Genomic DNA, 57,671 nt, shown 5'->3' with positions numbered 1-57,671 from the left:
TGAAGATACGATTTATTTTTGATGACCAGACAGTGACTGGTACCTTGCCTGATAATACGGTCACACAAGATTTTGTGAGTCTGTTACCTTTGACATTTAAGCTGGATGATTACGCCAGTACAGAGAAGATTGCTTATCTTCCAAGAAAGCTATCAGTGGAGGACATGCCAGATGGTACGAGTGCGTGTGCTGGTGACATTTCTTATTATGCTCCATGGGGGAACCTGGTGCTGTTTTATCGTGATTTTGGTTACGCTTCTGGTTTGATTAAACTAGGCCATCTGGATGAAGGGCTGGATATGTTAAGGTCGAATGAATCTCTTAATGTTACAATAGAGCTTGCTGAGAGTTTATAAATCAGATAGTTCATTTTCCGGGTCCTGCTTTCAAAAGTGCAAGGATGTCATCTGCCGAAACCGGCCGGCAATACCAGTATCCCTGAGCTAAATCGATATCCAGATTTTTACAGAATTGTGCCTGTAGTTCAGATTCGATACCTTCGACGACAATATTCAGTTTAAGTTTGTGACCCACATTGACGATGGCTTCAAGAAGGGCTCCATCTAACTCGTTTTCCGGCGCATCCGCAACGAAGACCCGATCGATTTTCAAGTTAGTGACGGGGAATAGTTTCAAATAGTTGAGGGACGAATATCCAGTGCCAAAATCATCGATTGAGATCTCCATGCCTTTTTCTCTTTGATTTTTTAGACCGTCTAACATCAGCTCGTTACTCTTTATCAGAGTATGTTCCGTGAGCTCTATACCCAGATCCTCCGGAAATAATCCATAGCGGTTTCTTTTTTCTTCGAGTTTGTCAAAAAAGTTGGCTTGTTCCAGTTGCTTGCCTGATACATTTACGTCAATACGTATGTTGATTCCGGCTGTTCTCCATGTGCTGATTTGAGCACAAGCCTTCTCTAGAACCCAGTCACCCAAGCGAATAATCAGGTCGGAACGTTCGGCGATTGGAATGAATATGTCAGGCGTTACGGCTAGCTCTATGTCCTTTGGTCTCCACCGAAGCAAGGCTTCACATGCACAAATAGTATGATTAGCCATATTAAACTGAGGTTGATAAACAAGTTCGAATTCGTCTTTCTGTAATGAATGATGCAAATGTGCAGAGATTTCCCGCTGGCGCTGCAATTTTTCGCCGATTGCGTGTGTAAAGAAATGATATCTATTTCTTCCACTCTCTTTCGCCCGATACATCGCGTTATCGGCATTTTTTAATAGTTCTGCAGGTATGCTGCCGTCTCTGGGGTATAAGCTAATGCCAATGCTGGATGTGATAAAAACACTTTCTGATCCTAGTGGAAAACTTTCTTTAAATATATTGATTAGCTTATTTGCTATTATTGTGGCTTCTTCGGGTTTATCTATTCTTGGAATAACCAGCACAAATTCATCTCCCCCGAACCGGGCAAGGATATCGTATTCACGGAGTGCTAATTTCATTCTGTTAGCAACAGAGGTTAGTAGCTGGTCTCCCCATGTGTGACCCAAGGTATCGTTTATTTCTTTGAACATATCAAGGTCGATAAAAAACACAGCGAATTCAAAGTCAAAACGTTTTGCTTCGCTGATTCTTTTTGTCAGAGCTTCTTCTAAATAGCGCCGATTAGGTAACCCGGTAAGAATGTCTGTAGAGGCAATGGTTTCTAATTTTTCACGAGCAATATATTGTTCACTCAGATCCACATCAACGCAGAACATTTCCGGTGAATCTGTGTTCTGCTTTAACATTACATGGGTAGAGAAGACCGGGATGGGCTTTCCGTCTTTGTGCTTGAGTACCAGCTCTGAAGAAGGAATGGGTATACCTTTTTCAACCCATTCTTTATGGAGGTAAATAACACCTTCACGCATTTCGTCTGGTATGATCAGGTCTTCAAGCTGCTTACCTATTGCTTCTTCTTTTTCGTAACCGTATATATCCGTGCTTGACTGATTCCAGTAAATAACTTTTCGGCTTTTGTCATATCCCTGGACTGAAACTTTAGGCATTGAATCTATCAACTGCAAAAAACGATTTTCGCTTGAATTGTCAGCTGTATATGTTGCAGGACTGTGTTCTCTATCTGACGTCATACCCCACCAACCTATTATTTATAGTAATTGTGTATCACTTTAAACTATAGCTCGTTTGGGCAACTTTGATTCGATACTGCAGATCTAACCCTAAGGCATTTTCCCGTAATGAGAATAGTCTTGTTCCGGAGAGCACGATTCTGGAGTAACAGGCAAGTATTACGGACGATCTAAGTAACCGTATAAACATCTATGCAGGCATAATATCTCCACTGGAATGAGCTATTAAACTCTGTTTCAACTCTTTTTCTACAGCAGGAGACAGTAATGCAACTGATTCAAGAATGGGATAAAACCTTTCCCCAAAGCGATAAAGTTGAACATAAGAAAGTAACTTTTAAAAACCGCTACGGCATTACTCTTGCCGCAGACCTATATTGCCCTAAAGATGCGGAACAGAAGTCATTGCCTGCACTGGCTGTGAGCGGACCATACGGAGCGGTTAAGGAACAAGCATCTGGCCTGTATGCTCAAACAATGGCTGAGCGTGGCTATATAGCACTGGCGTTTGACGCGTCTTACACTGGTGAAAGTGAAGGCACACCACGCAATGTATCTTCACCGGAAATCAATACAGAAGATTTCAGTGCTGCCGTTGATTTCCTTGGTCTGGACGATCGTGTTGACCGTAACAAAATCGGTGTTATCGGTATCTGTGGCTTTGGCGGTATGAGCCTTAATGCTGCGGCTGTTGATAAACGTATCAAAGCCGTTGTTACAACCAGCATGTATGACATGTCCCGGGTGATGTCTAAAGGCTACTTTGATTCTATGACCGCAGAAGAACGTAGCGGAGCTCTGGAACAAATGAACTTGCAGCGTTGGGAAGATGCCGCTAACGGCGAACCAGCACTAGCACCTCAAGGTCTGCCTAAGCCAAGTGATTTGACTGGTGAAGAGCCTCAGTTTGTTGTGGATTACGTTGATTACTACCGTACCCCACGTGGTTTCCACCCTCGTTCAATTAACTCTAACGGTTCATGGACAGCAACTACGGCATTATCATTTATGAACATGCCACTGATGACTTATATCTCAGAAATTGCGCCTCGTCCGATTCTGCTGATTGCTGGTGAAAATGCACACTCACGTTACTTTACTGAAGATGCATATAAAGCGGCGGCTGAACCGAAAGAAATGATGATTATTAATGAACTGGTGCACACTGATCTGTATGACCGTGTAGAAAAAATACCGTTTGATCGTATTGAAGCTTTCTTTGGTGAACACTTGAAATAAGCACAATGTTGCCCACCCGAACCCTCTGGGTGGGCAGAATGTTATCAGAATTGCTTGGAGAATAAATAGATACAACTATATTGAAGTGGCATTAAGATGCAGTATCCAGACAGAATTCCTCGTGTTATTTTAATGCTGGGGGTTCTCTGTTCTGAATAAAGGAGAAATAATGGAATATCTGGTTAGCCCTACCGTTGTATCTATAGTTCTTATTTTTATTGGGTCATTTGTACAAACTGCCATCGGCTTTGGTTTGGCTGTGGTTGCTGCACCATTTCTGTTCACATTATCTCCTGATTACGTTCCCGCTCCCGTAACACTTTGTGCTTTAGTTCTTTCGGTTTTGAACGCATTGAAACTACGGAATAATATTTCTGTTGGAGGGCTAAAAATGGCAATATTGGGGCGTATACCGGGCTCAGTGATTGGCGGTCTTTTACTGGTATGGGTATCGACTCAAATATTAGAACTCTGGTTAGGGTTATTAGTTCTTATGGCCGTTATAATAAGTCTGCTACCATTTCGTTTTGAACCAACACCCAGAAGAATGGTTATTGCCGGTTTTTTTTCCGGATTCTTTGGCACCAGTAGTGCTATTGGCGGCCCTCCGATGGCGCTACTTTTACAGCATCAGGATGCTAATCAACTGCGAGGTAATCTTGCCGCATTTTTTTGTTTTAGCTCCATGATCTCATTAGTTGTACAGATGTATGCAGGTTTTCTGACCTGGCACCATTTAACAATTACATTACCGTTAATACCTGCTGTTGTCTTGGGGTATTTTTGTGCGATTAAATTTACCCGGAACTGGCCGAAGGACACGGTTAGAAAATCAGCATTGCTTCTCTGCTCTGTGAGCGGAGTTACTGCGGTGTTAAAGGGGACGGGGCTGCTTTGATGAAAGGCCTTTGGACATAGACGACAAAGGTTTGTAGAAATCCGCCATCCTATTGATAAACCAATGCCGTTACGGTTACATACCTTTATTACGGATAAGTCAGTTGGTGAAGAAGTTTGCCTGGTGCGCTTACTCAATAAAGGAGAAGTTATGAGCTGGCAAGCAGATGATTATTTAAAAGCGTGGTACTTTGCTGCAAGAGCACATGGGGCGCAGACCTTCAAAGGCCAGAATTTGGGTGAACATTTTCCTTATTGTGTACATCTTGGTTCTGTCGCTATGGAAGTTATGTCGGTGATTGTAAATCGACCGGATCTGGATGGACGGTTGGCAGTTCAGGCTGCATTGCTTCATGATACATTAGAAGATACTGACACGAAATTTGAAGACATTTCTGATGCTTTTGGGCGGAATGTCGCCAATGGTGTTCTAGCTTTAACTAAAAATACTGAAATGGGTGATAAGCAGGCTCAAATGGCTGATTCTCTGGAACGGATAAAACAACAGCCTAAAGAAATATGGCTAGTTAAGCTATGTGACCGTATCACCAATTTGTCTCCGCCTCCATTTCACTGGAACGAAGACAAAATTCTTGGTTATAGGAATGAAGCGCAATTTATTCTCGATACATTAGGTACAGCAGATAAGCAGGCAGCAGAACGTTTAGCTCATCGTATATCCACTTATGGTGTGATGAATTAGTATGTACTTCCAATACAAACATCTCGATGATTTTAACAAGGATCTTGCCTGCGGGAAGTGGTTATTAACCCGTTTAATTTCTTCAGATGATTCTTGGGAATTTACAGCCTCTCCATCCAATAGTATGAGCTATCGGACTTTGACCCTCTGGTATACTGGTGATGAATGGAGAAGCTTTGATCAGGGAATTAATGAGGATTTAACAGTGAGCACTCCTGATGTACCGGTTGAACAGTGGTCTCTGGCGTCAGGTGAGCTTTGGTTGAAGCATATCGATGTTCGGGATAGCCATTTATCTGTCAGTGTTGTCATTGATGGCGAAAATTTTAGTTACCTATGTGATTGTCATGGACAAATTATGGTCAAAAGTTTATATAGGTGAAATTGATGTTTAAATTTCTTATTCTATCCGGAATAGTTTCATTCGTATCTATTTTAATCTGCATATGGATTGATACACCGATGGCTGACACTATCGGAGGTTATATCTGCTTATTTGTGCTTTTAATTTTTGGCCCAATTTTTGGTTTTTTTTATCTTAAAGAGAAGATAGAAGGTTTAAGTCCATTATGGAAGAAATTAAAAAAAGGTCATAGAAATAATAAATCAGATAAGTTCCAACATGAAAAGGAAGAACCAGAAAAAGAAGAAAACTATGCAAAAGCTGCCTGGCGTATTGGTAAAGATGCAAAAGAAACCAGTGATATGCACGATCTTTTAGATGATATATATCCGGATTAGTCACAAAAAAAGTATTGATTGGAGTTAATAATGAATAAAGAAACAAACAAGGGTAATTTTATCAGGATCTTGGTTTCAGGGGCTAGTGGTGTGGTGATTAGCCGTACTCTTGGTCTAGAGGGGATTGGTAATTTTATCGTTTTTATGGTGGTGTTTGCTGCTGTAAGTGGAGTTTTTTTTCTATTGTCTAGAAATAACAGTGAATGTGGAGAAATAGATAATCTTTCAAATGAGACAAATAATGCAGAAGGTGAGGATATAAAAAATTAATAATAGAAATTATATTATTTATGAGTATTGGTTTATATAAAATATTTAATATCCGAAATTTTCTTGCCTTAGCTCTTCTAGGCATGCCTGTTTTAGGCGTATTCCTTACTATTAACGCTATAATCGAAGGGCCTAACTATTTTTCTGAACGATACATAACTATTAAAGATATATATACCACCCCCAGCATTGTCACAACGAGAAAAATGGGGGGAGAGACCAAGGAATACAAAAACAAAACGACACTAATTTATACTTATTTTGATTCAAAAGAGAGAATGCATGAAGCAAAAATGATTGTGCATGATGGGGATTTACCTCACCCTATTCGATATTACGAGCAAGGTAATATCATCCTTTATTATATCCCCGTTGATCAATCTGAGGGAAGGTTTGCGTTAAATTCAAAAGCGAAAATATTTCTGACATTAGCGGGACTGTTCTTTTTTTTGACGGCACCAATCTTATTAGTATTATATTTTGAACATGTTAATTTAGTTGATAGATTTAAAAATTTAATACTATTACTGCCATTATTTTTCTCTATTACTGTTTTAGTGATTTCTGTTATTTAAAAATAATAATAGTGCTTTTTCTTGACTAAAGAACCGGCTTGCTGTTTCATATATTAATACAGTCTGTAATTTTTCCTGAAGCCCAGTCAAAAGAGTCTACCTGTGATGTTATTGTCGCCACTATAGTGTAACGTTAGATTAAATTTCTTTCAGGCTATTGTTTGGTAAGGGAATTCTGGTATCGGTCAATGATGATGAATAAATGTTACGGGCTAGACCGTAACTTTGAATTTATTTCCATTGAAATGTGCAACAAAGATACATCGTATGAAAAATTATGCGCTTTTAATATGAATAAATGACATCTGAAATTATCTTTTTGGATGATTTTTGTGATCAAGTTCTCGTATTGAAATGAGAGAGGACGTTTGAAACCACATAGAAATTGATATTTTATTCATGTTTTGCGATTTTTTTCCTTCAGATATTTGATTATATGCAGCTTAAGAAACAAATATGGATAATTAGTCAGAAAATGACTAATTATTCTTTAAGTTTGAACTTTTGATGAATATGTTGTTTTGATGTTTGTCACATTTATTTTGAGTTGGCTGCTCTACTATCCGCTACTTCTGAAAATATTAATAATTTGTCTGGAAATATATTTATACCGAATCTGTTAATTCTGAGCTTTTTAATTAATTTGGTATGTTTTAGTATAGTAATGGGGTACGTATGAGATTTAGTCAAAAAATTGTAGCTGCATCATCGATATTGTTATTGGTGACAACATCTCTTTTATCTATTCATCAGATAAATACTGTTCAAACGGAAGTAACGGAGTTAATTGGTAGTAGCTTAAAAGAGTTGGCTGAAGGCGTTGCAGATACTGTCACAACAGAAATGGAAAGTAAAAAATTCTTGGCTAAATTTTCGACTGATGTTCTTCAATTGGATGCTGAAAATCGTCGTTATGTGAAAAATGTGTTAGAAACAGAAAAGCTTAAAACTAGTTTTATTGTTGTTGGCCTAGGCTATGATTCTGATGGAACAGTTATAGAAAATGATGATGGCTGGGAACCTGATAGCAGTTATGATTCCCGGAAACGCCCATGGTATACTGATGCGTGGAAGAGTAAGAAGTTAACGGTGACAGAACCGTATATGGATCCTTCTATCAAACAAATGATTATCTCTATTGCTATTCCTGTATTACAACAGGATGATTTTATTGGCGCTATGTTTTATGATATGAACTTAAATCTTCTTGCTGAAATGGTAAATAAAGTCAATCTATTTGATGCAGGTAATATGTTTATTATCACTTCAGATGGCATGACAATCGCGCATAAGAATACAAAATATAATGGCCAAGATATCGACTCATATTTGCCTGGAGTGAATATTAAAGAAGGTTTTCAGGATATAATTATTGGTGAAAAAGAATTTGTAGTTAATTTTACTTATCTGCCAAAAGAAAATTGGTATGTAGGAGCATTGATTGATCGTTCTAAAGCGTTCTCTACAATTTTAAAACTAAGAAATAATGCGATTATTTATACTATATTCGGTGTTATTCTTAGTATTATTATACTGACATTTTTGATTAAATTCTTGATGCGTCCATTAGGCGTGCTTAATGATGCCATTAAAGATGTAGCATCAGGACAAGGTGATTTAACTAAGAGATTAAGTACGGATACAGACAAAGAATTTGCGGAACTTGCTTCTGGATTTAATACCTTTGCAGAAACGCTGCAAAACCGAATTAAGCACACGAAAATGATTGGTGAGGAAATAAGATGTGGTGCTGAAAAGACAATGGGAAGTGTGCATGCCTCGTCTGAAGCCATGCATTCTCAACTCCAGGAATTAGAACAGTTGGCAACTGCTATGAATGAAATGTCAGTAACCGCAACGGAGGTTGCAAATAATGCTCAGGGAGCGGCTTCCGCCGCTAAAGGTGCGGATGATGCTACAAGTGAAGGCTCTCAAGTTGTTAGGGATACTACCCATTCTATCAATATGCTCTCATCACGCATTGAGCAAGCAGTGGAAGAAGTACAGGGACTGGAGTCTGCGACAGCAAATATTGAGACTATTTTGAAAGTCATTACCGATATTGCCGATCAAACAAATTTATTAGCACTGAATGCGGCGATTGAGGCTGCCCGAGCTGGTGATTCTGGCCGAGGTTTTGCTGTGGTTGCCGATGAGGTACGGACTCTTGCTCAGCGTACGCAGCAGTCGACAACAGAAATTCGCAATATGATTGAGCAATTGCAAGCGGGGGCAACGTCAGTATCTGTGGTGATGCATGAAAGTAAAGTGACAGCAGAAGATGCCGTGGGTAAAGCCGGGCTAGCCGATGCTGCATTACAAAAAATCTACATTGCGATTCAACAGATTAGTGATATGAATATGCAAATTGCTTCTGCCGCCGAAGAGCAGAGCCTGGTGGCGGAAGAGATCAACAATAATACGGTGAAAATTAAAGACCTTTCTACTCAGGTTTCTGAATCAGCAGGAGAAGCAAATATTGCTATGCAGGATCAGACTGAGAAAGTACGTAAACAAGATTCTATTCTTGGTAAATTTATCGTTTAAGCGCGGGTCTGAATAAGCGTATTGAGATTACTTTAGTACAACGGTTCTTAGATATAGTTTATCTGCTCTCTTAGATGTATCACAGGAACCGTTATTCAGCATACAGCCATTCTCGGGGGGAAGAAGTTCCACTCTAACTGGATTTTTCCCCGTTCATAACCGGACTTACAGAACATCTTGGTTGCGGTCACCAGGATCTGAAGTTTTGTCTCGTCTGCAGTCTTTGCGCTGTGCCTACCTTGCTTTCTTCCTGTCATTACTCTTACTTTTTGTTGTTGCGCATCTGTTTTATTAAAACACAATGAGTCTGTGAAAAGAAAAATATTGTCCACATGGAAAATAAAGTTGATCGAACCTTAAATTTTGTATATTGTCCGCCTGTATAGTAAGTGTGGATTTTATAACTCGGGAGACGGTAACTTGAAAACACACATCTACAAAGATAGGTTAAGGTCAGTTCTGGTGGCTAAGCTGGTTCTGCTTAGCGGAGTCAGTGTATTTCTTTCGGGCTGCAATCAAGCCAGTTCCGAGCCACAACACTTGGTTGTAAAGCCAGTAAAGTTGTATGAGGTTCCGGATATCGATGCGGTCGGGTATGACGGCTTTTTGGCTGAAGTTGATGCTGCTGAGCGTTCGCAGCTTTCTTTTCAGGTTCCGGGCGTGATTGAGACGCTGCAGGTTAGGGAAGGGCAGAAAGTTGAAAAAGCGCAGGTGTTGGCAACCTTGGATCCAACGGATTACCAACTGGCTGTTGAGGCAAGTCAGGCTCAATATGATCTGGTAAATACCCGCCATACCCGCAATGAACAGTTATTCTTAAAGAAATTGATCAGTGCTGATGTGTATGATCAGTCAGAAACGGCGTTGAAGACGGCTGAAGCGAATCTTGAGGAAGCGAAAACCGACCTACGCTATACCCAAATCAGGGCACCTTTTGCTGGTTTAGTCTCGTTAAGTTTTGTTAAGTCTCATCAGTTTGTCGCGGCAAAAACACCAATCCTGAATATTATTAACAACGATGAACTGGATATCACTGTGTCAGTTCCTGTTCCTTATGCCGATGTGATTGGTATTGAGGAACTGAAGCTGCGTGATTATGCAGTCATACTCGATACCCATAACTCGGATGTTATTCCCGCCAGATTTAAGGAAATTTCGACTCAGCCGGAAACCGATACGAACAGCTATACCACGACCGTTACTATTCAGCGTCCACACAATATGAATATTCTGACTGGTATGACAGGTCAGGTATTAATAGCCAATAACCAGAAGCTCAGTTCTCTGCGTCTTCCTGAGGAGGCTTGGGTGACAAAAGATGGAAACAAGGGGCAGGTATGGCGGTTTAACCAGAAAAGCAGCATTGTTGAAGCCGTGATGGTCGATCTCGATAAATTTGGCTCTGTTATCGGTGGCCTGAAAGCCGGCGACAGGGTGATCATTGCAGGGGCTAAAGACTTAAGTGCAGGTCAGACAGTAAAAGCATGGACTCGTGAGGATGGCATCTGATGGGGAGCAACAGAATAAAGTTACTGGTTGTTATAACCATGGTACTGGGTATGGTGCAGGGCTGTAAAGGGAACAGCGAAACCCGTAGTCGTAAACCGCTTGAGGTATCAACTTATAAGATTGAAAAGCCTTTAGAAAATCAGTATAGGAATTTTAAAGGAACCGTTATTCCTGCCGATATGACGCCACTTTCGTTTCGTGTTGAAGGCGAGCTGGATATCATTCCAGTCCGTACCGGGCAGAAAGTGAAAAAAGGAGATCTGCTGGCGCATCTGGATGACCGTAAATTACGTCAGCAACTGGCGGATGCCGAAGCTCAGTACGAACTGGCCGTAAAACAGTACCAGCGTGGGAAAGGGTTGTTAGGTAAAAAAATGTTGTCTCAGTCTGAAATGGACGAATTGACGGCGAACAAACGCATTGCGGAGGTGAGTTATAAAGTCGCTCGAAACAATCTCAGCTATACCCGTCTGGTTGCACCATTTAATGGCTACGTTTCCGAAGTCCCCAAAAAATCGTTTGAAAGTGTTAATTCCGGTGAAACTGTGGTCAGTATTTACCGGGATGATGTGGTGAGGGTCAGGGTCGGTATCTCAGATACTGTTTTGGCTACCATTAATCCAAGTTCTGAACTTCGTGATTTCCGGATTAAAACCACTTTTTCCGGGGATAAAAATAGTTATTTTCTGAACTACTACGAACATTCCAGTGAACCTGTCGCTAGCAGCAATGCATTTGAGTTCTTATTACAGATGCCTCAGGTTGAAACACCTATTCTGCCGGGAACATCGGCCAGTCTGGATGTCGATATGCTGGCAACTGGGTTAAGTACGGTAACCGGATATCTGGTACCGATGACTGCATTGAACCCTGGCCGTAATGCTGGCGAATTCTACGTCTGGAAACTGAAGGATGACAGAGTGGAAAAAGTAGTTGTTCACGTTGTTAAAGTGACCAATGAGGGCGCAGTTATCAACCGGGGAGTAAAACAGGGCGATATTTTGGTTAATTCTGGTCTGAGTCAGATGCGTGATGATGTCGTTATTGTTACTGTAGAAAAGGAAAGCAAGCTGTGAACATTGCACAATATTCGATGAAAAATAAGGTAATAAGCTGGTTGTTCCTGATCATTCTGGCCATCGGTGGTACTCAGTCTTTCTTTGATTTGGGGCGGCTGGAAGATCCTGCATTCACAATTAAAGATGCCTTAGTTATTGCTACCTACCCGGGAGCTACCTCACAAGAAGTAGAAGAAGAACTCACCTATCCACTGGAAAAGGCGATTCGTCAGCTTCCTTATGTTGATGAAATTAAATCGATTTCTTCGGAGGGAATGACGCAAATTACCGTAAGTATGAAGATGACTTACGGACCGGATGAGTTGCCGCAGATCTGGGATGAAATGCGCCGAAAGGTCAATGACCTGCAACCTGAATTGCCGACTGGCATTACGTCGCTACAGGTTATCGATGATTTTGGTGATGTCTATGGTGTGTCTCTGATGCTGACTGGCGATGGTTATGATTATATTGATTTAAAACGCTATGCTGACCAGTTGGCACGGGAGCTTGAGTTGGTGGATGGCGTAGGTAAAGTCAACATTGCCGGAGATCAGCAGGAAGAGTTATTTGTCGAAATTTCGATTGACCGCTTAGCCTCTCTTAATCTGGATTTTAATACGGTAATCAGCCTGCTTTCCCAACAGAATAGTGTTGTTTCTGCCGGTGATGTGATGATCAATGGCCAGTCACTGGTGATTCGTCCTAGTGGTGACTTAGATTCGGTGGAATCGCTGGAAAACTTGATTATTCATGGCCGTGACAGCGGTAATCTGATCCGCCTGAAAGACGTAGCGAGCATTGAACGGGGCATTCAGGAAAAACCGACCAATGTTATAACTTATAAAGGTAAGCCAGCCATCAATATTGGTATCTCCTTCAGCTCTGGCGTTAACGTTGTTGAGGTGGGTAAAGCGATAGAGACTAAACTGGCTGAACTGGAAAATATCAAACCGGCTGGTGTTCATCTGAACCATTTTTATAATCAGTCTGCTGAGGTCGAAAACTCAGTGAATGATTTCCTGATCAGTCTGGCAGAAGCGGTTGGCATTGTTATCGTGGTACTGTTATTTACCATGGGTCTGCACAGCGGGCTGATTATCGGAATGGTGCTGCTACTGACGGTAATGGGCACTTTCATTCTGATGAATGTCTATAATATCGAGTTGCACCGTATCTCGCTTGGGGCATTGATCATCGCTCTCGGAATGCTGGTAGACAATGCGATAGTGGTTGTCGAAGGGATACTGGTTGGTCTGAAGAAAGGCAGAACCAAGGCTCAGGCTGCGACGGATATTGTTAAGCAGACTCAGTGGCCTTTGCTGGGGGCGACTGTGATCGCTATTACTGCTTTTGCACCTATTGGTCTATCTAAAGATGCAACTGGTGAATTTATGGGGTCGTTGTTTTGGGTACTCTGTTTTTCCCTGTTTCTGAGCTGGATAACAGCGTTAACGCTGACTCCTTTCCTTGCCGATCTGCTGCTGAAAGATGGTGTAAGCAAAGAGGGAGAACAAACTGACCCGTATAAGGGAACCATGTACGTACTGTTTGGTTCCCTGCTTAGATTTACGATCCGCTTTCGCTGGCTGACCATTGCCGGAATGCTGGGGCTTTTGGTTGTAGCGGTTATTGGATTTGGTAGTGTGAAGCAGCAGTTTTTCCCGGCATCAAATACACCTATGTTCTTTGTTGATATGTGGATGCCGCAAGGTACTGACATTCGTGAAACGATCAAGCAGACCGAAAACGTCGAAAAATATATCCGCGAGCATGATGAGGTTGAGTTCGTTTCCACCTCTGTTGGGCAGGGTATGCAACGTTTTATGCTGACTTACTCACCAGAACGTAACTATGAGTCTTATGCTCAATTGCAGGTGAGAACCAAGACTCGGGAGCAGATGTTTCAACTGTTGGATAAGCTGGACAATAGTCTGCCACATGAGTTTAACGCACCGAGTTTTCAGTTCCGGTTGATGGAGTTTGGCCCATCCCCGGCTTCGAAGATTGAGGCTCGAATCGTTGGCCCGGATCCGCAGATTCTGCGTGACATCGCGGTTAAGGTAGAGGACATCCTTCTAAAGGATCCCGGAGCACGTAATATTCGCCATGACTGGCGTGAGCGGACCAAAGAGCTGGTGCCGGTGTTTAATGAATCCAAGGCACGCCGGATGGGGGTGTCGAAAGAAGATCTGTCGAATACATTACAGACGGCCTTCGGGGGAAGCACCATCGGGCTGTTCAGGGATGGCACAAAGATGATACCGATTGTGGTTCGTCTGCCGGAAGCTGAGCGGGTCAGTTTTGACACCTTCCAGAAACTGGGTATCTATAGCCCGAGTCAGCAGACGTATGTACCGATTGAGCAGGTAATTGATGGGGTTAAGATGGAATGGTCTGAGCCACTGATTATGCGTCGTGACCGTAAACGGACTCTGACTGTGCTGGCTGACCATGACATTCTTGGTGATGAAACCCCGGCAATGTTGTTTGCCCGTATTCAGCCAGAAGTTGAAGCACTGCAATTGCCTGAAGGCTATTCAATCCGTTGGGGCGGGGAATATGAATCCTCTAAGGATGCGCAGGACATGCTGTTTGCTTCATTGCCGATGGGTTATCTGTTTATGTTTATCATTACTGTGTTTCTGTTTAATTCCATTAAAAAACCACTGGTTATCTGGTGTACCGTACCGTTGTCTATCATCGGCGTCTCAATCGGTCTGCTCGCTTTTGGTATGCCGTTCAGTTTTACCGCGTTTCTTGGCCTGTTGAGCCTGAGCGGAATGATTCTGAAAAACGGTATTGTGCTGATGGATCAGATCAATATTGAACTGGCAGAAGGCCGGGAACCCTATGATGCCGTGGTTCATAGTGCCATCAGCCGTGTACGCCCGGTCAGTATGGCAGCTCTGACTACGATTCTTGGAATGATCCCGCTGGTGTTTGATGCCTTCTTTGGCTCTATGGCGATCACCATTATGGCCGGGCTCGGGTTTGCAACGATCCTGACTTTGGTCGTGGTGCCAGTATTGTTTACGGTGTTTTACTCAATAAAAATACCGCAACGAAGCTAACTAAAATTTGTTGTCGTAACACAGCCCTCACTGAGATAGTGGGGGCCTTTCTGCGTTAGGTTCATCCAAAGTGAATAAAAAATCATATTCCTCCGAAAAAAGTTAAATCTACACCTTTTGAAGTTATAAAAAGTTAAATTTTAACCCTGGTATTTAACTTTCTATGTTGTTATGTGTTAGGATTTAAGAAAATTTGAGAGGATTTAAGATTTTGACGAGAGAGAATCCGGTTGGCTATGAGTGGCTCCGTGAGCACTATAAACTCCAGGTTGTAGAAAGAGGCGTTAAGTCATACACAGGCGGTTTAATTGGTGCAAAAGGCGCCAATGAGCGCGTAACGCACGGCACAACGCTGCAAAACTTCGCCGCCAATCTGCGGCCTGATATCGACTGCCCGATACAGCACGCTGTGTTTGCGATTAAACGGGAAGGCGTCGAAATCTCTTACTTCCGCTGTCTGGCTGAAATTCCTGATTTCACCAATAGACTGGTTGAGTCCCTTAAAGATAAATCCACATCAAAATTCCTCCGAATTATCTGGTTCCTTTGTGAGTGGCTGTCAGGTAAGCAGTTGCCTCTTGAAGACTGTATTCCATCTCCCTATGTTCCGGTACTGGATGAAAACAAGTACTACACGTGCCCTGCGGTTAACAGTACTCGGCATCGCCTTAAGAACAATATTATCGGTACAGCCGAGTACACAGTGATTGTCCGCAAAACTAATGAGCTGGAAGACACTCATATAGGCTCACTGAAGGAGCAGACCAGTGCAGTTATTAACACTTGGAGCCCCGCTCTGGTTGCTCGCGCCTCTCGCTTTCTGGTGTCTAAAGAGACGCGTTCCTCTGGAGAGATTGAACAGGAGCGGTTCTCACAGAATAAGGCGATCAGGTTTAACGATGCTCTGCTGCGTGCAGGTAAAACCCCTTTGTCAAAGGAGCATCTCACGCTCATTCACTCGATCATAAAAGGTGACCGTGCAGAGATAGATTATCGCGCCGAACAAAACTGGATCGGCGGTGCGTCCGGAGTCGAGCTGCCAACGGCAAAACCTGAGTATGTTGAAGACTTAATGAATGGATGGTTTGAGCTTTATGAAAAGTTGCTTAACTCAAACATCCCGGGGCCGGTACAAGCTGGTATCCTGAGCTCAACTTTTGTCTACATCCATCCATACATGGATGGTAATGGCCGGATATCCCGGTATATCATACAAGAGTGTTTGTGCAGAAGTGAGATTCTTCCTGACGGGCTAATATTGCCGGTCTCTAACGGCATCCTGACGAACATACATAGCTACTACGATGCGTTGAACGAAATATCCTCAAAAATAGAATCTGTCACAGACTACATTGAAGAGAACCAGCAGCTATACATTGAAACTGAAAACAAGGACTTCTTCCGGGATCTTGATGTCACAAACTACACGGTTTGGCTGGCTAGAATCATGGTAGATGTTGCAACCAATGTTCTTCCTCAGGAAATAGATACCATGGTATTTGCCGATAAGCTTTATGAAGCATTATCTGCCGAGGACAGGCTTGACCTGAGCGCGAAGGAGTTGCGCCTTCTGGTTTCGACAATTATCCAAAATAACAACGAGCTTAGTAAGCGTAAGGCTGCTAAATTAGATCTTTCCCTAGAGGAACGAGACTTCATCAATGAGCTGGTTGAAGACTTTCTCGAAGAGTAGGTTATTTTGGTATTTGGCAACAGCTTGTTGCCAAATTACGGAATTATTTCTAGCCAGGCAGTAAATAGCTGCTCAATAAAAAAGCAGAGATACTCAGTATTAGTGCATAGCCACGAATCGAATGGAACAATCTGTTTCTCAATTATCCAACAAGCTTATTCTTGCTTAACGGGAGCATGTAGGCTAACAATAATTGGATTTTATGAACTAGCAATTAGGTGTATGGGTAACAAAAAGAAACACGAAGTAGCGTTGTAGAGCGCTTTATTTTCAATAGGTTGAAAAGTTCGATGCAGAGGAAAGGAATTGGAGCGGGCAGCGGGAATCGAACCCGCATCATCAGCTTGGAAGGCTGTCATGAAAATTAATAAAGGCAATGTTAATGCTTTTAGAAACAATGACTTATTGCTTTGGTGAAAGGGCGCAAGATAACCTGTTTACCCCATTCTATACCATCAATAGTCCCATTTGGAGTACCTAAACTTTGTTAATTTTCACGCTGTAATATGTACTTTATGTGGATGGTTCTCGGCACTCAAAAATTACCAAAACTTATCAAAATACGGAAATTATCTGAGTTTGAATGTTGCATTAATGCAACATGGGTTACGATAAAAATCCGCTCTGTGATTCGAATAATTACCTAAATGACTCACCATTTGAGTTGAATAATGAGTTTATTTACGTCATATTATGATGTGAATATGGTGTGTTTTTGAATCATTAGGTTGTGTATGTGGATATGAAAGAATAAAAACTGGCCTTGTTTTTCTTGGAACAAGCAAATTATTGAACCATACCTAAGGCGGGTTCGTCTCAACCAAGGTATTCTACTGGGACAAATCACCGTTCAATCTCAAGACCAGAAGCAAGCGATGCTTGATGCCGTTGATAATCTTGATGAGCCTCTTACACTTGCCCGTATATTGCATTGGCATGAGCGGCTTTTCCCTGAAGGTTATACTTATTCAATCCTGTTGTTGGTGGTCAACTGAGGGGCCCTGAACCCATGCAGGTAGTTTCCGGACGAATTGACCGTCCGACCGTTCATTTTGAAGCACCAAACAGAGATATACTCGAAGCGGAGTTGCTGAGAGTTCAACCCAAGAGCTAACCACTCATCCGACGCTGTCAAGTAACTCGAAGTTTATGAACTTCTATCCATTTAACGATATTGAGACTATTTCACCTCGCCCAATGTTGTTTGTTATGGGTGAAAACGCGCATTCCCGAGAGTGGAGTTAGGAAGCTTATGAGCTTGCTGGTGAGCCAAAGGAACTTTACATTGTTCCTGGTGCAGGCCACGTGGATTTGTATGACCGAGTGAACCTTATTCCTTTTGATAAGCTAAGCACGTTTTTCAAAAAGAATCTTAAATAATTCAACGCTTTTATTCAGATAGCTTTGTAGAATAAATTGAAGCCGCACAGTTTTCCTGTGCGGCTATTTTTATGGCTTTTTAATATAAATATTATTTAAATAAACCAAAACTTGAGTTGAAAGCCGAGAAGCTATGATACATTATGTCTCTGGCTTATTATTCCAACTGTATAATGATTTCAAACTTTCAGGTAATGATATTAAAGCATCAGATAATGTTTTCTGGTAGTTGAAAGAGATACACGCCCTAGTAATTATACGAACCAAGTGTTCAATGCAGTTAAAAATTATGGACGATTTGATGGTATCAGAACCTGTAGAAAAAAAAGAAGAAGGTCTCCTTAATGCGTTTATTGATACCATTTCAGGCATCTTTACTCCGTTGTTAGGCGTTCTGGCGGCTTCAGGAACTCTGAAAGGTCTTCTGGCCTTGGCTGTTGCCGCCGGGTGGATAATGACAGGTCATGGTACCTACCAAATTTTGTTTGCAGCCAGTGACGCGTTGTTCTTCTTTTTTCCTCTTGCTCTTGGCTATACTGCCGGTATGAAGTTTAAAGGGAACCCGTTTGTTACAATGGCGATTGGTGGTGCCTTGGTTCATCCTGCTATGATAGCGGCGTTTAACGCATCTCATACGGCAGACCATGCAGCGTTGACATTCCTGGGGATGCCAGTCACCTTTATGAATTATGCGTCATCAGTCATGCCGATTATCTTTGCGGCATGGGCATCCTGTAAACTGGAATTTATCTTCAATAAACTCGCTCCTGATACACTAAGAAACTTCCTCACTCCTTTGCTGTGTCTGATGGTCACGGTACCTTTGACTTTTTTGGTTATTGGGCCGTTGGCAACCACTGTGAGTCAATTTCTTGCTCATGGTTATGAACTTCTATACATGATAAGCCCTGTTATTGCCGGTCTTATTATGGGTGCATGCTGGCAGATCTTCGTTATCTTTGGGTTGCACTGGGGCTTTGTACCCATTGTTTTAAACAACATCGCTGTTGTGGGATCGGACAGTATGACTCCACTGCTGGTTCCTGCTGTGCTGGCCCAGGCTGGGGCCGCTCTGGGTGTGTTTCTGGTCACCAAAGATTATAAGCTAAAAGTAACCTCTGGCCCTGCTTTTATCTCGGGTATTTTGGGTATTACCGGACCGGCCATTTATGGTGTGAACTTACCGAAAAAGCGTCCTTTTATTTTCGGTTGTATAGCAGGAGCTATAGGTGGTGCAATTATAGGTTACTTTCAGGTACGTGATTACTCATTTGCTCTGCCGAGTATTTTAATTGTGCCGCAAATCATTCCACCCACGGGGATTGATATAACCCTTTGGGTATTTGTCTTTGCTTCTTGTCTGTCTATTGTTCTGGCGATTCTATTAACCGTGCTGTTTGGCCAGGTTAATGGTAAGAACGTGGTATCAAAAGAAGTGGTACTACACACACCAGAGAAATAAAGTCATATCACTTTTGATCATTGCTTATAAGTTAAGTTGCTTATAAAAGAGTATTGAGCTTTATCATAGGTTCTCTTTTAGGGTTTGTTTAATGTGACATTAATCACATTGAACCCTAAGACGAAAAAAATTTAGCATGTTCAAATCCCAAATATCACAAATTCCCGAGTACCGAACTCTTCTGTAAGATAATTTAACCTATTGAAAATAATAATAAAACTTTACTCTCCATACCCTGTTTCTGGTCTGAGTATAGGGGGGCCAGTATGTTATTGATTAAAAGATAACATTCTATAGGTTTCTTCAATATAGCCATCTGATAATCCTATTATATAGAAAATGAAATTGTTGATAGTATTTTAATAAAGCAGAAATCTACATATGGATTGATTTTTGTTTTTTAATATTAAATTAAATTATATTTATTATTATTGATTTAATTATATTTTTATATAGGTAATCACCTATTTCTAGGGCTTGAAATTTATCTTAAAAAGACCAGGTTTATGGCTATGGACTATATCTGAAGATAATTTCTTGAATATTTTTATCATCAGTATTTTAGTTGATTGATTAATCGGAATAATTATATGGCATATGAACAAGTTGCAGCGGATATTGTAAAAGGTATCGGTGGGGCTGAAAACGTAGAGAGTGTCGTGCATTGTGCTACGCGCTTGAGATTCAAACTTTATGATAATTCAAAAGCGGATAAAGACGCAGTTAAAGCTTTGGATGGTGTTATTGCGGCTGTTGAAAGTGGCGGTCAGTTTCAGGTTGTTATTGGTAACCATGTAAGCCAGGTGTTTGCTGCACTGCAAGGCGCTATGGGTGGTGTTGTAGCATCTGAGCCAGCAGAAAAGAAAGAAAAAAGTGGTATTCTTAGTACGTTTATCGACATTATTTCAGGCATTTTCACTCCACTACTAGGGATTATGGCGGCTTCAGGTATCCTCAAAGGGATTCTGGCTCTGTCTGTCGCAGCTCAATGGATCACTCCAGATAGCGGTACTTATCAAATTTTGTTTGCAGCTAGTGATGCAATCTTCTTCTTCTTCCCAATCGCATTGGGTTATACCGCTGGTGTGAAATTTAAAGGCAACCCTTTTGTTACTATGGCCATTGGTGGCGCATTGGTTCATCCAACTATGATCGCGGCGTTCGACGCATCACATGCGGCCGACTATGAAGCATTGACATTCCTGGGGATGCCGATCATCTTCATGAACTATGCATCGTCGGTTATGCCAATTATTTTTGCTTCCTGGGTATCCTGTAAACTGGAGCCAATGTTCAATAAGGTACTCCCTGATGCAGTGAAAAATTTCTTTACACCTTTGCTTTGCATTATGGTGACCGTACCTCTGACCTTCCTTGCTATTGGGCCTGCAGCCACCACCGCCAGTCAATTTTTGGCTCACTGCTACTCGCTAATCTATAGCGCAAGCCCTGTTGTTGCTGGTCTGATTATGGGTGCATGCTGGCAGATCTTTGTTATCTTCGGCTTACATTGGGGCTTCGTTCCTATTTTGCTAAACAATATGGCTATCGCGGGCTCCGATAGCATGACTCCGCTTCTGATTCCAGCGGTATTGGCACAGGCTGGTGCTGCACTGGGTGTCTTCTTAGCAACGAAAGATTACAAGCTTAAAGCCATTGCGGGCTCTGCATGTACTGCTGGTATCTTCGGTATTACCGAACCTGCCATTTACGGTGTGAATCTACCGAAGAAACGTCCTTTTGTATGTGCTTGTGTTGCCGGTTCAATTGGCGCAGCTATCATCGGTTACTTTCAGGTTCGGGTTTACTCGTTCTCATTACCAAGTGTATTAACTATTCCGCAGCTTATCCCGCCAACGGGTATTGATATGACTATCTGGGTATCTATTTTTGCTTCCATTCTGGCCATTATTCTTGCGGCAGTACTGACTATGATGTTCGGTCAGGTAAATGGTAAAGCAGAAACAGCTGAAAATGTATTAGCAGAAGCAAAAGCTGAAGCGAAATAAGAAACAAGAAAGTTGAGGAGTTAGTTGTTATGAGTTTTCGTTTTCCTGACTCATTTCTTTGGGGCGGCGCTACGGCCGCCAACCAAATTGAAGGGTCTCACCTGACTGATGGTAAAGGGCTGTCGACATCTGATGTTCAGCCATTTGGTGCGATGGGTGAACTGGTGTACCGCACAGAAGGTGATTTTAATATTAAAGATGTGGCGATTGATTTCTATAACCGTTATCCGGAAGACATCGCCCTGTTTAATGAAATTGGTTTTACCTGTTTGCGCGTGTCTATCGCCTGGTCCCGTATTTTCCCGAACGGTGATGATGCGGAACCGAATGAGGCGGGTCTGGCATATTATGACCGTATTTTTGTTGAGCTGGAGAAATACGGTATTAAGCCGTTAGTCACACTGTCTCACTATGAAATGCCACTGAACCTGGCAGATAAATACAAAGGCTGGGCAAGCCGTGAAGTGATCGGTTTCTTCGAGAACTATGCCAAAGTTGTGTTTAATCGCTATAAAGACAAAGTCAAACTATGGCTGACGTTTAACGAAATTAACGTGACACTGCATGAACCCTTTACTGGTTCTGGCTTGCCTCGTGATTGCAGTGAGCAAACCCGTTATCAGGCTATTCATCATCAACTGGTTGCCAGCGCGAAAGCAGTAAAAGCGTGTCATGACATTATACCGGATGCCAAAATCGGCAATATGATGTTGGGAGCGGTACTGTATCCGTTGACCTGTCATCCGAATGATGTCATGCAGACACTGACTGAAAACCGTGAATGGTTGATGTTTGGTGACATTCAGGCTCGCGGCTATTACCCAAGCTATATGGTACGCAAGTTCAAAGAACTTGGTGTCGATCTGACTATTACCGAAGAAGATAAAGAAGCACTGAAAGAAACTGTCGACTTTGTTTCGTTCAGCTACTACATGACCGGTTGCGCCAGTGCTGACCCGGAAGAGCTGGAAAAAGCCAAAGGTAACATGCATCAAATGATCTCGAACCCACACCTGAAAGCTTCGGAGTGGGGATGGCAGATTGATCCCGTGGGTTTACGTTACCTTCTGAACTTTCTTTATGACCGTTACCAGTTACCTCTGTTCATTGTTGAAAACGGACTCGGCGCTAAAGATGTACTGGAAGAAAACGGCGAAGTTATCGATGACTACCGTATCCAGTATTTAAACGACCACCTGTATCAGGTCGGGGAAGCGATTCAGGACGGCGTCGATGTGATGGGGTATACCTGCTGGGGACCTATCGATCTGGTTAGTGCTTCAACGGCACAACTGTCTAAGCGCTACGGTTTTATTTACGTTGATCGGGATGATGAAGGTAACGGCACATTAGAGCGTAAGCGTAAGAAAAGTTTTGGGTGGTATAAGAGCATTATTGAATCACAAGGTGAATTACTAGTTGACTCTGAGTAGTAGGAATTAACTTAATTAAATTGTTACTTAAGGGATATTTTATGAAAAAGAAATTTTTATCAAGCTTAGTTGCAGTAGCTTGTGCGCCAGCAATATTTGTTGGTTCAGCACAGGCGGCTGCAAGTGCTGACGCTGCCAGCACTTCGCATGCTAAGCCAAATATTGTCTATATCATTGTTGATGACCAGCGTTATGATGCATTAGGTTTTATGAACGATGCGGCAGTTACTCCAAATATGGACAAAATGGCTGCAAATGGTGTGCATTTTAAAAATGCTTTTGTAACTAGTTCATTGAGTTCTCCAAGCCGGGCAAGTGTTCTGACTGGTCTGTATTCACATAACCACGGTATTTCGGATAACAATCCGAACCCAGTTGCGGAGAAGCTGAAGTATTTTCCTCAGGAACTTCACAAAGCGGGCTATCAAACGGGTTTCTTTGGTAAATGGCACTTTGGTGGCATCGAGGAAAAAGCAAAAGCCGGTTTCGCAGGCTTTGACCGTTGGGTTGGTCTGATTGGTCAGGGGGATTACTACCCTGTAAATATGATGGGTAAACCTGCGCAATTGAATATTGATGGCAAGATGGTAAATCAGAAAGGCTATATTACTGATGAGCTGACTGATTATGCGCTGGATTATCTGGATCATCGTGATAAAGATAAGCCATTTATGATTTATCTGTCTCATAAAGGTGTGCATGCGGATTTCCTTCCTGCTCCTCGACACATTGATACTTTGAAAGGCAAAAAATTCCCTGTACCAGCTAGTTATGCTGACACTGAAGAAAACTATAAAGGGAAGCCTCGCTGGGTGAAAGACCAACGTAATAGCTGGCACGGTGTGGATTTCCCATATATGAAAGATCTTGACCTGAATAAATTCCAGCGCGATTACTATGAAACACTAAGATCGGTGGATGATAGTGTCGGCCGGGTTCAGAAATACCTGAAAGATCACAACCTGGCTGATAATACAATTATTATGCTGATGGGTGATAATGGATTCCAGTTTGGTGAACATGGTCTGACGGATAAGCGTACTGCCTATGAAGCGTCTATTCGCGTGCCGCTGATTGCATCAGGTCCTGGTTTTGATAAAGGACGTGTGGTTGAAGATGTGGTCGCTAACATTGATATTGCACCAACGCTCCTTGATGCGGCTGGAGTTAAAACTCCGGACTGGTACGACGGTTCCAGCTTCTATCCTCTGGCTCATGGTGAAAAACCAGCTAAGCCACGTGATTCCTCGTTTGTTTATGAGTATTTCTGGGAATATAACTTCCCGTATACACCAACAACATTCGCGGTTCGTAATGATACTTACAAGTATATTCAATATTACGGCCTTTGGGAGACAGAAGAGCTATACAATCTGAAAGATGATCCTGATGAGATGCACAACCTTATCAATTCTAAGGATGATAATATTATTGAAACCAAGATCGCTCTTCGTAAAGAGTTGTTTGAAAAACTGAAAGATCATAATGGTAATAATGTAATTCCTTATAACCAACGACGTTCTGAAGGGGTTGTTCAACGTCACGGCCCTGAAGGCAGAAAAGCGGCGAACTTCCCTAAAGAGTGGATGAAGGAATATGGAACTCAAGACTTCCTGATGGGTTGGTTCCCGGATCGATTGAACAAGAAAGAGTTTTATAAGCAATTTGAAACTGGATTGAAAAAAGGTAAAGAAGCGCTTGAAAAAGCAATAGAAGAAGAGAAAGCCAAATCTCTTTAACTGATTACCTGTAATAGAAAAAGCCAGTTTACCGTAACTGGCTTTATATATTACATCGTTATCAAATGACAAAATATATCAGATTATAATTATTAATTCATGATCTTACACAGCAAACATTAATTTGCTTCTGATCAGGGAAATGCCAGGTAATGATATGAGCACAACGATAGAAAACTTCCAATTACTCTCTAAACCGACCAGCTCGGTTTGCAATTTAGATTGCGAATATTGCTTTTATCTGGAAAAAGAGCACTTATATCCGGAAAGAAAGCATAACTGGCAAATGGATCCTGAAACGTTAGATAATTACATTAAGAAAAATATTCAATCTCAACCTGCAAATGTTATTGATTTCATTTGGCAGGGGGGAGAACCAACTTTAGCTGGTTTGGATTTTTACAGAAAAGCCGTCGAATTACAGAAAAAATACGCAAAAAATAAGACCATCAATAACTTCTTCCAGACGAACGGGGTTAAATTCAACAAGGAATGGGCTACCTTTCTGAAAGAAAACAACTTCCTGGTCGGAATTTCTGTTGACGGGAATAGTGTTCATCACAATAAATATCGTAAAACTCGTTCAGGAAAAGCAACCTACGAGATGGTTAAAAAAGCCATCGGGCTGATGACTGAACATGGGGTGGAGTTTAATACACTGACAGTGGTTAGTGATACTAATGTTGATGAGCCAATACAAGTGTATGAAGCATTGAAAGAACTTGGTGCAAAGTATATGCAATTTATACCATTGGTTGAGAGAATAGCGAATAAACCGACAGAAGAAGGTTTATACCTGATTAAACCTGACTTTTCCGGTCAGTCCGATATTGCTCCATGGACGGTACCTAATGACAAATATGGGAAGTTTTTGAACAAAATTTTTGATTATTGGCTTGAGAAAGATATTGGTCATTATTTTGTTATGAATTTTGAACAAACCCTGACCCAGCTAGTAGGGGGCCGGAGTATTTGTGTCTTTGAACCGGAATGTGGTGCGAACCTAGCGTTGGAAGCCAATGGTGATATCTATTCGTGTGATCACTATGTTTTTCCTGATAACAAAATTGGCAATATTAATAATGATGATCTGACGGAACTGGTTAGCTCTGAGCAGCAACTAGAGTTTTCAAAGGGTAAGTTATTGAATTTAGATACAGATTGTCTATCTTGCTCTGTCAGAAAAGTATGTAACGGTGGATGCCCTAAACATAGATTTCTTACATCTAGTAGTGGATTAAGAAATAAGAGTTATTTATGCCAATCCTATAAAGAACATTTTTCATACGTAGTACCAAAAATGGAAAATTTGATTAAAAAAATGTTTAATCAATAACATTAATTTAAATATTCTATACTAGACTGACTTTCATTAGTTATTAATTAATGTCAGGTACTCATTTAAATGAGTACCTAACAGATTTCCCTGTTTACCTCTCCTATCTTAAATGTAACAGCCTGATTGATGTTGGTGGTTACATCTACACTGATACAAATTTCTTCGTCTTTACAACTCTATATTTTCTAGTGATCCTTCCGCGACGGTTATTAACGTGTGCCTATCTAATGGGCGATCTATCAACTGATAATCTACTCATTTGATGAAAATAAGTATTATTTTCCGGTAAGCACAGAATACCAATACACTATTATAGTGAGATATCTGACACACTTATCCCTAAGTTAGATTTTTCTTACTTTGTCTATATCCCAATTCTGATAAATAAATAAGTTATGTCTAACAAATCAAAGTGACTATAATATGTTGATTTTAAAAGCAATATTATTTATTCCTTGCTTGGTGGAGGTAAGGCGTATGTGTATTGATACGACTGTTGCTCTTTCCATAGAGTTTTACAATGAACCATTTGAATAAACCTATTATCTTAATGGCTAATTTTATTGGTATTATATTTTCACAGAATAAAGTTACTAAAACATAAAGCTATTATCGTAGGTGATTTGAATCAACTGATAGTGTGATTACTAACCATTTTGTTATATGGCGCATAATTTTGATGAATGTTGTTGTATAGCTTATAAATAAGCTTTTATTTATTTGCACTACATTTTAGATATTACCTAAATATATAGTTTAACCTGCTTCTACTTTAAGTGGGTTGGTTGTCTTTTAAAATAAAATGTCATCCAGTTCTCACTGGCAGTGGTGGGGTATGTTGAAAACTATCTGTTCAAAATTAAATCCTTGATAAGATTTTTTACAAAAAACGAGAAATTATTTTCTCTCAAAATAAGCTATAGGGGAACAACATGAAAAAGTGGGAACTATCGGTTGCTTTATCTTTAATGGCATCCATGTCAGCAGCAGTATCTCTGCCAGTGTTAGCAAATGATGCAAACGATGCAAAACCTGATTCTGGTTTTGAGGTGCATGGCTTCGCTAAAGCCGCTGGTGATTTTGAAAGTGAGCTAGATAGAGCAAAAACTGTTGGTTTGCATTATGACCCTGATGCACCTAACCAGAAGCCAAGAGGTAAATTCGGTAAGCTAGGGAATGACTACTGGCATGACCTGGATGTTATTCTGTTTATGAAGAAAAAATGGAACAACATCTTTACAGCAGGCGAATGGGCTGATTTTACCTATCAGGTTGAAGGCTACGGTGACGGCAGTATTGATAGTGGCCAGGCCTTTGTTCGTTTTGGTGGGCTGCCATTCCTTGATGAAGGCGCAACGGTATGGGCTGGCCGACGTAATTTCGATCACCGTCTTAGAACTCTGGCTTATGCTATTGAGGAAGCTGAGTTCGATTCTGGCGTGGGCTATAACAGCAAAAATTTTGATTTTGCAGTAGGTACAAACCAGGTTAATTATACAAGTGATGATCACAACCCAGGTGCAATTGTTGCCTCTGAAGGTACTAATAGTGCTGTTGATACTGCCTACCGCTTTGGTAATGCAGAACTTGGTTTAACTTATGTTCGGGAACTAGATAGTCCGTTGGGTTTTACAGAAAAACAACAAGCTATCAGTGTGAAAGGAAAGTATAAGATCCCTGGCTCATTTTTCGGCATGTTTGACGGTCGTTCATTAGTTGAACTGCAAGCGGGTAAAGGTGTGCTGGCTCAGTATCTGAACACAAGCCGGATTACCGTATTGAGTGAAGAAGAAGATACATCTATGCGTCTGACATTTGATGGCAGTATTACTGAATTCGAAGGTTGGAGCATTGATTCCACGCTAATGTATGAATTTACTGACAGACAAGATGACCGTGAAGTTGCATCTCTACCTGATACTATCCGCGGAGGAACGACGTATTTCGGATCTGCTGATGAAACAGGCATCTTTGGTGACGTGACCGTATCACAGGCAATAACTGACCATATTTCGTTAACCTACGAAGCAAACTACATGCATTCCACGAACAAAGACGGTGTAGATGGCGTTGATGGTTCAGCATATAAACTGGCCTTCGGTCCTACTCTGCAACTAAAATCTCACCCACGCTTTGCTCCTCAGGTCACTATGTCGGTTGCTTACTTCGCTGGTGATGAAGAAGTGACATACCTTGATAGTAGCTCTGAGGTTAGATTTGGTTATCAGATGCAGCTATGGTTCTAAGCTGAATTAGAATAAATATTATCTATATTAGATTATTACTTTATTGTAATTATCCTCTTTAAATAAATTTATTGGAGTTTTTATGAGCCGTATAGTAGGTAATTTCGGGAAGCTATTTATTTCCATGTCAATATCGATGTGTTGTGCGGGCACTACAGCAGCTGCTATTTCAGACTTTGAAAATACAGGTGCATTACCAAAAGCAAAATTCTTTCATTCTGAATTAATTAATGACCATATGGTTCGTATATATGGTATTAATAATGAGCTGATGTATCTGGTTGAAGGTAGCAATAGTGCGGCACTTATTGATAGTGGTGCTGGTGTTGGCGACCTGAAAAGTTATGTTGAGAGCATTACTTCGAAGCCGGTAAAGGTACTGCTGACCCATGGACATGTGGATCATATCGGCGGGGCTTCTCGTTTTGAGAATGTCTACATGAACCATGATGATGCAGGTGTGTTTGCCAAACACAATTCGCTTGAAACAAGACGAGGGTATATTCATGGTACCTACAGAGATGCAAAAAACCTGAAAGAGAGCGACTATAGTAAGCAGCTGGATCTAAAGAAAATCAAAGACTTGTCTTCTTATGACTCGTTCAATCTGGGCGGAGTATCTCTGGAGTTTTTTGATGCGAAAGGTCATACGCCTGGTGAACTGGCTGTTTTGCTGAAAGAAGACCGGATATTAATTGGTGGCGATTCAGCTAACCAGTTTACGTTCCTGTTTGATGAGTTTTCTTTAGGCTTGTCCAGCTATGAAAAATCCATGACTCAACTGAAGAAAGAAACAGACGGAAAGTATGACCGGTATTTCGTTTCTCACGGGTCAGGTGAAATGTCAAAAGACACCATTAAAAATATCATTAACTTGTGTGAAGAAATTAAAGCTGGAACAACAGATAATATTTCTCACAAATTTATGGGACAACAAGCCTATATTGCAAAAGAGATAAACAAACAATATCAAAGATTAGATGGTATTGATGGAAACATAGTCTTTAGTAAAGAAAAAATTAACGACTAAGATATAAATCAATCATTAAATTAAGCCGGGATTTCCCGGCTTATGATATTAGGTACTATTAAATTTACTGACTCTACCTGAAGGCGAATATTACATTTTTGTGTGAAATTTACTCAATGATAGGGTTGTTAAAGGATGTAAATATGAATAAAAAGACGAGCTACAGTAAAAAAAGCTTCCCTTTGTGCATGTTAGCCCTTTCCGTTTCTCTCGGTATTAGCCTGCAAGGCTGTACAACGGCATCTGCTCCATCGGCTCAACCTGCTCTAGAAAACGGGTTTGTGTCACCACCTGAATCTGCCCGTCCACGAGTATGGTGGCACTGGATGAATGGTAATGTCACAGTGGATGGTATCGATAAAGACCTTGATTGGATGCACAAGGTTGGTATCGGTGGCGTACATAACTTTGATGCGAATCTTCGGACGCCACAGATCGTTGAAAACCGTCTGGTGTATATGTCACCTGACTGGCAAAACGCATTTCGTCACGCGGTAGAAAAAGCGTCTGCCTATGATATGGAGTTCGGGATTGCTTCTTCTGCGGGTTGGAGTGAAACCGGCGGACCATGGGTAAAACCTAAAGATGGCATGAAAAAAGTGGTCTGGTCCGAAATGATTGTAAAAGGTGGCCAGTCTATTGATAAACCACTTCCTGAATTTCCAAAAGAGACGGGACCATTCCAGACAATGGGTCTGACTCACCTGTTTGGCGGACCAGCAGATACAGAAAAAGCGCCTCACGCTTCCGGTGAAATCGGCGTATTTGCCGTTCCGCTGCAGTACGCTCGACTTGATGAATTCCGCAACGTTAACATCGACGGAAAACAAGTGGATGCGTCTGCTCTTACTGACGATGATTTAAGTTCTTCAGTGTCGGTTACTGTCGATAAAGACAACCGCGCTATTTTCCAGGTCGCTTATCAGAAACCAACAACGGTTCGCTCTGCTCGTATCTTGATCAAAGGCGGCCGTGTCCCATTCCGTCCTGAACAGTTCGGTACCACTCTGGAAGTATTGAAAGACGGCCAGTGGCAGGCTGTTAAATATTTCCCTCTATTTGATTCAACCACGACCATTTCGTTTGATGCAGTGACAGCGAAATACTTCCGGGTTGTCATGGAACCTAAAGCAAAAATCTCAATGGCCGATCTACTTGGCGCTGTTGAGGGTGCTCAAACGTTCCCGGCCAGACCACCTGCACCAACCGTTGATGTGCTTGATTTCAAACTATTCGCTCAGCCAATGGTTTCTGAATCTGAAGTAAAAGCCGGATTTGGCACCGTTCATAATTACTATGATATTGCGAACACCTCGAAGGACAATGGTATCGATTTAAGCCAGGTTGTTGACCTTAGCGATAAAGTGTCCGCGACAGGCGAAATCAACTGGGTTCCGCCAAAAGGAACTGAGTGGAAGATCATTCACCTGGGATGGTCACTGACTGGTAAAACCAACCACCCAGCGACGCCAGAAGCGACAGGTCTGGAAGTGGATAAATACGACGCAGATGCTGTCAGAGACTACCTAACCACCTATCTGAAAAAATATGAAGGTGTTGTCGGCAAAGAGATGATGGGCGAAAAAGGTATTACGACCTTACTGACTGATAGCCTTGAAATCGGTGCGTCGAACTGGACTCCGGAGCTGTTAAATGAGTTCCAGAAACGCCGTGGTTACGATGCGAAGCCATGGCTACCAGTGTTAACCGGTATTTTGGTTGGTACACCTGAAGAAAGTGATCAGTTCTTATACGATTATCGGACAACGCTGGCTGAATTGGTGGCTGACGCTCACTACTCTACGATCGCAAAAGTAGCCCATGAATACGATATGAAAGTGTATGGTGAATCACTGGAAGATCAGCGTCCAATTCTGGGTGATGATATTGCTATGCGTCGCTGGACTGATGTACCGATGGCAGCACTGTGGGCTTATCCTCGTGACGGCGGTAAGCCACGTTCTGGATTGCTGGGTGATATCCGTGGTGCTTCATCAGCGTCACACTTTTACGGACAGAATCTGGTTGCTGCAGAATCGATGACCTCTGCTTTTGCTCCGTGGGCATATGCACCGGCCGATCTGAAACATGTTATTGATTTGGAATTTGCTTATGGCGTTAACCGTCCGGTGATTCATACATCAGTGCACCAGCCATCCGATGATAAGAAACCTGGTCTGTCTCTGGCATTGTTCGGGCAACACTTCAACCGCCATGAAACATGGGCTGATATGGCTCGTCCTTGGGTAGATTATATTTCCCGTAATGCGTATATGCTGCAGCAAGGTCGTTATAATGCAGATGTCGCTATGTTCTATGGTGAAGAAACACCGGTGACAACGATGTTTGCGAGTGGTGTTCCTGAGGATTTACCTAAGCACTATGCGTATGACTTTGTTAATACGGATATGCTGTCTGACCTGACTCTGGACGATTCTAACTTTGTCAGCCCTGGCGGTGCTCATTATCGTGCTATCGCGCTTTACGGCACAAGTGAACACATGACATTGAAAACCCTGAAGCGTCTGGAAAAACTGGCGAAACAGGGTGGTTTGATTATTGGTGAAAAACCAGTAGTCAGCCCAAGCCTTAACGATGATATGTCTGAGTTTTCTCAGTTAGTGAATGAGATTTGGTCGCTGCCGAATGTTGTTGAGGAAAGTACGGATCATCTTGATCAGACGTTGTCTGGGCTTGGTATCACACATGATGTTGATACTGATAGCAAAGTATTAGAAAACGACAAGCTGATGTTTGTTCACCGCAAACTGGACAACGGTGATATCTATTACATCAATAACCGTACAAATGCTCCTATGAATGAGCAGTTATCTCTTCGTTCAACTGGGTTTGAACCAGAACTGTGGAATCCTGTCGATGGCAGCCACACTCCGGTATCTTATACAGTGAAAGGGGATCAAACTGTTATTGATCTGCAGCTTAAAGCTGAAGAGTCATTATTTGTTGTACTAACGAAACCGACTGAAGCAGCTAAGCAAACTGTGGCTAAACCAGAAGTGGTTGAGACGGTTAATGTCTCTGGTCCATGGGAAGTGACATTTGAAAAAGGTCTGGAACTGCCAGAGTCATTCACAATGGATAAGCTTGAACCACTGGAAAAAAGCTCAAATCCTAAAGTGAAGTACTTCTCAGGAACAGTCAGTTATAAGACACACTTTAGCGCGCCGGCAAATAAAGCGGAAGGTGCAGTGTGGCTTGACCTTGGTAAGGTTGGCGATGTTGCCCAAATCTTTATTAACGGTAAAGAAGTGTCAACATTATGGTATGCACCTAAACGGGTTGATGTTAGTCAGTACTTAACAGATAAAGATAATACTCTGGAAGTCAAAGTGGCTAACTTGTGGGTCAACAGACTGATTGGTGATAAGCAAGAAGGCGTAAGACCATTGACCTGGACTGCTGCACCAACATTCAAACCGACAGCACCATTACGAGCTTCCGGTCTGATTGGGCCAGTTAAGATGGAAATTGAGGAATAGTAGCTGGACCTTATTATATTGAAAGTTATGATTAAGGTGTAAATAAAAGACCTGACGTTATGTCAGGTCTTTTTTATCTATACAAGCAATCATTTCATGTGAAATTTTATGCGCTAATGTGTTGCCCTTTCTGAACATTAATCCAACTTGGTGCTCCTGAGATGATGATGCTGTTGGTAAGGGAGCTAATCCATATTGTTCAGCCAATTCCTTAAATTGAACAGATAAAATGGTAAGATTATTGGAATCCTGAACTAATGAAAGTGAAGCTAAAACAGATTGACAGTTGAATTGAATATTTTTGAGACCAACCAAGCCATTATAAAGGTTATCGACTACAGGTGGCTCATTATTGTGCCTCAATATAACCCATTGATATTCCTGTAAATCATCATCTGAAACAACTGGTTTTGATAATAATGGGTGATTTTTATCTACATATATAATGAATCTTGTTCTGAAGACCGGAATATATGATATTTCTTCATGCTGAACCAGAATATCCGGTATGGTCCCCATCGCTATATCACAGTTGTTATTTAACAAATCATCATGTAATGAAACAATATCGCCATTTTTTATTTTAAATGTTAAATCATTATAGGAATACAGGGGTTTCTTTATTTGTTTAAAGAAATCGGTATGAGTCCAGTTGAAACCACACCCGATGGTGAAAAGTTTTCTCTTTTCATCTTCAGGGTTTTTTATACTGGAAATTAAATTGTCATACGAGTCGATAATACCAATTAAGTTCTGATATACCTTTTCTCCTGTTTCTGTAAGTTCAATTCCAGATATATTTCTGGTCAACAAAGTAGTCCCTAAAGATTTTTCAAGCCGGGTAAGGTTTTGCGTTAGGGTTGGTTGAGATATTCCAATGATTTTACTTGCCTTAGTGATATTTCTAACTTCACCAACAACTTTAAATTGTGTTAGTAACTTGAACATAGACAACCCCTATAAATTATAATAAGTGCGGTAAAATATCTTGATTATAACGGTGCCTCAACCGCTTTTATTCAAGATTGAGGTATTGTACCACCGGAATCTTCGTGCAAATAACCTTTCAATGCTCTGTTTTGGTGCGAAATGCACCAAAACAACCCACAACAGGCGCTTCATAAAAATATTTTTGAGTGGAAAATAACCGCAAAAACAAACTTTACCATTATATTCAATGGGTTATGTTTGTCTGGTTCGGGTGGTACGATCGTTGCAGTATGTATGGCGTTGTGTTTCAATTGTTTCTGTGGTGTGCTGTGAAATGAGCACGAAGGTGTCTACATCATCCATAAAACACAAATGTTCATTAACAGTAAAGCAGGAAGCGGAGTAACCGGAAAAAGCGAATGACAAACAATAACTCATTAAGTACCCGTATCACAAAACATTACTCATCACTTAGTGACGGTAATCGGCGGATAGCGGATTTTCTTCAGGTTAACCCTGACAAAATACTCATGCTGTCTACCAGTGAAATTGCAGAAGCTTGTCAGGTGTCTAAGACCAGCGTAAGCCGTTTCATTCGTAAGCTAGGGTATGACGATCATGTGGCGTTGAGAAACGAAATGATGTCTGAACGTGATAAAGGTAACCCGGTCATTACCGGAGAACTACACGGTACAGGATTTAGTCAGGATGCGGTTGCACTTGAGAAATTATGGTCTCAGTTAGCAGAAGGAAACAGTGAACAGATCATTGAGAAGCTGGCAACGGCGAAACGGATCAAAATTATTGGGTACCGTAATAGTTATCCAGTAGCGATGCACTTTCGTCAGCAACTTGCCCAATGTCGTAAGCATGTTGAATTACTGCCCCTTCCGGGGCAGACAATAGGGGAAGACTTAGCGTCGATCAGTGATGATGACTTCGTCATTTTGCTTGGTATCCGTCGCAGGGTAGCGAATTTTAAACAAATCGTAGAGTTTCTTAAACCTTACGATTGTTTATTAATCACTGATCAGTCAGGCCAGAAATACGCGTCTGACGTAAAACAGGTGTTTGTTTGTTATATGAATAACGAACAGCCTTTGGACAGCTATGCCGTTCCGATGAGTCTGATTTCCTACTTTGTAAATGAGACTTTTCTGTTACTGAAAGAACGAGCTTCAAATCTTAGCCAGACAATTAGTTCCAACTATCGTCAACTTGGTGAATTGGAATAAAGGACGAAATAATGAGTGTTGTAAGTAAATTAAAAAAAGAGTGGTTTTTACTGGGCTTAGTAAGTGCCATTTTGTTCGCGACGTTTACCGAATCTGTCGGCAAAACGGATGGCCTGATCCACCTGGACAAACTTACCGGGATTGGTGTTGCCATCGTATTTTTCCTGCATGGTCTTGGGCTGTCGCCAGCGGCAATTAAAGCAGGTGTCAGTAACTGGCGACTGCATGTTTATATCCAATGCGCGACTTTTGTGCTTTATCCGGTTTTATGGTTAGTGCTGGGTGATACTTTTCTAAACTTTATGCCAGCGGCACTGGCGTTTGGCTTCTGCTACCTTTTTGTATTGCCGAGTACGATTTCTTCTTCTGTTGCCATGACCAGTGTGGGTAAAGGTAATGTTCCCGGTGCGATTTTTAATGCCTCACTATCCAGTATTCTGGGGGTATTTATTACTCCTCTGTTTATTCAGCTATTTATGGGATTTGAAGGCGTAGAGCTGGATCTGCTTGGCTCAGTGGTTTCTATTGCTAAATTGCTGCTACTGCCGATGATTGCCGGACAGATACTGCGCCCGATGCTGGTTAGCTTTGTTGACCGACATAAAGCGGTGGTAAACAAAGTCGACAAATACGTGATTATTCTGATTGTTTATAACGCATTTTGTGATTCTGTTGCGAACCATATCTGGAGCGACTTCTCGCTTGGCCTTCTGGCAGCATCTATCGCTATCTGTTGTGTGATTCTGCTGATTATGGTGCATTCAATTCAGTGGGGTGCGCGCAAGGTTCGCTTTGAAAGAAAAGACGAAGTAGCTGCAGTATTCTGCGGTACGAAAAAGACCCTGGCCGCTGGTGTTCCGATGGCGAAAGTTATCTTCGGTGCGGATCCGAACCTGGGCATGCTGCTGCTGCCAATCATGCTTTACCACCCAATCCAGATCTTCTACTGCGCTATTTTGGCGAACCGTTATGCCAGTCAGGATCAAGTTGAATCTTCTGCATCTGAGAAGCATGCGTAAGGATTGATTATGACTGATGTTGATCGCACCGTGTATTGCCAGCAGGGCCCCGATGAGCTGTTACCGGCTAGTCTGGGGAACCTGACAGGGTTACGGTTTGTTTTCAAAGACCTGTTCGATGTTAAAGGCTATGTCACCGGGGCGGGTAATCCGACCTGGCTGGCGACTCATCAGCCTGCAGAGGGCACTTCTCCAGTTATCACTGAGCTTTTGGCTCAGGGGGCAGAGTGTGTCGGGCGAGTGCAGACGGATGAACTGGCTTACAGTCTGAACGGACAGAATGTGCATTATGGCACGCCGGTTAATCCGAAAGCGGAAGATTGTATTCCCGGAGGTTCATCAAGTGGCTCTGCTGTTGCAGTAGCTCGTGGTGAAGCGGATTTCGCTATCGGTACGGATACCGGTGGTTCGGTACGGGTACCCGCCAGTTATTGTGGTATCTACGGTCTGCGTCCAACGCTGGGAAAACTGTCTCTCGACTGTGCATTTGAACTTTCTAAGAGTTTTGATACGGCTGGTTTATTTGCACGTCAGTTACCGGTACTGAAAAAAGCGTATCAGGCTCTGGCTAACACGAATGTTGATATCCGTTCGGATGTTCTTAACGTGGTGAGCTCTCTGAAGGCACCTCAGTACTTATCCCGGATTGAGCGGGTAACAGAGGCAGCAGCACAACCGGGCTTGTCGGTTTGCGAAATTGATGACAAAGGGTTGTTCAGCGATTTTGCCGCGCTTAGTGAATTATTCCGTACTATCTAGGGACTCGAGATCATCCAGGGGCACGGCGAGTGGCTGAATGAGCATGAAGAATCACTTGACCCTGCCATTGCTGAGCGTGTCCGTTGGGCAAGAACTATTACACCGGAACAGTACGAGCAAGGCGTTCAGAAATAAGCAGAGTTTCGCGAGTCATTAATTGCTTTACTGAAAGAGTGTGGTGGTTCGATTCTGTTGCCTACGACGCCAGCAGGGCCACCTAAACTTGCGATTACGGCAGGTGAACTTGCGGAATACCGTTCGCAGCTTATGGGGCTGACGGCGATAGCCGGATTGTCAGGGTGTCCTCAACTGCATATTCCGGTTCTGGATCAGCCAGAAGGTCCGTGTGGCATTTCACTTCTCGGGCTGCCTGACAGCGAGCAATCACTCATCAATATGGCGTTACTTTTGGTTAATGACAAGGAGGGGCTATGAAGCATCAGATAGCCTTTACGGCTCCTCACCATGAGGCAGCCAAAGTTGGATTAGATATCCTGAAAGCCGGTGGAACGGCCAGTGAGGCGATGGTGGCTGCGGCTGCGATGGTGTCTGTGCAATACCCTCATATGAACAGTATTGGCGGCGACAGCTTCTGGCTTATCTGTGAAAAGGATAAAGCACCTGTTGCTATTGATGGCTGTGGTTTTGCGGCCGAGAAAGCAACGATCAGCCATTATAAAAAGATGGGTGACGAGCTTCCTGAGAGCTGCGGTGAAGCGGCGGTGACGGTTTCCGGAACGATTTCCGCGTGGGATAAAGTGCTGCAGATTAATTCAGGTCATTTACCGTTACTTCAGTTGCTGGAGCCTGCAATCAATGCGGCACGAAATGGCATTGAGGTGACAAACAGTCTGCATGATGCTAGTGTGAAAACCTATGACCGTCTACATCAGCTGGACAGTTTCAGTGATGTGTTCCTCAAAGTAGGAGAGGTTCTGAAGGCGGGGGATTCTGTAAAGAACCTGCGCCTGGTAGACACTTTTGAGCAGTTAGCTGAACGTGGTCTGGATGACTTTTACCGTGGAGAACTGGCGCAACAGATCGCCGCTGATCTGGACGCTCTGGGCAGCCCGATTTCTTTATCCGATCTGCAGGCCTATCAGGCTTCTGTGGGTGAGCCGCTGAGTGTGAATACTGGTAAAGGGTGTTTATATAACCACGATGCCCCGACACAGGGTTTAGCTTCACTGCTGATATTCGCTATCTACGATCGTCTGGCCGATAAAGTCACGTGTGAAGCCGATCATGTTCACCTGCTGGTGGAAGCCACAAAACAGGCTTTTCTGGTTCGGGATAATGAAATTACTGACCCGGCACATTTGGCTAAATCGCTGCAGCTCTGGCTGGATGATTCAGTGATTGATTCGTTTGCGGAGCAGGTGGATATGTCCGTGGCGATGCCGTGGCCGAAAGTTGCCAAACCGGCGATACGGTCTGGATGGGCGCGACGGATCAGTACGGCACCATGGTGAGTTTTATTCAGAGTGTATACTGGGAGTTTGGTTCTGGTGCGGTGTTGCCGAACACCGGGATTGTCTGGAACAACCGGGCAAAAAGTTTCTCCCTGGATCCGGCTCACCTGAACAGCCTGGAACCAAGGAAAAAACCGTTTCATACCTTAAACCCGGCGTATGCCGAGCTTAACGATGGCCGACGTATTGTTTATGGAACGATGGGCGGCGAAGGGCAACCTCAGACGCAGGCGTGTCTGTTTACCCGCTTTGTGTACCAGGATAAGGCCCTGGCTCAGTCGATTGCCGAGCCGCGTTGGCTACTCGGGCGAACCTGGGGCGATGATACCAACCAATTACGATTAGAAAACCAATTATTCAAAGCATTGGGTGATGAACTGACTTAACGAGGACATGACATCACCTCTGTACCGGACAACAGCGAATTGATGGGTCATGCTGGTGCGATTGTGATGGAGAGCAACGGCAAAACGACAGCTGCCAGCGATCCTCGTAGTGATGGCCTTGGAATACATGGAGAAGACGACAATGGAAACTAAACAATTATTTGAGACATTAAACCCACCACAACGCCTGCTGATGGGACCTGGGCCAATCAATGCGTACCCTCGTGTGCATCAGGCGTTATCGTCTGCGCTGATTGGTCAGTATGATCCGGTCATGACAGGCTATATGAATCAGGTACAGGAACTATACCGTGGTGTGTTTGAAACTCAGAATCAGCAGATAATGCTTGTTGACGGTACGGCACGTTCTGGTATCGAAGCCGCGTTAGTTTCGATCTTAAAGCCGGGCGACAAAGTTCTGATTCCGGTCATTGGCCGCTTTGGACATCTTCTGTGTGAAATTGCTGAACGTGTGGGTGCTCAGGTTCGTACTATCAATTTTGAATGGGGTGAAGTGGCTTCAGCAGAACGTGTTGAACAAGAGATCAAACAGTTCAAACCTAAGCTGCTGGCTACGGTTCAGGGCGATACCTCTACGACGATGAACCAGCCTCTGGATGAGCTGGGCGAAGTCTGTAAACGCCACGGTGTATTGTTTTACTGCGATGCGACGGCTTCCATCGGAGGAAACGATCTTAAAGTGGACGAGTGGAATCTGGATGCGGTTTCTGCCGGCCTGCAAAAATGTCTGGGTGGTCCGTCGGGCAGTGCACCTATCACGCTAAGTGAAGCGGCAGTTGAAGTCATTAACCGAAGAAAGCACGTGGAAGCAGGTATTAAAGCCGCTCACCATAAGGCCGGTGAAGACGAGATCATTCGTTCTAACTATTTTGACCTGGCCATGGTGATGGACTACTGGGGACCAGAACGTCTGAACCACCATACTGAAGCAACAAGTATGCTGTATGCGGCCAGAGAGTGTGCGCGTATCTTCCTTGAAGAAGGTGCCGAAAAAGTCATCGCTCGTCATAAACTTGCCGGTGATGCGATGGCTCAGGGGCTGATGGCAATGGGACTGAAACTGTTCGGTCAGCAAGACTTTAAAATGAATAACGTTGTGGGTGTTTATATCCCGGAACAGGTGGATGGTGAAGCTATCCGCTCTGAGTTGTTACAACGTTTTGGTATTGAAATCGGTACATCGTTTGGTCCGCTGGCCGGAAAGATCTGGCGTATTGGTACAATGGGCTATAACGCTCGTCAGGAATGTGTTCTGGCTACCCTTGCTGGCCTGGAAGCGATTCTGATTAAGCACCGTGCACCGATCGTTTCAGGGCAGGCGGTTGTCGCCGCTATGGAACTGTATTCAAAATAATAAAAGAAAAGGTGAGGAGAAAGGATGCCGGTTTCTAATAAAGTTCACGTTCAGAAAGACGAAGTTAATGCTCAAAGGGTGATGGACCGAATTGAGCAACTCGCCACATTCAGTTCCATGGAGGGAATAGTCACCAGAGCATACCTCACTGATGAGCACAAGGCGGCTCATCGGCAGCTTGGGGCGTGGATGGAGGAAGCTGGCCTTCAGACCTGGCAGGATGAGGTTGGAAATCAGTGGGGACGCTTGCTCTCCAGCAACCCAACTGAAGGCACGGTTATCATTGGTTCGCACAGTGATACGGTGGTCAACGCCGGTAAATATGATGGCACTCTGGGTGTTATCATGGCCATTGAGGCTCTGAGTAACCTTAAACTTAACAATATTGAGCTGCCTTTTCATGTTGATGTGGTTGCCTTTGCTGATGAAGAAGGCACTCGCTTTAACACAATGGCAGGATATCAAAGATGCTGCTGGTATCAATCTCGGGCAGGCTATGGATGCTTTTGGGCTGGACACCAACGCAATCCCAAAGGCGAGTCGGGCGGCCGACAATACCAAAGCCTACCTGGAAGTGCATATTGAGCAGGGGCCGGTGCTGGAAAGTTGTGGTTTACCTGTTGGTGTCGTGACCGGTATCGCCGGAGCAAAACGCTTTATTGTGGACGTGTCGGGTATGGCGGGTCATGCCGGCACCGTACCGCTGGAGCTGCGTAATGATGCATTGTGTGCGGCGGCTGAGATGATTACGACCATTGAAGCGTACGTCAAAGCGCAGGGCATTGTGGCGACAGTCGGCAAGTGCGATATCAAAGGCGGGGCTGTCAATGTTATTCCCGGAGATGTTCAGTTTAGTATTGATATCCGTAGTCAGAATCAGGAACTGCTGGAAAACATGTTCTATCCACCTGAAAAACTGAAAAGTTCGATGCAGAGGAAAGGAATTGGAGCGGGCAGCGGGAATCGAACCCGCATCATCAGCTTGGAAGGCTGAGGTAATAGCCATTATACGATGCCCGCTTGGCTTCGATGGATTTATAATGCCACATAAATTAGGAAATGGAAGACCTGAAAGCATAAAAATAGTCATCAACTCAACTGTTTGGGTGATTTTCACACAATCTGGTGAGATAACGTCCTTTTGAAAAGAGCAGTTACCAAGATGCTGATAAAATCACCAGATCTTAAGATCACGAAATCGAATAAATAGTTAAAATTTTATCAAGATTACGTTGACATCCTGCCGCTTTACTCTAAGCTATTCGTGGCTAGAAAAAAAAGCTTTGTTTACAGATTTACCGTACCACTGGTCAGATATCCTTTCCATTGTGTCGTATATAAGTAGCAATTTGTTTTTTCCATGCTTCTAAAGTATGCCCTTACGGGTTAACACAATATTTCATTAGGAATTATGACTATGTCTAACACAGTGACTGGTACAGTAAAATGGTTCAACGAAACTAAAGGTTTCGGTTTCATTCAACAAGAAAACGGCCCAGACGTATTCGCTCACTTCAGCGCAATTCAGTCAGACGGTTTCCGTACTCTTGCTGAAGGTCAAAAAGTTGAGTTCACTGTAACTCAAGGCCAAAAAGGCCCACAAGCTGAAAACATCAAAGTACTTTAATCTTATCTGATTAAATACTTATGAATTGTATGTAGCCAGTCTGATGACTGGCTATTTTTTTATCCGGCAGACGGAAACATGCGGAAAAGATCACGTTCCAATGCCGAATCGGCGATATGCTGGCAGAGAAATCAGGGTAAACTAGACTTACTGAGTAAGTAAGATCGTGGGCAGTCAGGGGCTGATGGCTATGAGTGAAATAATTGTGAGTAATCTTAAGCAGCAACTGGAAGTTGCTGGCGTAGATACATTGCCGTTGTCAGATAATGAAACCCATATGTTTCTGGATGCAGTAGAAAGCAAGGCCTCTTTTTTTGATAGTTTGTGTGAGCAGAAGCAGGATAACCCCCCTTTGCTGCTTTTACTCGGGTTGCTGACTAAATCACACATTGAAGCATTGAGTAAACTGGAACCACAAGTTGAAGCTATTTCTGCTATGGATGATGTTTTTGCCCAGACTTTGGGTGATAAAAATAGTCATCAACCGGAAGCTGACTCTGTTGTAGAACTATCACTGGTTACAAAATTGTGGTTGATGGTTCAGGGATATCTCAATATGGATTTTAGTCTGGCTAATGACCACGCGAAGAAAACGTCAGATATACTGGCAAAAGTACTTCATGCTGAATCAGACCAGATACGAAGTGAACTCCTGGCGAGTTATTATCATGGTAAAGATAAACGTAAAGCCGATACACCATCAGGTAAATGGCCTGAGAAGCTTCGTAAGTGGTTAGGTACAATATAACTTCTGATTTTTATTCATTTAAAAATCCCCCCACAGGTTATTATCTGATGGGGGGATTTTTGTTTTAATTTATCTGTTGATTAACGTACCTTATTTTTTTGTAACCCATGCAGTACGGTCAATATCCAGATCAGGGAACTCATCCGGATTGAACTCCGGATGTTCGGCTCCTGCTTTCAGTTTTTCCCGGTAATCCTGAAGAATGCGCATGGCTGTCGGGAACAGCATGATTAGCGCCAGCAGGTTAATAATAGCCAGAACGCCCATCATTGGGTCGGAAAAGAAGAAAACGGATGTTGCTGCAGGGGCAACAGCACCGACAAATACAATCGCTACTACCGCAATACGCAATATGTGAACGGACAGTCGGCTTTGAGACATGAACGTCAGTGCATTTTCACCGAGGTAGTAGTTGTAGATAACAGAACTGAATGAGAACAGCAGAATAGCACCGGTCAGGTAATACTGAGCCCAGTTACCCAAATGTGAAACCAGAGATTGCTGAGTCAGAACAACACCATCAACACCAGTGGCTCCAGGGACATAGACATCACCCAGAAGAATAACGAAAGCAGTACAACTACAAACGATGATCGTGTCGATAAATACAGAAAGAGATTGTGTGATCCCCTGACTGATAGGGTGGGATACATCTGCTGTTGCTGCTACGTTTGGTGCTGATCCCAGCCCTGCTTCGTTAGAGAATAGCCCCCGACGCAGACCTTGTGCCAGTGCTGCGCCCATACCGCCACTAACGGCTTCTTCTATACCGAATGCATTTTTAACGATAGAGGTGATCACCGCTGGTAGCTCGGTAATATTCATAAGAATGATCAGTAAAGCGATAGCGATGTAAGCAATTGCCATAACGGGTACAACAACATCAGCCACTTTAGCAATGCGATGGATACCGCCATAAATGATAAAGCCTACAACAACGGCAAGAAATACACCGGTGTAGATACGGTCAATCCCAAGGCTATCCTGAACGGCACCGGCTACAGTATTGCCCTGAAATGCATTGAATCCGAAGGCGAAAGAAGCAATAAGGGATATGGCATACAAATAGGCCAGCCAGCGGTAGTTTTCACCCAGGCCATGGATAATCGTACGGGCTGCACCACCACGAAATTCACTTTCTTCTTTACGTTTATACAACTGTGCCAGAGAGCATTCGATCAGACTGGTTGCCATTCCAACAAGGGCAATTGCCCACATCCAGAAAACAGCTCCCGGACCACCCAGCGTAATAGCAACCGCGACTCCGGCAATATTACCGCCACCAACGCGACCACCAATGGATAATAAAAGTGCTTCACGGCCGGAAATGGCGTTTTTACCTGCGGTTTGGTTTTTAGTCAGTAAAACGCGGAACATGCGTTTAAAAAACCGAAACTGAACAAAGTCAGTGACGATAGTAAAGAACAGACCAAATATTACGAGGAATGGTACCAGTGACCATCCCCAGGTCAGATCTCCGACTATCCCAAAGAAAGATTCTAATAATTGCATCAATACTCCTTGAATTTACAGTGTGTTCTGTCTGTCAGGGTTATGCTGTTATAAGACAATGTTATGCCTTAATTAGTCCCTTATTATGTATTATATTTTGCTCACATTTTAGCCAATGGAACTACATCAATACCCAAAAGCCGACGATTCTACCTTAATGCACGGATGTATATCAAACGCTTGATCCCGATAAAGACAGGGAACCCATATTGCTAACTGGCGGAGGCTTAGCGTAGGTACTGATAAGAAAGACTTTTATAAAAAACATTTTGTGCTAGCATACACGCATTAATGTTGAATGGTAATGCGTATGATTATCGTTAGAGTTGTGTTTTATATAATACTGGTTTTGTCTTTTCCTCTACAGGCGCAGGATAAACTTTCCGGATACTGGCCCAGAGAATTTGTTAATGCGGATGGATCCGTTACGGTGATCCCTGAAAAGCCGAAACGTATTTTATCTACCAGTGTTACTGTAACAGGAACTTTACTTGCGATTAATGCGCCTCTGGTAGCGAGTGCTTCTGACGGAAGAGGGGATTTTTTCCAACAGTGGAAATCTACAGCAGAAGAGAGACAGCTAGATAAGTTATGGCCTGCCGGAAGTATTGATCTTGAGATGGTGTATTCTGTTGCTCCTGATTTAATCATAGTGTCCTACAGTGGTGGAGATTCGGCGAAAGAACAGATGGAAGCTCTGAGTCTGATTGCTCCGACAATTATGGTGGATTATGGAAAACAGACCTGGCAGAAACTTGCTACTCGTTTGGGTGAAGCGATGGGAATGGAGGAAAGCACTCAAGCCGTGATCGCTGATTTTGATGAGTATCTTGATAAAATACGAAATCAGCTCTCTCTGCCGGATAAACAGGCAAATATCATCAGTTATCACGGGGCGGGTATTGTTAATCCTATCGCTAAAACTGGTAGCCCGCATGCACAATTACTAAAGACGTTGGGGTTTGAAATCGAAGGCCCCGATCCCAGTTGGGAAACCTATAAAGATAAACGGAATGATTTTGTCAGAGCACATTATGAGAATCTGACACTGTTGAAAGCCCCGGTTACATTTCTTATCGTCGCTGATCAGAATAAAGCAAATAAGTTAATGAATGATCCTGTACTGGCCAATATGCCATCGGTGAAAAAAAAGCAGGTATATGGTCTTGGTCTGAATTCGTTCAGGGTCGATTATTTTAGTGCTCTGGAAATAATCGATACGGTTTCCGATTATTTCAGAGTGCACCGGTAATCAGGAATAACAATGTTTACTGTGTGCATAAGAAATAAAGCTTCATTCAGCCGGTTGACTCCGGGTGTCGGACTGATGCTTCTGAGCGCATTGATTGTGCTGTGTGCGGTGGGCAGTATTTTTATTGGCACCCGTGATATTGATACAGAAACAACCTGGCAGGCACTTATTGCTTATGAGCCGACCAATACCGAACATCTTTTAGTGCATTATCTCAGGGTGCCCAGAAGTATTTTAAGTGTCGTCGTTGGTGTTGCGCTTGGTGGTGCCGGAGCGGTTATGCAGGCACTGACGCGTAATCCGCTTGCTGAACCTGGATTACTGGGGATCAATGCCGGTGCCACTTTGGCTATTGTAACGGGGATAGCAGCCTTTGGGATTAGCGATACCAGTCAGTATATGTGGTTTGGTATTGCCGGATCGGCGTTGGCAGGCGGGGCTGTGTATCTGCTTGCAGATCTCAATCACGGTAGCAGCCCGGTGAAAGTTGTTCTGGCAGGAACAGCATTGTCGGTGGTTCTGTTTGCCTGCACGCATATTATTACTCTTAATAGTGAAGAACAGGTTTTTGATCAATTCCGCCATTGGGTGATTGGCTCACTACAGGGGCGGGATTATAGGGTACTGTATCCGGTTCTGAGTCTGGTTATCTGTGGCGTTGTGGTGTCTTTATCCTTGGTGAAAGAACTGAATTCCGTTTCTCTGGGCGCAGATGTTAGCCGTTCTCTGGGTATTGATCAGAGAAAACTCTGGTTCGGGGCATCTATGGCTATTGTTATTCTGGCCGGTGCCGCTACGGCGGCTGCCGGACCGGTCAGTTTTGTTGGTCTGACAGCACCTCATATAGCCCGGGTAATCGTCGGTTCTGATTATAAGTGGCTTCTGCCTTATTCCATGTTGATTTCAGCCCTGTTACTGGTTGTTGCCGATACTCTGGGCAGAGTGATCGGCTACCCGAATGAGATCAGTGTTGGTGTCATGGTGGCATTACTTGGCGGACCTTTCTTTGTGTTCCTGGTCAGAAGATGGAAGATTGCACAGCTATGAATAACAGCAGCCGGCCATTACCGCTAAGAGAGCATGTATTCCGTTATCGGGGTTACTCTTTTCTCTGTTCATTTAAGGAAGTGAAATGGGTTGTTGTTCTTTGCTTTCTGATCCTCTGCCTATCAGTCTATCTGCTCAGTATCGGCCGATTTGAGATCGGTCTGGCGCATATGATGGATATTTTGCTTGGTAATCGCCCCGGAAGTATTGAAGAACGCATTATATGGAACATTCGTTTACCACGTCTGGTAACGGCTCTTTTTGTCGGCGCTGCTTTGGGTATTTCCGGGGCGGTATTTCAGTCAGTATCTAAAAATGCTCTGGGCTCGCCGGATATTATTGGGTTTACCACTGGTGCTGCTACTGGAGCATTAATTCAGATCATATTGTTTGAGCAGCATTCTCTGTTTGTTGCTTTGTCTGCTGTAGCCGGGGGGATCCTGACTTCTGTGACGGTTTATTTATTATCTCGTAAAGGCGGAATTGCCGGAGGATATCGGCTGATACTGGTTGGTATTGGTATCGGCGCTATTTTAAGTGCACTAAACGGGTTGATGTTAGTTAAAGGACATATTGATCAGGCAATCACAGCAAATCTATGGCTGGCAGGGTCGCTGCACGGTAGAACATGGGAACATGCATTGCCAGTTGTATTGGGGATTGCTCTTGTCATTCCATTCATGTTGACTCAGATCAGAGCCTTGCAGATGATCGAAATGGGAGATGACATGGCACTTCAACTTGGGATCCGGGTTGAACGTGTCCGCTTTGGTATGCTTTTATCGGCTGTAATATTAGCGGCTTTGGCAACCGGAGCCGCCGGTCCGATAGCTTTTATCGCACTTGCTGCGCCTCAGTTGGTTAAACGGGTGGTGAAGTCCGGAAGAATCCCTGTTATCGGCTCGGCCTTGATGGGATCATTATTATTGGTTCTGGCCGATCTCATTGCCCAACTGAATCCTTTAGGATTTACATTACCTATAGGACAGTTAACCGGTCTGGTTGGTGGGATATATTTGATTTGGTTATTACGGCGTACAGATAACCTCTGATTATTATGACAATAAGGAGTTTTCTTATTAATAAGCAGCAACAGAAACAGGATAGGCTTATCGCATCTGATCTACACGTCGAATACGAGTCTTCCCGGGTATTCGAATCTCTGAATATTGTTATTCCTGACGGTAAGTTTTCCGTGATCATCGGACCTAATGGTTGTGGAAAATCGACATTATTGCGCACACTTTGCCGCCTACTGACACCGCATATTGGGCAGATTACTCTTGATGGGAAAAATATAGCTCACTGGCCGGCGAAAGAACTCGCTCGCCAGGTAGGTATATTACCACAAAATGTACAGGCTCCGGATGGTATCAGAGTGGTTGATCTGGTGGCCAGAGGGCGTTATCCGTATCAGCATTTGTTTCAGCAGTGGAGCCCTGACGATGAGATTGCGGTAAAGGAAGCACTGGAAGTCACAGGGATTGAGCATCTGGCAGAAAGGCAGGTAGAAGAGTTGTCGGGAGGGCAAAGGCAGAGAGCATGGATTGCGATGGTTCTGGCACAAAAGACACCAATTTTGTTTCTGGATGAGCCCACGACGTATCTGGATATTGCTCATCAGATAGAACTGCTTGAATTATTAAGTGAGCTGAACCGGGAAAAGGCCTATACCATTGTGGCTGTTTTACATGATCTGAATCAGGCTTGCCGCTATGCAGACCATATGCTGGTCATGGCTGATGGAGCGATTCATGCAGAAGGAAAACCGAATGATATTATGAGTGCAGAGATGGTTCGGCATGTATTTAACCTCGAATGTAGCATTATCAGCGATCCAGTTAGCGACACACCGCTGGCTATTCCTCATGGACGTTGGGGAAAATCGTTTAGTAGCTAATCGTCTGATAGTTAACCGCTTAATAACCAATTGATTAATAACTAATAGTAATAACTTGTTCTTTTTAGTTGTAACGCTTCAGTAAATACATATTGATAATGAGAATAATTATCAATATGATCCGCACTTTGCTGGATGGCAAATTATTTACCGGAATAAAACCAATGAATAAGGACAAACTAATGAGATCTTATCATCCTTTAAAGGTGACTCAACTTGCAGTGAGTGTTGGTATCATACTTGGCAGCGCTTTACCTGCCGGATTTGTTATGGCTCAGGATACGGAAGTCAGTCGTATAGATACCATTACTGTTGTGGGGGAAAAGATAGCTAAGAATCAGAAAGATACCACATCGGCAGTTTCTGTTATTACTGATGATCAATTTCAGAGTGGAGAAACTAAAACGGTAAACGAGCTGGTTACGGCAGTACCTAATGTTGTGGCTGGTGGTTTTGGTGCTATCAGTATTCGTGGTATTGATGGTGCCGGTGCAGCTACCGGTGGTGTGGCATTTTACACTGGTGCAAGAGCCAGAGTTTCGACTGTAGTGGATGGTGTTACTCAGACATGGGCCGGACATAACAATACGCCGAACAATTTGTGGGATGCAGAGCAGGTTGAGGTGTATAGGGGACCGCAATCAACGATTCAGGGGACGAACTCAATTGGTGGAGCTCTGGTTGTCGTCACTAAAGACCCGACTTACCTCTGGGAAAATGCAGTCAGGGTTGGCCTGGAAACTTATGAGAATGGTAATGTAAAAAACAGTCTGGCTGTGATGACATCGGGACCGATTATTGACGATGAATTAGCTTTCAGACTGGCTGTGGATGGAACCGATGGGGAAGGCTGGATCAATTACGCAGATACCAATGATGAGCTGGGTTCTTCTCCTGATCTGGATGATTCCAAAAATGTGAATACACGAGCCAAATTGCTTTGGGAACCCAATGCAAAACTATCGGCTAAATTGACGCTGAATCATCACATTAATGAAGGCGAATATCTGAACTGGGTTAATGAAGACGATTATGCAGATGAAACTCTGACTCTTGATTCTTCGCTCTATAATGCGCGTATTCAGGATAGCGAATCTTATTCCTTCGCTTCTGATGTTGATTATGAGTTTTCAGAGAAAATATCTAATACATTTCATTTAAGCTATCTGAAAAGCGATATAGACATCAGTCAATATACGCGTTCTATGGAAATCTATAACTACACAGAGAATGTCACGCTGGAAAACCGGGTGCTGTTTTCTGCACCTAGAGCAAACTTGTCCGGGGTAGTCGGATTGTTCGCTTCACGCACTGATAAGGAGCTTGGTGTTATCGGTCGGTTTGACTCTTTCGGTACCACAACGGTTTCTGCACTTTACGCTGATACAACTTACGCCATGAATCCTGACTGGAAACTGGTTGCAGGTGCGCGTTTGGAAAAAGAAAAAGTGGAACGAATGTTTAATGATGAGTCATCTGACTACGATGAGAATATTTTCCTGCCTAAGTTGGGTGTTATTTACGCACTGACAAAAGATACGTCGATGAATGCATCGGTGCGTAAGGGCTATAATGCCGGCAGTGAAGCGGTCAATCTGTCTTATGACTACTATACCTATGATCGGGAAACCGTTATTGCTTATGAAACAGGGCTCGTTTCTGCGTTTGACCATGCCGAAATTAAGGCAAATCTGTTCTATAACGACTATACCGGTTATCAGGCTGTTGATTCATTCCAGATATACAATATCGATTCTTCCCATACTTATGGGGCTGAGTTGGAAGGAACATATTGGGCTTCGGACAGCCTGATCCTGAATGGTTCTTTGGGCTTACTACAGTCTGAAGTGGACAGCAGTGATGTAACTTCATCCGGTAATGAGCTTCCCAGTGCGCCGCACACGAATATTTCTGTTGGTCTGACCAAGTACTTTGATGCAGCGTTTATGCTGGGGGTTGATGTGAATTATGTCGGAGAATACTACTCGGATCTTGATAATACGGAAGAATACAAGGCGGGTGATTATGTTATCTCTAATGCACGTATTGAATACGTTATCGGTGATTTTACTCTGAGTGGCTATATTAAAAACCTGACAGACGAAGATGTCGCTTATCTGCATAACTTTAACAGCAGTATGCAGCGTACCGCAGTGGGGCAACCAAGAACATTTGGTCTGAGCGCTACTTATCGCATGTAACTGAGCGTATATGCCTTTAAAACCGGGAGTTCGGGCTGAGCCTCGGTTTATTTTTATCTATGTATCTGCCTGCTAGGAGAAAAGAAGCAATGAGTCAGCAGTCACGTAATTTAATCACCCCTAAGACGATCGAATGTGTCAGAAAAACCCGGGTATCACCGCATTTGCTGCGAATTACATTTATCGGTGATGATCTGAAAGATTTTCCTGAAAAATGTGGTGCAGGACATCTGAAAATATTTTTGCCTAATCAGGAGTCCGGTATTTTACAGCTTCCACAAAGGGATAGGGAAACAGATACGGTTATCTGGCCGGAACATAAGCCGGTAGCAAGAGCCTATACCGTACGGAAGTTCCGGAAAGATGAGGAAGAACTGGATATCGATTTTGTTGACCACGGACTGGTAAGTCCGGGATCCGGTTGGGCTGTCAATGCCAAACCGGGAGATAAATTGGGCCTGATTGGTCCCGGTGGTCCGGATCCGATGCTGGAACCTGCGGACTGGCATATTCTGGCCTGTGATTTAACCGGGTTACCTGCAGTGAGTGCGATTCTGGAAGAGTTATCGGATGATGCTAGAGGTGAAGTGTTTATTGAAGTGGAATCTTTGGCTGAAGTGCATGAGCTTGAGCACCCTCCCGGCGTTAATATTCATTGGATTGAAATTGACTTTACCCGTCCGGAATACTGTCTTGCAAATGGTATCTCAACAGTAACTGTGCCGGATAATACTGCCTCTGTTTCAGGATTCATCGCTGGAGAAAACAGCAGTGTAAAAGAGTGTCGGCGTTATCTGGTAAAACAGTTTGGTCTGACTAAACAGAATCTGTATGCCATTCCGTATTGGCGACGCGGGAAAAATGAAGAGGCGTATCATCATGAACGGCATACAATTATGGATCAGAATTACTAACCGATAGTGGTCGTTGTCCCGGCTGAAATAAGCCGGGCTATGTATGGGGCTGTGTCAGGCGAGCCCTACAGATTGTCTGAAAGCTTGATCCACGGGGATCAGCAAACCGACCGACTTTGTATCTCCCAGAGTATGGACTTCGCTGCTTCCAAATCTCTGATGGGGTAATCCTATACGTTTAAGCAGTTTTTCAACCCCGGTAGAGGTTACGGTAACATAGTGGCTGATTGAGTGCTGAACTCCATAGAGATAGATGGCTTTAAACATCTCCATCGTTACAGTTCCGGGAGTATAGTGTGCTCCGGATGACTGATTCCTTTCAACAGCAAAACGGCTTAGTTCATAGATAGATTCCGACTCCGGGGCTTTTTCTCCGCCCAGACACTGTGGGAAGGTGTCTTTGAGCATATAATTTCCACGAGTCGGCAGGATCCTCCAGCAGCCAATCATCTGTTGCTCATTTCTGGCAAGCAAGTATGTTGGATTCAGGTGATCATAGTTATCAGATTCATGTTGATCCTCTGCATCTACATCCCAGTTCAGGCGCTGTTTAAATACCCGATAGCGTAAAGTCAGCAACTCATCATACTCCTGATTAGACAGTTCTGTTTTACATTTGCATTCGATATTAATCATGACAAGGTACCTTTATTAAATAAGGTTTATATTTGTCTGATAAATTAAATTTTCCAACTGTAATATCTTACAGGTGCTATAATTATTTATTGGTGATATGAGATTTTATAAACGAGATCGTACCCTAAACAATTAGGGTACAATATGCTTATACTTGTGGGTTAATTATTCCTGTGACAATGGCTTTACTGATAGCTTGGTATTTATTGGTCGCATTTAATTTCTCACAGATATTGGTTAAATGAAAAACAACAGTTCTTTCAGAACAGCTGGTTATTTTCGATATTTCCCACGCCGATTTACCTTCAGCAGACCATTTCAGGCATTCTAGTTCTCTGCTTGTAAGTTTAACCGGTTCAGGAAAATGAGTAGCGAAAAGGGGATCATGACAGAAACAGTCAACAATGACGGGTGATAAAGTTTGTGATGCAATAATGGCCATCTCTTGGCAGCCGGATTTCTGTCCTGAATTAGCAAAACTGCACATGCCGAAAGTACCACCTGATGAATGAATTGGAATTGTTATTCCTTCAATTAAATTATATTTTTTAGCTTCTTCCATAATATTTATATTGTTTTTCGACTGACTGATGAAACTTTTAATATATGGATCTGACCATAGAATGGGATTATGATTTTTTATGCTATATAGAAAAACAGGGTCCATTTTTCTAAAGTTATTTTTCTCATAAATATCACGCCATTCATGAGGATAATTATTAATGATTCCTGAATGTGATTTTGTTATTGATGTGGGTATGGATATACCTATCAGATAATATTCATAGTCAATAATATTTAGAGTTTTTATTATTGTATTCTCTAATTTGTTCAGATCTTTGCAAGAGTTTGCTTCTGTTATTACTTCATATAATTTATTGATTGTTAATGCGTTCATTACAGATATCCTGATATTTGCGACAGAAATCTATAAATATCAGAACTGATTATTATTTTTGCTATGGCTAGCACATTAAGAATACGAGTTCACTGCTTTGATATGTGTGTAAGTGCGCTGAAATTGGTTCTGTATTTTACATTGAGGTGAGGAATAACTATCCAGATGGTGTATATAAAATGATCGGACGAACGTAATGTGCGATCCGTTTCTTCCATTGGTTTAGTAAATTCTGATACAGTCCATAAAGCTACTAAAATCAGCGCTTAGGGTGTAATGTAATGGAAAAAATAATTAAGTGTATTGAAACTATCTCTGAAGCTGATTCGATAGCCAAAATTGAACTGGAATTGCTGTCTCTGTCGCAGTTCTTTGAGTATGATTTTTACTTGCTTGGTTTGTCTGTTCCCGAGTCGGTCGCCCGGAGTAAGGTTCTCATTTATAACAATTACCCGACAGACTGGAGAGAATACTATGATGCCAACAACCTGGCGAATGTCGATCCGGTCGTGAAACACTGCTTTGAGAACACGGATCCCATCCATTGGCATCAGATTATTAATGCTTCTTCAAATAATAAAGAACTGAAATTCTTTAAGGATGCTGCCCGTGCCGGTTTATGCAGTGGAATGAGTGTCCCAGTGCATGGCAGCCGTGGTGAATTCGGCATGCTGAGCTTTTCATCCCGGAAATCGGTTGCGGATATTCCTGATGAAACCATCAGTAAGGTTATGTTATGGGCACAAATCATTGCACCTATTGCATTTTCACGAATTGTGGCTCTTGTGGGGTACAGCCCTAATTTTAATTCCCTGACGCCCAGAGAGAACAGCGCACTTTTGTGGGCGGCAGAAGGAAAGACGACCTGGGAAATTTCCAAAATTCTGGACTGTTCTGAAAGAACTGTATTCTTTCATATTGATAATGCTACAAAAAAATTACAGGCAGCAAATCGGTATCAAGCGATCAGCAAAGCCATTTTATTAGGTTATATTCATCCGGAGATCACTTCTAATGATACGGAAACCTGATATGAACTGATAAACCTGTCAGATTCCGCAGGTTGTTATTATTACTGACTTGTATGACACTTACAGCAGTTAAGCTTAAATCAATTTTGGCTAACAACGTCAGTGGCAACTGAATAAAATTCATAAATAGAAGCGATATAAAGTAAACAACACTAATATTAATAAACACCATTTATGGTAGATTACTAACCACTATAGGGCGTGAGTGTGGTCATGCTCTATAGTGGTTTTTTTTATTCTGCAAAGGTAGTATCTGATACCGAGATGGCTGAACGGTACCACTCAGGTATAAGTAGAGGATACATGTCGTGAAGAAAAAAATGACACTTGCAGAAGTTGCTGAGTTAGCAGGAGTCTCAAAGTCAACGGTCAGTTTTGTTTTGAATGGGCATGCAGAAAAGCACAGAATCGCCCCTGAGACCGTAGAAAAAGTCATGGCAGTAGTATCAGAAAACAATTACGCACCTAGCCTGTATGCCCGGGCTTTAAAATCTAAACGTACCTATACCATAGGTCTGGTTATTCCGGATCTGACCAATATGGGATTTGCGACGATAGCGAAAGAGCTAGAAAAATTGTGTCGTACCCAAGGTTATCAGGTATTGATAGCCTCTTCTGAAGATGCTGCAGAAGAAGAGTTACGGGCTGTAGATAGCCTGATAGCACGACAGGTTGATTTGCTGATGGTTGCCAGTTCAATGTCTGATGACACGTTTTATATTCAGGTAAACAAAACTATTCCGGTTATTTTGTTTGACCGTCGCATGGATGGGACGATGCTTCCTTATGTCGTGACGGATGCAGAAGCCGCAACTGAAACCGTCATAACGCGTTTGGTAAAAGGGACTGGAGGAGAATGCTTTTATTTTGGCGGTTTATCTGCGCTTTCTCCGGGACAGGATCGTTTTAATGGTTATGTTAAAGGGATGGCTAATGCCGGATTTACGCATGATCCCCGATATATTTTTCACAGGGACTACCAACCGGAATCCGGCTATTTAATGATGCAAGAGTGCGTTGAACAACTAGGACGCTTTCCGCAGGCTCTGTTTACCGCGTCTTATTCTATCCTTGAAGGCGTATTGCGTTATCTGACAGAGCATAATGGCCTGAATGCCGGGATCCGAATCGCTACTTTTGACAACTACACCATTCTGGATTGTCTGCCGGTTGCGATTGATTCTGTGGAGCAGAATTATCAGGAAATGAGTCAGTATCTGTTTACTTGTATGCAAAAGTTGCTGAATAAAAAAGAGTTATTTGTGCCACAGAAAGTCTTTCCCGCCACGATACATTTTCGATCCCCTCGATCCCCTCAATCCCCGATAACACTTATATAGGCATATATTGCAGTAATCTCATGATATCTGTTCAACGAAATTTTATTTGCTTTCGGACAAGATGATATTGCTGAAAAATGCCATAGGAAAAAGCATAAACAAGAATAAAAATTCACTTGCAAAAAGCAGGTGATAGGAGGATTATCCGCGCACAAAACTATAATCACATTTTTACGAGAGCTATGAATAAATTTGATTCGTTATTACCGCCGGAAATGGCGGAAAGAGCGGCAGAGGCGGGGGTAGGTAAAGCGACTAAAGACCCGGTGAAGTCGCTACTGCTTGCCATTACAGCAGGTGTGCATATCGGTATTGCATTTGTGTTTTACACAACGATTACTACCGGTAGTGAAGGCATGGGCTGGGGTATGAGCCGCTTTATCGGCGGACTGGCTTTTAGTCTGGGTCTTATTTTGGTTGTGGTGACAGGTGGTGAGTTGTTTACCAGCTCGGTCTTAACAGTGGTTGCCCGTGCCAGTGGTAAAATAAGCTGGAAAAATCTTGGACTTAACTGGTTAGTGGTTTATCTGGGTAACTTTATCGGGGCTATGCTGCTGGTTGGTATTATGCTGCTGTCTAAACAATATATGTTTGATAACGGGCAGGTTGGAATTAATACGATGCACATTGCACAGCATAAGATGCACCATGATTTCTGGGCTGCGGTAGCATTGGGAATTATGTGTAATGTTTTGGTCTGTATTGCTGTATGGATGACATTCAGTGGACGAAGTCTGACAGATAAAGTTCTGATCATGATCCTGCCAGTTGCCATGTTTGTTTCTTCAGGGTTTGAACACTGTATTGCCAACATGTTTCAGGTTCCTATGGGTATTGCTATTAAAACATATGCGTCTCCGGAGTTTTGGCAGGCAACGGGTACAACAGCGGCAGAATTTGCTGATCTGAATGTTGCTACTTTTGTGGTTCACAACTTAATTCCTGTCACGATAGGTAATATTATTGGTGGCGGACTGTTTGTCGGACTGGGTTACTGGCTGATTTATCTGCGAACAAAATAACCTTTTTTATTACATTTTGATAATCACCCCCAGATGAAAAAAACCCCTGACCTTATGCAAGGAAAGGGGGATTTTGTTTAGACTAGTAATATACTTGGGTTACATTAAGCCAGAATTTCTTTTGCTTTTTCAACAACATTTTCAACAGTAAAGCCGAACCGCTTAAACAGCTCGCCTGCCGGTGCGGATTCACCGAAGGTGGTCATACCCACGATACGGCCGTTCAGACCCACGTACTTGTACCAGTAATCAGCAATACCCGCTTCAATCGCAACACGGGCTGTTACGTCCGATGGCAGTACAGATTCGCGGTAAGCCGCATCCTGTGCATCAAACACATCCGTTGATGGCATAGACACAACACGTACGTTTTTGCCTTCTTCCGTCAGCTTAGCTGCGGCTTCAACAGCCAGTTCCACTTCTGAACCTGTTGCGATAAAGATAAGCTCTGGCTTGCCCGCGCAATCTTTCAGTACATACGCCCCTTTGCCGATGTTCGCCAGTTGCTCGGCATCACGAGCCTGCTGCGCCAGATTCTGACGAGAGAAAATCAGTGCTGTCGGACCGTCTTTGCGTTCAATGGCGTATTTCCATGCCACCGCCGATTCCACTTGGTCACACGGACGCCATGTGCTCATGTTTGGTGTCACACGCAAAGAAGCCATCTGTTCTACAGGCTGGTGTGTCGGACCGTCTTCACCCAGACCAATAGAGTCGTGAGTGTACACCTGAATGTTCTGTACCTTCATCAGCGCCGCCATACGCAGGGCATTACGCGCGTATTCCATAAACATCAGGAAGGTCGCACCATAAGGCACAAAACCACCGTGCAGGGCAATACCGTTCATGATGGCGGTCATTCCGAATTCACGCACACCGTAGTGGATGTAGTTACCGGAGAAGTCGTCATGTGTCAGCGATTTGGAGCCGGACCACATGGTCAGGTTAGACGGTGCCAGGTCAGCTGAGCCGCCCATAAATTCAGGCAGTAACTTACCGAACGCTTCCAGCGTATTTTGCGACGCTTTACGTGACGCGATGCTGGCGGGATTAGCCTGCAGGTCTGCAATAAATGCGCTCGCTTTTTCTTCCCACTCTGCCGGCAGTTCACCATTCACACGACGCTTAAATTCAGCCGCCAGTTCAGGATAAGCCGCCGCATAAGCCGCAAACTTCTCATCCCATGCGTTTTCTTTGGTCGCACCGGCTTCTTTCGCATCCCATTCCGCATAGATATCAGCAGGGATATCGAACGGAGCCTGTTTCCAGCCCAGGAATTCACGGGCAGCCGCAATTTCATCGTGCCCCAGAGGCGCACCGTGACAGTCGTGTGAACCGGATTTGTTCGGCGAACCAAAACCTATGATGGTTTTGCAGCAAATCAGTGTCGGCTTGCCGGTTTCCGCTTTTGCCGCTTCAATCGCTGCGTTGATGGCTGCACTGTCGTGGCCATCGACCGCCGGGATAACATGCCAGCCGTACGCTTCAAAACGCTTCGCCGTATCATCAGCAAACCAGCCTTCAACATGACCATCGATAGAGATACCGTTGTCATCCCAGAACGCAATCAGTTTACCCAGACCCAGTGTCCCGGCCAGAGAGCACGCTTCGTGGGAAATCCCTTCCATCAGACAGCCGTCACCCATAAATACGTAGGTGAAGTGGTCAACGATATCGTGGCCGGCCTGATTGAACTGTGCAGCCAGAGCACGTTCAGCCATCGCCATACCAACCGCGTTAGTAATGCCCTGACCCAGAGGACCGGTTGTGGTTTCGATACCCGGTGCGTAACCGTATTCAGGGTGACCCGGTGTTTTGGAATGCAGCTG

At 43.1% G+C, this 57,671-nt stretch carries 43 protein-coding genes, 1 tRNA gene and 3 pseudogenes (1 of these 47 running past the window's edge); 40 read left to right on the top strand and 7 right to left on the bottom strand.

The genetic code is table 11. The features are described 5' to 3' along the window. Positions 1–356, top strand: the 3' portion of a protein-coding gene (locus CSW98_RS06505; protein ID WP_100799661.1) for a cyclophilin-like fold protein. Its footprint begins 1 nt before the window's first position; 356 of the gene's 357 nt are visible here — the last part of the coding sequence; its start codon straddles the left edge of the window (only 2 of its three bases are visible, at positions 1–2); its stop codon occupies positions 354–356. A gap of 10 nt (positions 357–366) precedes the next feature. Here the strand turns inward: CSW98_RS06505 and CSW98_RS06500 are convergent, their stop codons facing one another. After that, positions 367–2,094 (bottom strand): sensor domain-containing protein, encoded by a 1,728-nt coding sequence (locus CSW98_RS06500; RefSeq protein ID WP_100799660.1) that lies wholly within the window; start codon positions 2,092–2,094, stop codon positions 367–369. 267 nt (positions 2,095–2,361) lie between these two features. Here CSW98_RS06500 and CSW98_RS06495 point away from each other — a divergent pair, with 267 nt between their 5' ends. The 21 genes and pseudogenes from CSW98_RS06495 to CSW98_RS06380 all read left to right on the top strand — a co-directional run bounded on the left by CSW98_RS06495 (position 2,362) and on the right by CSW98_RS06380 (position 32,538). After that, a complete protein-coding gene (locus CSW98_RS06495; protein ID WP_100799659.1) occupies positions 2,362–3,333 on the top strand; it encodes an alpha/beta hydrolase in 972 nt (323 codons plus the stop codon). Positions 3,334–3,502: 169 nt separating this feature from the next. Next, positions 3,503–4,231, top strand: a complete 729-nt coding sequence (locus CSW98_RS06490) for a sulfite exporter TauE/SafE family protein (protein ID WP_100799658.1) — start codon at positions 3,503–3,505, stop codon at positions 4,229–4,231. Between the two features lie 150 nt (positions 4,232–4,381). Further along, positions 4,382–4,933 carry an HD domain-containing protein gene (locus CSW98_RS06485; protein WP_100800030.1) on the top strand — a complete coding sequence of 184 codons (552 nt, stop codon included), beginning with the start codon at positions 4,382–4,384 and terminating at the stop codon, positions 4,931–4,933. Between the two features lies 1 nt (position 4,934). Continuing rightward, positions 4,935–5,315, top strand: a complete 381-nt coding sequence (locus CSW98_RS06480; protein ID WP_100799657.1) for a hypothetical protein — start codon at positions 4,935–4,937, stop codon at positions 5,313–5,315. Between the two features lie 5 nt (positions 5,316–5,320). Continuing rightward, positions 5,321–5,674 carry a hypothetical protein gene (locus tag CSW98_RS06475; RefSeq protein ID WP_100799656.1) on the top strand — a complete coding sequence of 118 codons (354 nt, stop codon included), beginning with the start codon at positions 5,321–5,323 and terminating at the stop codon, positions 5,672–5,674. 30 nt (positions 5,675–5,704) lie between these two features. Continuing rightward, positions 5,705–5,944 carry a hypothetical protein gene (locus tag CSW98_RS06470; RefSeq protein ID WP_100799655.1) on the top strand — a complete coding sequence of 80 codons (240 nt, stop codon included), beginning with the start codon at positions 5,705–5,707 and terminating at the stop codon, positions 5,942–5,944. 20 nt (positions 5,945–5,964) lie between these two features. Then, a complete protein-coding gene (locus CSW98_RS06465; protein WP_100799654.1) occupies positions 5,965–6,519 on the top strand; it encodes a hypothetical protein in 555 nt (184 codons plus the stop codon). Between the two features lie 675 nt (positions 6,520–7,194). Next, the gene (locus CSW98_RS06460; protein ID WP_100799653.1) at positions 7,195–9,066 is read left to right on the top strand and encodes a methyl-accepting chemotaxis protein; all 1,872 of its coding nucleotides are present in this window, start codon (positions 7,195–7,197) and stop codon (positions 9,064–9,066) included. Positions 9,067–9,486: 420 nt separating this feature from the next. After that, positions 9,487–10,575, top strand: coding sequence for an efflux RND transporter periplasmic adaptor subunit (locus CSW98_RS06450; RefSeq protein ID WP_232733485.1), 1,089 nt, complete (start codon positions 9,487–9,489; stop codon positions 10,573–10,575). Next, on the top strand, positions 10,575–11,651 hold the full coding sequence (locus tag CSW98_RS06445) for an efflux RND transporter periplasmic adaptor subunit (RefSeq protein ID WP_100799651.1): 1,077 nt from the start codon (positions 10,575–10,577) through the stop codon (positions 11,649–11,651). The genes CSW98_RS06450 and CSW98_RS06445 overlap by 1 nt, the downstream gene beginning before the upstream one ends. Further along, positions 11,648–14,707, top strand: coding sequence for an efflux RND transporter permease subunit (locus CSW98_RS06440; protein WP_100799650.1), 3,060 nt, complete (start codon positions 11,648–11,650; stop codon positions 14,705–14,707). Before CSW98_RS06445 ends, CSW98_RS06440 begins: the two co-directional genes overlap by 4 nt. Positions 14,708–14,918: 211 nt before the next feature. Further along, positions 14,919–16,400, top strand: coding sequence for a Fic family protein (locus CSW98_RS06435; protein WP_157810348.1), 1,482 nt, complete (start codon positions 14,919–14,921; stop codon positions 16,398–16,400). Positions 16,401–17,185: 785 nt separating this feature from the next. After that, positions 17,186–17,490, top strand: a pseudogene (locus CSW98_RS06425) (DUF4172 domain-containing protein); the annotation flags it as partial. A 564-nt stretch (positions 17,491–18,054) separates the two neighbouring features. Beyond that, the gene (locus tag CSW98_RS06415) at positions 18,055–19,242 is read left to right on the top strand and encodes a PTS transporter subunit EIIC (RefSeq protein WP_100799647.1); all 1,188 of its coding nucleotides are present in this window, start codon (positions 18,055–18,057) and stop codon (positions 19,240–19,242) included. A gap of 590 nt (positions 19,243–19,832) precedes the next feature. Further along, the gene (locus tag CSW98_RS06410; protein ID WP_100799646.1) at positions 19,833–21,251 is read left to right on the top strand and encodes a PTS transporter subunit EIIC; all 1,419 of its coding nucleotides are present in this window, start codon (positions 19,833–19,835) and stop codon (positions 21,249–21,251) included. A gap of 29 nt (positions 21,252–21,280) precedes the next feature. Then, positions 21,281–22,684 carry a glycoside hydrolase family 1 protein gene (locus CSW98_RS06405; RefSeq protein ID WP_100799645.1) on the top strand — a complete coding sequence of 468 codons (1,404 nt, stop codon included), beginning with the start codon at positions 21,281–21,283 and terminating at the stop codon, positions 22,682–22,684. A 41-nt stretch (positions 22,685–22,725) separates the two neighbouring features. Beyond that, entirely contained in the window at positions 22,726–24,423 is a 1,698-nt protein-coding gene (locus CSW98_RS06400; RefSeq protein ID WP_100799644.1) for a sulfatase family protein, read from the top strand. A gap of 157 nt (positions 24,424–24,580) precedes the next feature. Next, positions 24,581–25,759 carry an anaerobic sulfatase maturase gene (locus CSW98_RS06395; protein WP_100800028.1) on the top strand — a complete coding sequence of 393 codons (1,179 nt, stop codon included), beginning with the start codon at positions 24,581–24,583 and terminating at the stop codon, positions 25,757–25,759. Positions 25,760–26,694: 935 nt separating this feature from the next. Next, positions 26,695–28,008 (top strand): carbohydrate porin, encoded by a 1,314-nt coding sequence (locus CSW98_RS06390; RefSeq protein ID WP_100799643.1) that lies wholly within the window; start codon positions 26,695–26,697, stop codon positions 28,006–28,008. Between the two features lie 82 nt (positions 28,009–28,090). Further along, positions 28,091–29,038: an MBL fold metallo-hydrolase gene (locus CSW98_RS06385; RefSeq protein WP_198517293.1), complete on the top strand. Its 948-nt coding sequence runs from the start codon at positions 28,091–28,093 to the stop codon at positions 29,036–29,038. Positions 29,039–29,181: 143 nt separating this feature from the next. Beyond that, positions 29,182–32,538, top strand: a complete 3,357-nt coding sequence (locus CSW98_RS06380; protein WP_198517292.1) for a glycosyl hydrolase — start codon at positions 29,182–29,184, stop codon at positions 32,536–32,538. Between the two features lie 57 nt (positions 32,539–32,595). On the opposite strand, the gene CSW98_RS06375 is transcribed toward CSW98_RS06380, so the two are convergent. Further along, positions 32,596–33,486: a LysR family transcriptional regulator gene (locus tag CSW98_RS06375; RefSeq protein WP_100799642.1), complete on the bottom strand. Its 891-nt coding sequence runs from the start codon at positions 33,484–33,486 to the stop codon at positions 32,596–32,598. A gap of 401 nt (positions 33,487–33,887) precedes the next feature. Between CSW98_RS06375 and CSW98_RS06370 the strand changes: the two genes are divergently transcribed. The 7 genes and pseudogenes from CSW98_RS06370 to CSW98_RS17810 all read left to right on the top strand — a co-directional run bounded on the left by CSW98_RS06370 (position 33,888) and on the right by CSW98_RS17810 (position 40,708). Continuing rightward, positions 33,888–34,703: a MurR/RpiR family transcriptional regulator gene (locus tag CSW98_RS06370; RefSeq protein ID WP_100799641.1), complete on the top strand. Its 816-nt coding sequence runs from the start codon at positions 33,888–33,890 to the stop codon at positions 34,701–34,703. Positions 34,704–34,714: 11 nt separating this feature from the next. Then, positions 34,715–35,722, top strand: a complete 1,008-nt coding sequence (locus CSW98_RS06365) for a bile acid:sodium symporter family protein (RefSeq protein ID WP_100799640.1) — start codon at positions 34,715–34,717, stop codon at positions 35,720–35,722. 9 nt (positions 35,723–35,731) lie between these two features. Beyond that, a pseudogene (locus CSW98_RS17880) lies at positions 35,732–36,916 on the top strand (amidase family protein). Continuing rightward, positions 36,913–38,492, top strand: a pseudogene (locus CSW98_RS06355) (gamma-glutamyltransferase family protein). Before CSW98_RS17880 ends, CSW98_RS06355 begins: the two co-directional pseudogenes overlap by 4 nt. Then, the gene (pucG, locus tag CSW98_RS06350; RefSeq protein WP_100799639.1) at positions 38,482–39,714 is read left to right on the top strand and encodes a pyridoxal-phosphate-dependent aminotransferase family protein; all 1,233 of its coding nucleotides are present in this window, start codon (positions 38,482–38,484) and stop codon (positions 39,712–39,714) included. Before CSW98_RS06355 ends, pucG begins: the two are co-directional and overlap by 11 nt. A 24-nt stretch (positions 39,715–39,738) precedes the next feature. Next, positions 39,739–40,299 (top strand): M28 family peptidase, encoded by a 561-nt coding sequence (locus tag CSW98_RS17710; RefSeq protein WP_232733484.1) that lies wholly within the window; start codon positions 39,739–39,741, stop codon positions 40,297–40,299. Then, the gene (locus tag CSW98_RS17810; RefSeq protein ID WP_332871198.1) at positions 40,211–40,708 is read left to right on the top strand and encodes a peptidase dimerization domain-containing protein; all 498 of its coding nucleotides are present in this window, start codon (positions 40,211–40,213) and stop codon (positions 40,706–40,708) included. The genes CSW98_RS17710 and CSW98_RS17810 overlap by 89 nt, the downstream gene beginning before the upstream one ends. Here CSW98_RS17810 and CSW98_RS06340 read toward each other — a convergent pair. Continuing rightward, a tRNA-Gly gene (locus tag CSW98_RS06340) sits at positions 40,660–40,734 on the bottom strand. The two genes, CSW98_RS17810 and CSW98_RS06340, sit on opposite strands and share 49 nt — an antisense overlap. Positions 40,735–41,131: 397 nt before the next feature. Here CSW98_RS06340 and cspE point away from each other — a divergent pair. Both cspE and CSW98_RS06330 read left to right on the top strand, forming a co-directional pair. Further along, positions 41,132–41,341, top strand: a complete 210-nt coding sequence (gene cspE, locus CSW98_RS06335; protein WP_100799638.1) for a transcription antiterminator/RNA stability regulator CspE — start codon at positions 41,132–41,134, stop codon at positions 41,339–41,341. A gap of 190 nt (positions 41,342–41,531) precedes the next feature. Beyond that, positions 41,532–42,089, top strand: coding sequence for a hypothetical protein (locus CSW98_RS06330; protein ID WP_157810345.1), 558 nt, complete (start codon positions 41,532–41,534; stop codon positions 42,087–42,089). A 90-nt stretch (positions 42,090–42,179) separates the two neighbouring features. Here the strand turns inward: CSW98_RS06330 and CSW98_RS06325 are convergent, their stop codons facing one another. Then, positions 42,180–43,601, bottom strand: a complete 1,422-nt coding sequence (locus tag CSW98_RS06325) for an alanine/glycine:cation symporter family protein (protein ID WP_100799636.1) — start codon at positions 43,599–43,601, stop codon at positions 42,180–42,182. Positions 43,602–43,905: 304 nt separating this feature from the next. On the opposite strand from CSW98_RS06325, the gene fepB reads away from it, so the two are divergent. The 6 genes from fepB to CSW98_RS06295 all read left to right on the top strand — a co-directional run bounded on the left by fepB (position 43,906) and on the right by CSW98_RS06295 (position 50,915). Next, positions 43,906–44,853, top strand: a complete 948-nt coding sequence (fepB, locus tag CSW98_RS06320) for a Fe2+-enterobactin ABC transporter substrate-binding protein (RefSeq protein ID WP_100800025.1) — start codon at positions 43,906–43,908, stop codon at positions 44,851–44,853. A 12-nt stretch (positions 44,854–44,865) separates the two neighbouring features. Continuing rightward, positions 44,866–45,900 (top strand): FecCD family ABC transporter permease, encoded by a 1,035-nt coding sequence (locus CSW98_RS06315; RefSeq protein ID WP_100799635.1) that lies wholly within the window; start codon positions 44,866–44,868, stop codon positions 45,898–45,900. Beyond that, complete coding sequence (locus CSW98_RS06310) at positions 45,879–46,952, top strand: FecCD family ABC transporter permease (RefSeq protein WP_443083654.1); 1,074 nt, start codon at positions 45,879–45,881, stop codon at positions 46,950–46,952. The genes CSW98_RS06315 and CSW98_RS06310 overlap by 22 nt, the downstream gene beginning before the upstream one ends. A 5-nt stretch (positions 46,953–46,957) precedes the next feature. Continuing rightward, the gene (locus CSW98_RS06305; RefSeq protein ID WP_100799633.1) at positions 46,958–47,800 is read left to right on the top strand and encodes an ABC transporter ATP-binding protein; all 843 of its coding nucleotides are present in this window, start codon (positions 46,958–46,960) and stop codon (positions 47,798–47,800) included. A gap of 182 nt (positions 47,801–47,982) precedes the next feature. Then, the gene (locus CSW98_RS06300; RefSeq protein ID WP_198517291.1) at positions 47,983–50,001 is read left to right on the top strand and encodes a TonB-dependent receptor; all 2,019 of its coding nucleotides are present in this window, start codon (positions 47,983–47,985) and stop codon (positions 49,999–50,001) included. A gap of 89 nt (positions 50,002–50,090) precedes the next feature. Continuing rightward, complete coding sequence (locus CSW98_RS06295; RefSeq protein ID WP_100799632.1) at positions 50,091–50,915, top strand: siderophore-interacting protein; 825 nt, start codon at positions 50,091–50,093, stop codon at positions 50,913–50,915. A gap of 54 nt (positions 50,916–50,969) precedes the next feature. Here the strand turns inward: CSW98_RS06295 and CSW98_RS06290 are convergent, their stop codons facing one another. Both CSW98_RS06290 and CSW98_RS06285 read right to left on the bottom strand, forming a co-directional pair. Continuing rightward, entirely contained in the window at positions 50,970–51,551 is a 582-nt protein-coding gene (locus tag CSW98_RS06290) for an acyl-homoserine-lactone synthase (RefSeq protein WP_100799631.1), read from the bottom strand. Between the two features lie 148 nt (positions 51,552–51,699). Then, positions 51,700–52,449: a helix-turn-helix transcriptional regulator gene (locus tag CSW98_RS06285; RefSeq protein WP_100799630.1), complete on the bottom strand. Its 750-nt coding sequence runs from the start codon at positions 52,447–52,449 to the stop codon at positions 51,700–51,702. A gap of 281 nt (positions 52,450–52,730) precedes the next feature. Here CSW98_RS06285 and CSW98_RS06280 point away from each other — a divergent pair, with 281 nt between their 5' ends. From CSW98_RS06280 to focA, 3 genes are all read left to right on the top strand, one after another. After that, on the top strand, positions 52,731–53,480 hold the full coding sequence (locus tag CSW98_RS06280; protein WP_100799629.1) for a LuxR family transcriptional regulator: 750 nt from the start codon (positions 52,731–52,733) through the stop codon (positions 53,478–53,480). 320 nt (positions 53,481–53,800) lie between these two features. Continuing rightward, positions 53,801–54,820 carry a LacI family DNA-binding transcriptional regulator gene (locus tag CSW98_RS06275; RefSeq protein WP_100800023.1) on the top strand — a complete coding sequence of 340 codons (1,020 nt, stop codon included), beginning with the start codon at positions 53,801–53,803 and terminating at the stop codon, positions 54,818–54,820. A gap of 182 nt (positions 54,821–55,002) precedes the next feature. Next, the gene (gene focA, locus CSW98_RS06270) at positions 55,003–55,842 is read left to right on the top strand and encodes a formate transporter FocA (RefSeq protein ID WP_100799628.1); all 840 of its coding nucleotides are present in this window, start codon (positions 55,003–55,005) and stop codon (positions 55,840–55,842) included. 104 nt (positions 55,843–55,946) lie between these two features. On the opposite strand, the gene tkt is transcribed toward focA, so the two are convergent. Then, positions 55,947–57,671 (bottom strand): transketolase (gene tkt, locus CSW98_RS06265; protein ID WP_100799627.1); only part of this gene is annotated, 1,725 nt, incomplete at its 5' end.

This window comes from Vibrio sp. HA2012 (assembly GCF_002812955.1).
Lineage (GTDB): Bacteria > Pseudomonadota > Gammaproteobacteria > Enterobacterales > Vibrionaceae > Vibrio.
Note: the sequence above shows the minus strand (reverse complement) of the source record. Positions and strands in the feature narration are given on the sequence as shown.

What these genes read in the sequence shown, in the direction of transcription:
- CSW98_RS06480 (WP_100799657.1), top strand. Translation starts at nt 4,935, where the DNA reads ATGTACTTCCAATACAAACATCTCGATGATTTTAACAAGGATCTTGCC.
- CSW98_RS06285 (WP_100799630.1), bottom strand. Translation starts at nt 52,449, where the DNA reads ATGAACGCATTAACAATCAATAAATTATATGAAGTAATAACAGAAGCA.
- CSW98_RS06385 (WP_198517293.1), top strand. Translation starts at nt 28,091, where the DNA reads ATGAGCCGTATAGTAGGTAATTTCGGGAAGCTATTTATTTCCATGTCA.
- cspE (WP_100799638.1), top strand. Translation starts at nt 41,132, where the DNA reads ATGTCTAACACAGTGACTGGTACAGTAAAATGGTTCAACGAAACTAAA.
- CSW98_RS06470 (WP_100799655.1), top strand. Translation starts at nt 5,705, where the DNA reads ATGAATAAAGAAACAAACAAGGGTAATTTTATCAGGATCTTGGTTTCA.
- CSW98_RS06275 (WP_100800023.1), top strand. Translation starts at nt 53,801, where the DNA reads ATGACACTTGCAGAAGTTGCTGAGTTAGCAGGAGTCTCAAAGTCAACG.
- CSW98_RS06445 (WP_100799651.1), top strand. Translation starts at nt 10,575, where the DNA reads ATGGGGAGCAACAGAATAAAGTTACTGGTTGTTATAACCATGGTACTG.
- CSW98_RS17710 (WP_232733484.1), top strand. Translation starts at nt 39,739, where the DNA reads ATGCCGGTTTCTAATAAAGTTCACGTTCAGAAAGACGAAGTTAATGCT.
- CSW98_RS06410 (WP_100799646.1), top strand. Translation starts at nt 19,833, where the DNA reads ATGGCATATGAACAAGTTGCAGCGGATATTGTAAAAGGTATCGGTGGG.
- CSW98_RS06390 (WP_100799643.1), top strand. Translation starts at nt 26,695, where the DNA reads ATGAAAAAGTGGGAACTATCGGTTGCTTTATCTTTAATGGCATCCATG.
- CSW98_RS06300 (WP_198517291.1), top strand. Translation starts at nt 47,983, where the DNA reads ATGAGATCTTATCATCCTTTAAAGGTGACTCAACTTGCAGTGAGTGTT.
- CSW98_RS06485 (WP_100800030.1), top strand. Translation starts at nt 4,382, where the DNA reads ATGAGCTGGCAAGCAGATGATTATTTAAAAGCGTGGTACTTTGCTGCA.
- CSW98_RS06290 (WP_100799631.1), bottom strand. Translation starts at nt 51,551, where the DNA reads ATGATTAATATCGAATGCAAATGTAAAACAGAACTGTCTAATCAGGAG.
- focA (WP_100799628.1), top strand. Translation starts at nt 55,003, where the DNA reads ATGAATAAATTTGATTCGTTATTACCGCCGGAAATGGCGGAAAGAGCG.
- CSW98_RS06465 (WP_100799654.1), top strand. Translation starts at nt 5,965, where the DNA reads ATGAGTATTGGTTTATATAAAATATTTAATATCCGAAATTTTCTTGCC.
- CSW98_RS06330 (WP_157810345.1), top strand. Translation starts at nt 41,532, where the DNA reads ATGAGTGAAATAATTGTGAGTAATCTTAAGCAGCAACTGGAAGTTGCT.
- CSW98_RS06310 (WP_443083654.1), top strand. Translation starts at nt 45,879, where the DNA reads ATGGAAGATTGCACAGCTATGAATAACAGCAGCCGGCCATTACCGCTA.
- CSW98_RS06475 (WP_100799656.1), top strand. Translation starts at nt 5,321, where the DNA reads ATGTTTAAATTTCTTATTCTATCCGGAATAGTTTCATTCGTATCTATT.
- CSW98_RS17810 (WP_332871198.1), top strand. Translation starts at nt 40,211, where the DNA reads ATGGATGCTTTTGGGCTGGACACCAACGCAATCCCAAAGGCGAGTCGG.
- fepB (WP_100800025.1), top strand. Translation starts at nt 43,906, where the DNA reads ATGCGTATGATTATCGTTAGAGTTGTGTTTTATATAATACTGGTTTTG.
- CSW98_RS06295 (WP_100799632.1), top strand. Translation starts at nt 50,091, where the DNA reads ATGAGTCAGCAGTCACGTAATTTAATCACCCCTAAGACGATCGAATGT.
- CSW98_RS06460 (WP_100799653.1), top strand. Translation starts at nt 7,195, where the DNA reads ATGAGATTTAGTCAAAAAATTGTAGCTGCATCATCGATATTGTTATTG.
- CSW98_RS06370 (WP_100799641.1), top strand. Translation starts at nt 33,888, where the DNA reads ATGACAAACAATAACTCATTAAGTACCCGTATCACAAAACATTACTCA.
- CSW98_RS06365 (WP_100799640.1), top strand. Translation starts at nt 34,715, where the DNA reads ATGAGTGTTGTAAGTAAATTAAAAAAAGAGTGGTTTTTACTGGGCTTA.
- pucG (WP_100799639.1), top strand. Translation starts at nt 38,482, where the DNA reads ATGGAAACTAAACAATTATTTGAGACATTAAACCCACCACAACGCCTG.
- CSW98_RS06315 (WP_100799635.1), top strand. Translation starts at nt 44,866, where the DNA reads ATGTTTACTGTGTGCATAAGAAATAAAGCTTCATTCAGCCGGTTGACT.
- CSW98_RS06500 (WP_100799660.1), bottom strand. Translation starts at nt 2,094, where the DNA reads ATGACGTCAGATAGAGAACACAGTCCTGCAACATATACAGCTGACAAT.
- CSW98_RS06495 (WP_100799659.1), top strand. Translation starts at nt 2,362, where the DNA reads ATGCAACTGATTCAAGAATGGGATAAAACCTTTCCCCAAAGCGATAAA.
- CSW98_RS06325 (WP_100799636.1), bottom strand. Translation starts at nt 43,601, where the DNA reads ATGCAATTATTAGAATCTTTCTTTGGGATAGTCGGAGATCTGACCTGG.
- CSW98_RS06375 (WP_100799642.1), bottom strand. Translation starts at nt 33,486, where the DNA reads ATGTTCAAGTTACTAACACAATTTAAAGTTGTTGGTGAAGTTAGAAAT.
- CSW98_RS06490 (WP_100799658.1), top strand. Translation starts at nt 3,503, where the DNA reads ATGGAATATCTGGTTAGCCCTACCGTTGTATCTATAGTTCTTATTTTT.
- CSW98_RS06400 (WP_100799644.1), top strand. Translation starts at nt 22,726, where the DNA reads ATGAAAAAGAAATTTTTATCAAGCTTAGTTGCAGTAGCTTGTGCGCCA.
- CSW98_RS06415 (WP_100799647.1), top strand. Translation starts at nt 18,055, where the DNA reads ATGCAGTTAAAAATTATGGACGATTTGATGGTATCAGAACCTGTAGAA.
- CSW98_RS06280 (WP_100799629.1), top strand. Translation starts at nt 52,731, where the DNA reads ATGGAAAAAATAATTAAGTGTATTGAAACTATCTCTGAAGCTGATTCG.
- CSW98_RS06380 (WP_198517292.1), top strand. Translation starts at nt 29,182, where the DNA reads ATGAATAAAAAGACGAGCTACAGTAAAAAAAGCTTCCCTTTGTGCATG.
- CSW98_RS06395 (WP_100800028.1), top strand. Translation starts at nt 24,581, where the DNA reads ATGAGCACAACGATAGAAAACTTCCAATTACTCTCTAAACCGACCAGC.
- CSW98_RS06405 (WP_100799645.1), top strand. Translation starts at nt 21,281, where the DNA reads ATGAGTTTTCGTTTTCCTGACTCATTTCTTTGGGGCGGCGCTACGGCC.
- CSW98_RS06305 (WP_100799633.1), top strand. Translation starts at nt 46,958, where the DNA reads ATGACAATAAGGAGTTTTCTTATTAATAAGCAGCAACAGAAACAGGAT.